This window comes from Metasolibacillus sp., assembly GCF_025291715.1.
GTDB classification, from domain to species: domain Bacteria; phylum Bacillota; class Bacilli; order Bacillales_A; family Planococcaceae; genus Metasolibacillus; species Metasolibacillus louembei.
The window spans coordinates 1-52,352 of record NZ_JAMBIZ010000027.1 but is presented as its reverse complement, the minus strand read 5'-3'; the positions used below and the strand labels follow the sequence as shown (position 1 = coordinate 52,352).

At 38.1% G+C, this 52,352-nt stretch carries 46 protein-coding genes, 1 pseudogene and 1 other annotated feature; of the genes and pseudogenes, 36 read left to right on the top strand and 11 right to left on the bottom strand.

All coding sequences use genetic code 11. The features are described 5' to 3' along the window. Window positions 1-76: 76 nt before the first annotated feature. Window positions 77-439, bottom strand: coding sequence for a CotD family spore coat protein (locus M3Z76_RS15065; RefSeq protein ID WP_293928624.1), 363 nt, complete (start codon window positions 437-439; stop codon window positions 77-79). A 630-nt stretch (window positions 440-1,069) separates the two neighbouring features. Between M3Z76_RS15065 and M3Z76_RS15060 the strand changes: the two genes are divergently transcribed. From M3Z76_RS15060 to M3Z76_RS14985, 16 genes are all read left to right on the top strand, one after another. Beyond that, entirely contained in the window at window positions 1,070-4,513 is a 3,444-nt protein-coding gene (locus M3Z76_RS15060; RefSeq protein WP_293928622.1) for an S-layer homology domain-containing protein, read from the top strand. 299 nt (window positions 4,514-4,812) lie between these two features. Next, window positions 4,813-5,361, top strand: a complete 549-nt coding sequence (locus M3Z76_RS15055) for a glycerol-3-phosphate acyltransferase (RefSeq protein ID WP_293928620.1) — start codon at window positions 4,813-4,815, stop codon at window positions 5,359-5,361. A 1-nt stretch (window position 5,362) separates the two neighbouring features. Further along, window positions 5,363-6,895: an aminotransferase class V-fold PLP-dependent enzyme gene (locus M3Z76_RS15050; protein ID WP_293928618.1), complete on the top strand. Its 1,533-nt coding sequence runs from the start codon at window positions 5,363-5,365 to the stop codon at window positions 6,893-6,895. Window positions 6,896-7,065: 170 nt separating this feature from the next. Continuing rightward, on the top strand, window positions 7,066-8,166 hold the full coding sequence (locus tag M3Z76_RS15045; protein WP_293928616.1) for an endospore germination permease: 1,101 nt from the start codon (window positions 7,066-7,068) through the stop codon (window positions 8,164-8,166). Between the two features lies 1 nt (window position 8,167). Next, window positions 8,168-9,592 carry a spore germination protein gene (locus tag M3Z76_RS15040; RefSeq protein ID WP_293928615.1) on the top strand — a complete coding sequence of 475 codons (1,425 nt, stop codon included), beginning with the start codon at window positions 8,168-8,170 and terminating at the stop codon, window positions 9,590-9,592. Further along, window positions 9,589-10,725: a Ger(x)C family spore germination protein gene (locus tag M3Z76_RS15035; RefSeq protein WP_293928613.1), complete on the top strand. Its 1,137-nt coding sequence runs from the start codon at window positions 9,589-9,591 to the stop codon at window positions 10,723-10,725. Before M3Z76_RS15040 ends, M3Z76_RS15035 begins: the two co-directional genes overlap by 4 nt. A 155-nt stretch (window positions 10,726-10,880) precedes the next feature. Continuing rightward, window positions 10,881-11,861 (top strand): tetratricopeptide repeat protein, encoded by a 981-nt coding sequence (locus M3Z76_RS15030; protein WP_293928611.1) that lies wholly within the window; start codon window positions 10,881-10,883, stop codon window positions 11,859-11,861. A 113-nt stretch (window positions 11,862-11,974) separates the two neighbouring features. Then, on the top strand, window positions 11,975-13,261 hold the full coding sequence (gene tig / locus M3Z76_RS15025; RefSeq protein WP_293928609.1) for a trigger factor: 1,287 nt from the start codon (window positions 11,975-11,977) through the stop codon (window positions 13,259-13,261). A gap of 206 nt (window positions 13,262-13,467) precedes the next feature. Next, entirely contained in the window at window positions 13,468-14,736 is a 1,269-nt protein-coding gene (gene clpX / locus M3Z76_RS15020) for an ATP-dependent protease ATP-binding subunit ClpX (RefSeq protein ID WP_293928607.1), read from the top strand. A gap of 221 nt (window positions 14,737-14,957) precedes the next feature. After that, a complete protein-coding gene (gene lon, locus M3Z76_RS15015; protein ID WP_293928606.1) occupies window positions 14,958-17,276 on the top strand; it encodes an endopeptidase La in 2,319 nt (772 codons plus the stop codon). Between the two features lie 3 nt (window positions 17,277-17,279). Then, window positions 17,280-17,861 (top strand): ribosome biogenesis GTP-binding protein YihA/YsxC, encoded by a 582-nt coding sequence (yihA, locus tag M3Z76_RS15010; protein WP_293928605.1) that lies wholly within the window; start codon window positions 17,280-17,282, stop codon window positions 17,859-17,861. A gap of 233 nt (window positions 17,862-18,094) precedes the next feature. Further along, entirely contained in the window at window positions 18,095-18,568 is a 474-nt protein-coding gene (locus tag M3Z76_RS15005; protein WP_293928603.1) for a GNAT family N-acetyltransferase, read from the top strand. Window positions 18,569-18,582: 14 nt separating this feature from the next. After that, window positions 18,583-18,756, top strand: a complete 174-nt coding sequence (locus M3Z76_RS15000) for a YjfB family protein (RefSeq protein ID WP_293928601.1) — start codon at window positions 18,583-18,585, stop codon at window positions 18,754-18,756. 65 nt (window positions 18,757-18,821) lie between these two features. After that, window positions 18,822-20,489 carry a hypothetical protein gene (locus tag M3Z76_RS14995; protein ID WP_293928599.1) on the top strand — a complete coding sequence of 556 codons (1,668 nt, stop codon included), beginning with the start codon at window positions 18,822-18,824 and terminating at the stop codon, window positions 20,487-20,489. A 77-nt stretch (window positions 20,490-20,566) separates the two neighbouring features. Beyond that, a complete protein-coding gene (locus M3Z76_RS14990; RefSeq protein ID WP_293928597.1) occupies window positions 20,567-22,003 on the top strand; it encodes an S-layer homology domain-containing protein in 1,437 nt (478 codons plus the stop codon). A gap of 12 nt (window positions 22,004-22,015) precedes the next feature. Beyond that, the gene (locus M3Z76_RS14985) at window positions 22,016-24,976 is read left to right on the top strand and encodes a vWA domain-containing protein (RefSeq protein WP_293928596.1); all 2,961 of its coding nucleotides are present in this window, start codon (window positions 22,016-22,018) and stop codon (window positions 24,974-24,976) included. A gap of 74 nt (window positions 24,977-25,050) precedes the next feature. Here M3Z76_RS14985 and M3Z76_RS14980 read toward each other — a convergent pair whose 3' ends face one another. From M3Z76_RS14980 to M3Z76_RS14960, 5 genes are all read right to left on the bottom strand, one after another. Further along, window positions 25,051-25,719 carry an ABC transporter ATP-binding protein gene (locus tag M3Z76_RS14980; RefSeq protein ID WP_293928595.1) on the bottom strand — a complete coding sequence of 223 codons (669 nt, stop codon included), beginning with the start codon at window positions 25,717-25,719 and terminating at the stop codon, window positions 25,051-25,053. Window positions 25,720-25,808: 89 nt separating this feature from the next. After that, entirely contained in the window at window positions 25,809-26,207 is a 399-nt protein-coding gene (locus M3Z76_RS14975; protein WP_293928593.1) for a hypothetical protein, read from the bottom strand. Between the two features lie 75 nt (window positions 26,208-26,282). Beyond that, window positions 26,283-26,609 carry a hypothetical protein gene (locus M3Z76_RS14970; RefSeq protein WP_293928591.1) on the bottom strand — a complete coding sequence of 109 codons (327 nt, stop codon included), beginning with the start codon at window positions 26,607-26,609 and terminating at the stop codon, window positions 26,283-26,285. A 3-nt stretch (window positions 26,610-26,612) separates the two neighbouring features. Next, on the bottom strand, window positions 26,613-27,020 hold the full coding sequence (locus M3Z76_RS14965) for a hypothetical protein (RefSeq protein ID WP_293928589.1): 408 nt from the start codon (window positions 27,018-27,020) through the stop codon (window positions 26,613-26,615). 291 nt (window positions 27,021-27,311) lie between these two features. Continuing rightward, the gene (locus tag M3Z76_RS14960; RefSeq protein WP_293928588.1) at window positions 27,312-27,473 is read right to left on the bottom strand and encodes a hypothetical protein; all 162 of its coding nucleotides are present in this window, start codon (window positions 27,471-27,473) and stop codon (window positions 27,312-27,314) included. 534 nt (window positions 27,474-28,007) lie between these two features. On the opposite strand from M3Z76_RS14960, the gene comX reads away from it, so the two are divergent. From comX to hemL, 9 genes are all read left to right on the top strand, one after another. Further along, window positions 28,008-28,166: a competence pheromone ComX gene (gene comX, locus M3Z76_RS14955; RefSeq protein WP_293928587.1), complete on the top strand. Its 159-nt coding sequence runs from the start codon at window positions 28,008-28,010 to the stop codon at window positions 28,164-28,166. A 3-nt stretch (window positions 28,167-28,169) separates the two neighbouring features. After that, the gene (locus tag M3Z76_RS14950; protein WP_293928585.1) at window positions 28,170-30,389 is read left to right on the top strand and encodes a sensor histidine kinase; all 2,220 of its coding nucleotides are present in this window, start codon (window positions 28,170-28,172) and stop codon (window positions 30,387-30,389) included. Next, window positions 30,382-30,987 (top strand): response regulator transcription factor, encoded by a 606-nt coding sequence (locus tag M3Z76_RS14945; RefSeq protein WP_293928584.1) that lies wholly within the window; start codon window positions 30,382-30,384, stop codon window positions 30,985-30,987. Before M3Z76_RS14950 ends, M3Z76_RS14945 begins: the two co-directional genes overlap by 8 nt. Window positions 30,988-31,305: 318 nt before the next feature. Further along, the gene (hemA, locus tag M3Z76_RS14940) at window positions 31,306-32,643 is read left to right on the top strand and encodes a glutamyl-tRNA reductase (RefSeq protein WP_293928583.1); all 1,338 of its coding nucleotides are present in this window, start codon (window positions 31,306-31,308) and stop codon (window positions 32,641-32,643) included. A gap of 215 nt (window positions 32,644-32,858) precedes the next feature. After that, complete coding sequence (gene ccsA / locus M3Z76_RS14935) at window positions 32,859-33,686, top strand: cytochrome c biogenesis protein CcsA (protein WP_293928582.1); 828 nt, start codon at window positions 32,859-32,861, stop codon at window positions 33,684-33,686. A gap of 20 nt (window positions 33,687-33,706) precedes the next feature. Then, window positions 33,707-34,636 carry a hydroxymethylbilane synthase gene (gene hemC / locus M3Z76_RS14930; RefSeq protein ID WP_293928581.1) on the top strand — a complete coding sequence of 310 codons (930 nt, stop codon included), beginning with the start codon at window positions 33,707-33,709 and terminating at the stop codon, window positions 34,634-34,636. Beyond that, window positions 34,629-35,357 carry a uroporphyrinogen-III synthase gene (locus M3Z76_RS14925; RefSeq protein ID WP_293928579.1) on the top strand — a complete coding sequence of 243 codons (729 nt, stop codon included), beginning with the start codon at window positions 34,629-34,631 and terminating at the stop codon, window positions 35,355-35,357. Before hemC ends, M3Z76_RS14925 begins: the two co-directional genes overlap by 8 nt. Beyond that, window positions 35,354-36,334 carry a porphobilinogen synthase gene (gene hemB / locus M3Z76_RS14920; protein WP_293928577.1) on the top strand — a complete coding sequence of 327 codons (981 nt, stop codon included), beginning with the start codon at window positions 35,354-35,356 and terminating at the stop codon, window positions 36,332-36,334. Before M3Z76_RS14925 ends, hemB begins: the two co-directional genes overlap by 4 nt. Before the next feature lies 1 nt (window position 36,335). After that, window positions 36,336-37,625, top strand: a complete 1,290-nt coding sequence (gene hemL / locus M3Z76_RS14915) for a glutamate-1-semialdehyde 2,1-aminomutase (protein WP_293928575.1) — start codon at window positions 36,336-36,338, stop codon at window positions 37,623-37,625. Window positions 37,626-37,921: 296 nt separating this feature from the next. Here hemL and M3Z76_RS14910 read toward each other — a convergent pair whose 3' ends face one another. Continuing rightward, entirely contained in the window at window positions 37,922-38,128 is a 207-nt protein-coding gene (locus M3Z76_RS14910; RefSeq protein ID WP_293928628.1) for a hypothetical protein, read from the bottom strand. Between M3Z76_RS14910 and M3Z76_RS14905 the strand changes: the two genes are divergently transcribed. Both M3Z76_RS14905 and M3Z76_RS14900 read left to right on the top strand, forming a co-directional pair. Then, the gene (locus M3Z76_RS14905; RefSeq protein WP_293928573.1) at window positions 38,103-38,426 is read left to right on the top strand and encodes a GNAT family N-acetyltransferase; all 324 of its coding nucleotides are present in this window, start codon (window positions 38,103-38,105) and stop codon (window positions 38,424-38,426) included. The two genes, M3Z76_RS14910 and M3Z76_RS14905, sit on opposite strands and share 26 nt — an antisense overlap. A gap of 53 nt (window positions 38,427-38,479) precedes the next feature. Further along, complete coding sequence (locus M3Z76_RS14900; RefSeq protein WP_293928572.1) at window positions 38,480-39,202, top strand: hypothetical protein; 723 nt, start codon at window positions 38,480-38,482, stop codon at window positions 39,200-39,202. A gap of 54 nt (window positions 39,203-39,256) precedes the next feature. Here the strand turns inward: M3Z76_RS14900 and M3Z76_RS14895 are convergent, their stop codons facing one another. Then, the gene (locus M3Z76_RS14895) at window positions 39,257-39,451 is read right to left on the bottom strand and encodes a hypothetical protein (protein WP_293928570.1); all 195 of its coding nucleotides are present in this window, start codon (window positions 39,449-39,451) and stop codon (window positions 39,257-39,259) included. A gap of 63 nt (window positions 39,452-39,514) precedes the next feature. Further along, window positions 39,515-39,746, top strand: a binding site (T-box leader). Window positions 39,747-39,795: 49 nt separating this feature from the next. Here M3Z76_RS14895 and M3Z76_RS14890 point away from each other — a divergent pair. The 9 genes and pseudogenes from M3Z76_RS14890 (at window position 39,796) to M3Z76_RS14850 (ending at window position 49,782) form a co-directional block, all read left to right on the top strand. Further along, window positions 39,796-42,441: a valine--tRNA ligase gene (locus tag M3Z76_RS14890; protein WP_293928568.1), complete on the top strand. Its 2,646-nt coding sequence runs from the start codon at window positions 39,796-39,798 to the stop codon at window positions 42,439-42,441. Window positions 42,442-42,542: 101 nt separating this feature from the next. After that, window positions 42,543-43,799, top strand: a complete 1,257-nt coding sequence (locus M3Z76_RS14885; protein ID WP_293928566.1) for a bifunctional folylpolyglutamate synthase/dihydrofolate synthase — start codon at window positions 42,543-42,545, stop codon at window positions 43,797-43,799. Next, window positions 43,796-45,013, top strand: a complete 1,218-nt coding sequence (locus M3Z76_RS14880) for a bifunctional folylpolyglutamate synthase/dihydrofolate synthase (protein WP_293928564.1) — start codon at window positions 43,796-43,798, stop codon at window positions 45,011-45,013. The genes M3Z76_RS14885 and M3Z76_RS14880 overlap by 4 nt, the downstream gene beginning before the upstream one ends. Before the next feature lie 92 nt (window positions 45,014-45,105). Then, window positions 45,106-45,684: a hypothetical protein gene (locus M3Z76_RS14875; RefSeq protein ID WP_293928562.1), complete on the top strand. Its 579-nt coding sequence runs from the start codon at window positions 45,106-45,108 to the stop codon at window positions 45,682-45,684. A 98-nt stretch (window positions 45,685-45,782) separates the two neighbouring features. Further along, on the top strand, window positions 45,783-46,370 hold the full coding sequence (locus tag M3Z76_RS14870) for a Maf family protein (protein ID WP_293928560.1): 588 nt from the start codon (window positions 45,783-45,785) through the stop codon (window positions 46,368-46,370). Window positions 46,371-46,393: 23 nt separating this feature from the next. Further along, window positions 46,394-46,936 (top strand): annotated as a pseudogene (gene radC, locus M3Z76_RS14865) (RadC family protein); the annotation flags it as partial. A gap of 93 nt (window positions 46,937-47,029) precedes the next feature. Beyond that, complete coding sequence (locus M3Z76_RS14860; protein ID WP_293928558.1) at window positions 47,030-48,106, top strand: tyrosine-type recombinase/integrase; 1,077 nt, start codon at window positions 47,030-47,032, stop codon at window positions 48,104-48,106. A 31-nt stretch (window positions 48,107-48,137) separates the two neighbouring features. Next, window positions 48,138-48,422 carry a helix-turn-helix domain-containing protein gene (locus M3Z76_RS14855; RefSeq protein ID WP_083600205.1) on the top strand — a complete coding sequence of 95 codons (285 nt, stop codon included), beginning with the start codon at window positions 48,138-48,140 and terminating at the stop codon, window positions 48,420-48,422. A 4-nt stretch (window positions 48,423-48,426) separates the two neighbouring features. After that, window positions 48,427-49,782: a site-specific integrase gene (locus M3Z76_RS14850; RefSeq protein WP_293928556.1), complete on the top strand. Its 1,356-nt coding sequence runs from the start codon at window positions 48,427-48,429 to the stop codon at window positions 49,780-49,782. A gap of 378 nt (window positions 49,783-50,160) precedes the next feature. Here the strand turns inward: M3Z76_RS14850 and tet(L) are convergent, their stop codons facing one another. The 3 genes from tet(L) to istB form a co-directional block, all read right to left on the bottom strand. After that, window positions 50,161-51,543 carry a tetracycline efflux MFS transporter Tet(L) gene (tet(L), locus tag M3Z76_RS14845; RefSeq protein WP_068450235.1) on the bottom strand — a complete coding sequence of 461 codons (1,383 nt, stop codon included), beginning with the start codon at window positions 51,541-51,543 and terminating at the stop codon, window positions 50,161-50,163. Window positions 51,544-51,576: 33 nt separating this feature from the next. Continuing rightward, complete coding sequence (locus M3Z76_RS19790; RefSeq protein WP_013762478.1) at window positions 51,577-51,639, bottom strand: tetracycline resistance efflux system leader peptide; 63 nt, start codon at window positions 51,637-51,639, stop codon at window positions 51,577-51,579. A gap of 99 nt (window positions 51,640-51,738) precedes the next feature. Then, window positions 51,739-52,352 (bottom strand): IS21-like element helper ATPase IstB (gene istB, locus M3Z76_RS14840; RefSeq protein WP_295656856.1); only part of this gene is annotated, 614 nt, incomplete at its 5' end.

Genomic DNA, 52,352 nt, shown 5'->3' with positions numbered 1-52,352 from the left:
TGAACCGCCGTATACGGATCCGTACGTACGGTGGTGTGAGAGGACGGGAGTTAATCGCTCCCTCCTACTCTATTTTTTAGCGTCTACCGCGTCTATTGTTGCATGGATTGAATGGCTGACCACACATTGTTGTTGTTTCACAGCATTCATTCATCACCGATTGCGTATGCGGGAAGTAATGTTGATTGTTAATCATTTGACGATTAACAACAGTTAAATGGGATGGATGAACGTGTGGTACGACCGTATTTGTCACATTTGTTTGCACGTACTGACGAGTTGGTGAAACAATTGGTTGAGTAAATTGCGTTGGTCCAACTTGTGTTGGTAGGTATTGCGCGTTTCCTCCAACCATTGGATTGTTACCCCATGCACCAAAGCCCATGTTGTTGCGATTGCCACCTCTATTAGGGAAATTGCCCCCAAATCTATTAACCATTTTGAGCCCCTCCTTTTCACTGAAATAGTAAGTCATATTTAACATATGAAAAAAGATGAGGTTGTTCTATAGTTATGCCTATTGTGAAGTAGAAAAAAGAGGAGGGTTACGGTAATCCTTTCCATCTAACGTTGAAATGGAGCAATTAAACAAGGCATATTTTAATCATTACCTCAAATTGAAATCAAAAATCCACTTTAAAAGTAAAATATAAACGATAATGTTGCTGCTTCGTTTTACAGTATATCTATGTTAAATAGACTACTTTCACATCCTCCGATTTTTTATGTTCACAAGTGAAAAAGAATTAACCATAAAAAGTACAGGTTTGTTGTACAAGTATATTGTTAAGAAAATTATCTGGAAGGCAAATATATAAAGTGCTGAATAAAAGGTATATAACAAAAATATGTATAAAAAGTTTAGAATGCGCATAAAAGCGTTGCTATTTCGATGTAATTTTTAGGGTATAACTACCATTTTTATGTGATAATCTCTTGTTTTATTTAATTATAATTGAAAAAAGATGGATAATTAATACGTTCGTTAATTTTTCTTAACATAAAAAATAAGAGGTATATGCTATGATTTTTGTAAGAATTTTAGAAAAATAAGAGAGGAGAAAGATAGATGATAGAAAAATTTAAACGCTTTTTTATACTTGTAGTAATTTTGATATTGGTGATGCCCTCATTTTCTAATGAAACGCTTGTCTTTGCTAATATGAATGATAATCGTCAGCTTTTATCATCCGCTCCATTAGATGAGAATAGAGTGATAATTATGGGTGGAAATAATGGTATTAATCATCTTACCTCATCTGCGATTTACAATTTAGCTACGGATAGCTGGACCATAGCAGCAAATATGAATACAGCTCGCTTTGCTCATGCAGCTGTAAAGCTTCAAAATGGAAAAATTTTAGCGATAGGGGGCAATAATTTCTCTGATGGAGTTTTGCAATCAACTGAAATATATGATCCGCTAAATGATACATGGACCACTGGTGCACCGATGTTGATGCAGCGTGCTAGCCATACAGCTGTTACTTTGCCAAACGGGAATGTATTAGTAATAGGTGGTGGAAATCATAATAATGGGGATTTGAAATCAACTGAGATTTATAATCCAACTACAAATACTTGGACAGTTGGACCAGATATGAAAGCAACAAGAAAGGAACATAGTGCGGTGCTACTGGATGACGGTAATGTCATGGTAATAGGGGGCACAATAAATGGCTCAATGTCAAATAGCGTTGAAATATATAATCCTACGCTTAATAGCTGGTCAGATGGAGTTAGTTTGCCACAGCCTAGATATATGACATCTGCGGCAACTATGGCGGATGGTAGGGTATATGTAATAGGAGGCTTTGATCTTAATTATACACCGCTACGTTCTGCGGCTGTGTATGACCCAGAAACAAATTCATGGATGACAAATCCTACATTTATGAATACAGGTCGTCTAGGTCATACTTCCTCTACATTAGCAAATGGAAAGGTCATTTTTGTTGCAGGTGGTGCAGGGAATTCAGGTCCTACAAATAGCACTGAGGAGGTTGAACCGAGCTTACGCACATATAAACCACAGGCTAGTGTAGCTGCTGGAAATGTGGCGTGGGGCACGGAAGTTACCTTAAACTCAAAATCGCAGGGAGCTACTATTTATTATACAACAGATGGAAATGAGCCAACGATTCATAGTGCTGTCTACAATGAACCAATTGAAATTGACCATGCAATGACGATTAAGGCACTTGCTATTAAGGATGACTGGCTAGCAAGTCAAGTAATGTCTGAAAGCTACAATGTTACAGCTGTTGATAGTACAATTAATCCTACTATAGCAAGCTTTGATAAAAATGCTGCTAATAGTGCAGATGTGATGACGACGATGGCTCTTAATGGCAACACATTGGCAAGCATTGCAAACGGCATTGATATACTAGTGGAAGGTACTGACTATTTTATTGATGCACAAAACAATGTCACAATTACAAAAAATTATTTATCTTCACAGCAAGTTGGGACAACCAATCTGACCTTTACATTTAGCTATGGCTTACCAATGAATCTAGCTATAACAGTTCAAGATACAACCGTAGTTAACACACCACCTACTATTGCGGATGAGACAAAGGTAACGCTTGCTAATACATCTGTTTCTGGTATAGCAAGTGGATACGATGCAGACAGTCATACATTAACATTTAGTAAAGTTAGCGAACCGACAAATGGAACAGCAACGGTGAGTGCTGATGGGGCGTGGATTTATATACCGAATAACGATTTTATAGGAGTTGATACTTTTACAATCCAAGTAGACGATGGTCATGGTGGAATTGATATAGGTACAGTGACGATTCATGTTATGCAGCAACCTGTCTCGACCTTTACAATGACATATGATGGGAATACAAGTACAGGTGGAAGTGTTCCGATTGATACGAATCAGTATGTACCAGGAGCGTTAGTGACAGTAGCTGGTAATGTTGGTGATTTAGAAAAAAAAGGTTACAAGTTTATTGGGTGGAATACAAAAGCTGATGGTACTGGTATAAGCTATGTAGCTAATAATACATTTGCAATTGGCAGTACAAATGTAATCTTATATGCGAAATGGGAAGCAATAACGCCTCCGTCTAATCCATATCCAAATGAGAATGGTGGCGCTACAAGCCCTGCTTTACCTACTTCGACAACAGAAATGATTGCGATAAATGTGGATGGGGAGAATGGCTTTAATTTAGCTAAAATGCTAATTACTCGAACAACAGAGCCAGATGGAACAATAGAAGATAAAATATCCATAACAGAGACAATCGCAAAAGAGATAGTACAAAAGGCAAGTGAGCTAGGTATTGATACAGTGCACATTGTTATTCCAGATAATGAGGATAAAGTGCAGGAAGTGTTGATTGAGATATCTAAGCTAGCATTAGAAGAATTAAACAAAGGTAATTTAAAGCTTGAAATTGTCACAGCGAATGCGGTAATGTCAATTCCAACAACATCTCTGGCAAATTTCAATGATGATTTATATTTTAGAATAATTCCAATGAAATCAGCAGAGGAAAAGAAAAATCTTGAAAATCGGGCGAAGTTAGAAGAAATTGTACGAAGTGTGGCTCAAGACAAATCTGTACAGCTAGTAGGACGACCAATGGAAATTTCAACAAATATGCAAAATAGAGAGGTATCCATCGTTCTTCCATTAAAGGAAAACCTATCATCAAATGTAGAAGAACGTGCAAAGGTGCTCGCTAATTTAGGGATTTACATTGAGCACAGTGACAGTACAAAGGAATTAATTCAGGGCACAGCTGTGAAAATGAATGATGGTGCTGAGGGGGTACAATTTACAATTAATAAATTCAGTACGTTTGCCGTCATTTATTTAGGAGAAAAGCAGCAAAATCATACACCAACTATACGACATGAAGCGTATATTAAAGGCTATGGTACAACATTCCGACCAAATGAGTATATTACAAGGGCTCAAATGGCTACAATGCTTGGCCGTAATTTGAACATTGTATCCACAATCGTTTCCGATTATTTGGATGTTCCTTCAACACATAATGCCTATCAAGAGATTATAAAAGTGAAGCAAGCAGGTATTATGACGGGGATAAATAGCAATGAATTTAATCCGAGTGGCTCAATCACACGTGCACAAATGGCGGGAATAGCATATCGTTGGATAAAAAATGAATGTCAACGTGATGACAATGCATTTGATAGTTGTGGCAAGTTCACATCCACCTACAAAGGAAGCTATAAGGATGTTCCAACAACACATTGGGCATTTGAGTCCATTCAATTTATGAAGGAAGTTAACTTTATGATTGGCTATGAAGATCAGACATTCCAACCAAATGAAAAACTAACAAGAGCGCAGGCAGTGAAAGTATTAAATCGCTTATTCAAACGTGGGTCATTAACAGGTATAACGACACCGACATTTCTTGATGTTCCAATGACACATTGGGCATTTGGGGAAATTGAAGAAGCGGTAAGCAGCCATGAAGTAAAGTTCGATGAGCGCAATCATGAAGTTTTAAAATAAGAAAAATAAAAGGATTGACTTGAAATGTATGTTCAAGCAATCCTTTTTGCAGTTTCTAACAGATTATAGTGATGGTATAGTTTTATTTAGAGAAATAGTAAAGAAAGGCTATTTCACTTGAGTAAAAAAATCTCACAGGCATGTGGAAATGCTAACAAAAAATATACTATGGGTGTAAAGGAATTTGTTCTGAATCCTTCATCAACATAAAATTGTTTTTCATTTTGGTATTTAAAATATAGGAGGTAAATTTTTTATATGACACAACCAACAAAATTAAACAAAGTAGTGCTGAGCAAATGATGATTGCTTATTATTTATTTAGCAGTTATTTGCTAGGAACAATCATGACAGCATGGCTTGTAGGGAAGTACTATGGTCTTTCGCTACAGCAACAGCATAGCGGTAACCTTGGAGCACGCAATGCAGGACGTGCGCTTGGCAAAAAAGGATTTATTTTGACGGCAATTGGAGATGGCTTAAAAGGTGTAATTGTTGTGTTGATCGGGCGTTATGCAGGGTATGAGGCTAACATTATTACATGGGCAGTATTTTTTGTTTTGCTTGGGCATCTGTATCCTTTTTGGTTGCGCTTTAAAGGGGGGAAAGGGGTTGCAACGATAGTCGGAGCGCTTGTTGCATTAAATTTTCTCTACTTTAGTATATTTGTTATTAGTTTTATAGCTGGGTCCTATTTGCTAAAAAGTGCAACATTTGGGTTGTGTATTGCGTTGGTTATATATAGTAGTATTGTTATTTTCGCTGATGTGTTACCAGCAACACTTCTTTGTAGCGTTGCACTTGTTTTATGGAAGCATCGGAAAAATATAAAAGAAAGGCTGGTATAATATGTATTGGTGTAAAATAGCGACATCTGAAAAAGAATTTGAAGAAATCGCTGCATTAAATTACGCAACATTTGTAGAGGAGATTCCCCAGCATCCAACAAATGCAGCACGTCATCTAGTAGATAAATTTCATACAGAGAATACATATCTTGTTGTTTATAAGGAACAACAATTGATTGGTATGTTAGCTTTGCGTGATAAACGTCCATTTTCAATAGATGAAAAAATCGGTATTGTTGAAAACTATTTAACAGCTGAAGATTGCGAGAAGCTTTGTGAAGTGCGACTCTTGGCGATTAAAAGGCAATATCGCAATGGGCGTGTGTTTTTTCGTCTTGCACAGGCATTAGTAAATTATTTATTTGAACGGCGTTACACAGCCTGCGTGATTTCAGGGACAACGAGAGAACAAAAGCTATATAAGCAAATGGGCTTTCAGCAGTTTGCAGAGGCTGTTGGAACAAGCGAGGCATTATTTTTACCAATGGTATTAACGAGGGAAGGGAGTGCACCATTACGACAGCGATTAAGGCGTGATGCATGCACCTTTTACCCAGGGCCAGTATTACAGCAGGAGCCAATTGTGCATACAGATTTATCACATCGTTCCTACGCCTTTCAACTATTATTTGAAGAGTTACAGCAACGTTTATTAGCATTGGCACATGCAAAATATGTAACGACACTTGTTGGAACGGGGACATTAGCGAATGAGGCAATGCTAGCACAATTAAAATCTGATTTTTCAGGGAGCAAAGGGTTAATTATAACAAATGGTGAGTTTGGTGAACGCTTAGCACGGCAAGCAAAGCAGCAGCAAATGACATTTGATGTACTAGCTTTTGACTGGCAGGAGTCATTTGATTTAGCACATATTGAAGAGCTGCTTGAACGAGGGGAGTATAAATGGCTACTCTATACACATGGCGAAACATCAACAGGAATGTGTAATGGTGAAGAGCTAACGCTGCTTGCTGAACGTTATAATGTGGCGCTATGTGCAGATTGTATTAGCTCATTTGGGGCATTGCCATTTTCGTTAGCAGCATTTTATTTGGCAACAGCTGTTAGCGGTAAAGCAATTGGGGCACTAAGTGGACTGTCTTTTGTGTTCTCGAATCATCAGCCACAGCCTAGCGATGCACCGCTCTATATTAATTTGGCACATTATGGTCAATTGCACATTCCATTTACCTTGCCAGCAGCTCTTATAGCTAGCACATTAGCTTCTTTGCGCAACTACCCTGTGCGATTTGAGCTGCTAGCAGAGCGCATGAAAAGGCTAGAAGCATGGTCATGCTACCAGCAATATGCATCAAAAATAAACCCTTACCCAATGATTGCAACATTTAAGCTGCCGCATGAGCTATGCCATTTAGCTGACGATTTAAAGCTGAATGGCATTCATTTGCATGATGAAAGTGGTTATTTGCAAAGTAGAGGTTTCGTGCAAATAAGTGTCGTTCAACCTTATTTTGAAGAAGCATTTACGAAGCTAACAACGATATATAAATATTATCAATTGCTCGATTAAATGTAGAAAAGCTGTAAGAAAGTAGCTGTTAAGCTGCTTCCTTACAGCTTTTTGCAATTTTAGCTTATGAAACATGAAAACAATGGAGAAGCTATAACTAGCAATAAAGTGGTATGAGGAAAAACAGACTCACTTTTTGTGAATTTTGAACAAGATGAGTGAGGTAATACATGAATCAAAATAAAATGATTAGTATATTGCATGTCATACTTTTAATGATGACAGTTATTGGGTTGAAAAATCATGTAACGATTCTTCCACCTTTAATAAACAAAGCAGGACGAGATGCATGGATGTCCGTGTTTTTATCAGTTATTGCTTTATTACCGTGGTTATTACTGCTTATTTACTTGCACAAGCAAATCGGTAAGACGCCTTTTCGAGATTGGCTATCAGAAAAAGTAGGAAAAGCATGGGAGAAAATAATTGTCTATATATTTGTAGTCTATTTAATGTTGATAGCAGCTTTCACATTACGGGAAACAATGCAGTGGGTGAAAGTAACCTTTCTACCTGAGACGCCTGAGCTGCTGCTACTTTTAGTTTATATTGCTCTATGTATTTTTTTAGCGGCGGCAGGTGTTCAGGGCATTGTGATTGTCAATGTGATTGTGCTAGCAGGCGTCGTATTTTTAGGTTTTTTTGTAGCATTTGTCAATATTAAGGTAAAAGAATATGAGCTATTAATGCCTTTTTTAGAGCATGGTATTTCCCCTATTTTATATGCTGCAGTTTATCCGGCATCTGGCTTTGTTGAGCTGTTTTTTATATTGCTCATTCAAAGTCAAATAAAAGAGCGTATAAAATGGCCCTATTTTGGTGTGATTGTGTTCATTTTACTAGGATTGACACTTGGTCCCCTAGTTGGTGCTATCGCAGAATTTGGACCTGCTGAAGCTAAAAATCAATACTATCCAGCATATGAGGAATGGCGGCTTGCCTCCATTGGACGCTTTGTTGAGCATGTGGACTTTTTCTCTATTTATCAATGGCTTACAGGTGCTTTTATGCGCATTGGTTTTATTTTATTTATAATTATTCATTTACTACGTTTAGATGGTCAAAGAAAGCGTATATTAAAAATTATATTACCAGCGTTTCTTGCGATTAGCTTGCCATTATTTTTGTTCAATGATCGCACATTTCTTCAAATAAAAAGTGAGTATTTTTTAGTTAGTACCTTTGTTTTCTTCTTTATATGGGGAATTATACTGACGCTTATTTCATTGAAAAAAACGAAAAAAATGCCAAAAAAGAAGGTGGAGCAATGATATGCAACAAAAAATAACGGAGATGGAGCTGCGCCAATTATTTAATCAAACAGCCGATGTGCAGTTTCAAACATACCAGTTCCAATCATCGACAGTGAGTCTCATTACATGCGAGGCTATGATTGATACGCATTTATTAAATGAGGTTGTTGTCCCACGTGTGAAAGCAGTTGGTCAGCAGCAAGATGAATCAATCGAAGCGCAGTTATATGTACCTGGCTTACAGCGGGTAGAGTCTTTGTCAGAGGTCGTAACACTTGTTTTCACAGGCTTTGTTGTTATTTATTTTGAGCAGCAGCAACTGCTTTTTTCAAGCAATATTGCTAAAAAACCGAACCGAAATCCCGAGGAAACCAATTTAGAAGTGCTTGTTAAAGGTCCACGTGATAATTTTATTGAGGACATTGGGGTTAATATCGCCATTATTCGTAAGCGTTTGCCAACAAATTCGCTTTCAGTTGAGAAATATACGGTAGGAAGACGTTCGAAAACAACAGTCGCACTTTTATATATGAACGATATTGCGAATGATAAAATATTGCAGGGGATACGTAAGCAAATTAAGGAAATTGATACAGATGTCATGATAAGTGCGGATTTATTAATGGAGCGCATTACTGGAAAGGGAAAATTAATACCTCGCACCACGAATACAGCAAGGGGGGATTTTGCTGTTCAGTCATTAGTGAGTGGGCGCTTTTTAATATTAGTCGATGGTGTTTCTTATTCGGTCATTTTTCCAATTAATTTGTTTATGCTATTGAAAACAAGTGAAGATAATGAATATCCAGTAATATTTAGCTCATTCGAGCGGCTATTGCGCTTAGTAGGTATTTTATTCGGGTTGCTGCTCCCAGCCTTTTGGTTAGCGCTGACAACCTTTCACCAAGAGCAGCTCCCTTTTCAGTTGCTAGCAACAATCGTGCAATCGAATCGTGGCTTACCATTGCCATCAGCGCTGGAAATGCTATTAATGCTATTAATGTTTGAGCTTTTTCGTGAGGCGGGTTTGCGCTTGCCTAGCATTATTGGCGGAACAATAAGCGTTGTAGGTGGTCTGATTATTGGCGATGCAGCGATACGAGCAGGTGTGACAAGCCCTGCCATGATTGTCGTTATTGCGATTTCTACCATTGCGACCTTTACACTCGTCAATCAAGCGCTTGTAACAGCGGTCAATTTGTTGCGCGTTTGCTTTATTTTAGTTACAGCAGTATGTGGCTTGTTTGGTTTTTTTGTCTGTTTATATATGCTGCTTACTTATTTAGCGGGTATACGACTCTTTGGTATTCCTTATTTAAATATCGCTACAGATTTAAAATGGGAAACGGTAAAGAAAACTTTAATACGTGAGGTTCCTCAGCAGAAGGCAATGCGTCCAAATGCTTTACATTTAAAGGATAAAACAAAGGGAGGCAAAAAATGAAAAAGAGTTTATGTTTTTTCGTTTTATGTAGTCTTTTGTTAGCCTCATGCTGGGACAATAACGAGCCAGAGCGAATGCTGTATATTCACGGAGTAGGTGTTGATTACAAAGATGGTCAATTTGAAATTTATGCGCAATTATTAGATTTCTCAAATATTGCACGCTCAGACCAACCAAGCACTGATGCTATTCAAATAGAGGTCGGTCATGCGACAGGTAAAACAATTGATGAGGCGGCAGTCAATTTATATCGAGCTGTTGACCAGCGAATTTTGTGGGGACATTTATCCTACGTAGTATTTTCAAATCAGTTGTTGAAAAGCTCTCACTTAGAGCAGGCAATTGATTCATTTGTACGCTATCGAGAAACGCGCTATACGATGTGGGTTTACACGACTGATGAGCCGTTGGACGAGCTGTTGCTCGTTACACCTATTTTAAATAAAGGGATGACTTATTCAAGGCTTGCAGATCCTTTAAATTCTTATTATCAAGAGTCTTTTATTGAACCGATTAGTTTACGTACAATGCTTATCCATTTAGACGAGCCAGGTCATGAGGTAAATATACCATTTGTTGTTTCAGGAGATAGATGGGAGACGCCAAAAGGTGTTGATCCTGTATATGAAATGCAAGGTATTAGTGTTATCACGAAATCGCAATTGAAGGGCTCCTTGTTTGATGCTGATGCAGAGGGGCTACGTTGGATGACCAATGAGACAGCACGGGCGCAAATTACGCTGGAAAATGATGATGATCAAAAGTCGTATACGACAATTATTGTAGATAAAGTAAAGCGTAAAATTACCCCTGTTGAAGAAGGTGGACAACTACGCTTTGATATCTCAATCGAAGTAGATGTAACGACAAGTGGAAAAGACGGACGAAAAGGTGAGGAAAAACTAAAGAAGGAAATAACAGGGCAAATAAAAAAAGAGGTCGAACGCACTTATACAAAAGGTTTAGAGCAAAACATGGATGTTTATAGATTATCTGAGCAAGCATACCGAAAAAAGTTGAAGGCATGGAAAAGGCTGAATGACAATGGGCGAATTCAGTTAACAGAGCAATCTATCCGAAAGCTAGATGTGAGCATCAAAAACATTAGAACAGAGCGTACAACGAGACATTAGAGTTAAAATGAATAGGCTGCTTGGAAAGGATATTAGATTTTTTCGACAGCCTATATACATATTGAAAGGCGAGGCTTCCTGTTGTCCAATAAGCTGCTGACATGTAAAATGATGATGAGGATAATCCAGATGTTACCGTAACGGGAGTGAATAGTTTGAAAAAAAAGAAGCAACAAATACGACGACAGGATAATGTAATACTGTTTCCCGGTGTAGGTGAACGATTATTGGAACAGGCGCATGCTTATGCAGAAAGCTACCAATACGATTTGGCCTGTGAAGCATTTGCGGAGGCTTTACGTTATATAGAGGGCGATGAAATTTCCTTAAGTGTCTACGCTTATTCGCTCTATGAAATACGCGCATTTAAGCAGGCTAAAGAAGTTTGTGAGGAGCTTTTAGCAATTGGTCCAACGATGTATTTTGAAGCAATGGAGCTATACTTAACGATTTCTATGCAATTGAGAGAATTTAAGCAAGTCGAAAAATTAATTGAAACATTGCTTGATGAAGATGCCATCCCAGAAAATCAATTAGAAAAATTCCAGCGACTAAAAAATTTGAATGCAGAAATCGCAAATAATCAACTGCTTCAGCAGGAAGCTCAACAGCAAAATAATGCAGAATTTTCAATTGCCCATTTCTTGCAGCTCTCTCAATATGAGCAGCTACAAGTGATTTATCAATTAACAGATACAAACATTCGTCCAATTGTACAGCCGCTTATACAGGTCATAGAAAATGAAGCGATACATCCATTCATTCGAAGCTTGACATTAATTTTGCTTGTTGAACAGCAAGTTAATACAGAAGTTTTTATTGAAAAATTTCAGCAGCAGCGCACAGTTAATCCAGCTGATCTAGCAGTGCCAACAGAATTGCCGCAATATAAAGCGATTGAAGCAAATATCAAGGCGCGCTTAGAGAAAGACCCAACAACGCTAGAGATGGTGCAGCAATTGCTTGCAAAGCATGCGATTGTGACATATCCTTTTGAATGGTTAGCGTATGATGCTGAGGATGTGGCACAGAGCTATATTGATTATGTGCATATGCTTTTTGGTCAAGTGCAAGAAATGGATTACGAAATTATTGAATTTTTGCAACAACTCGAAACATTTTCAGAATTACATTAAACATGTGAAAAAAGTTGAAACATTATACATCTATGATATACTTAAATGGTTGTAGAAACTGTATAAAACAATATGTTTGTAAACAGAGCAATTTTATTTTGGAGGTTATATACATGTCAGTTAAATGGGAAAAACAAGAAGGTAACCAAGGTTTATTAACAATCGAGGTGCCAGCTACAGAAGTAAACAAAGCTTTAGATAAAGCATTTGCAAAAGTTGTAAAGCAAATTAACGTACCAGGTTTCCGTAAAGGGAAAATGCCTCGCCCGATGTTTGAAAAGCGCTTTGGTGCTGAAGCACTTTACCAAGATGCTTTAGAAATCATCATTCCAGAAGCATACTCAAATGCCATCGACGAAGCTGGTATTGAGCCAGTGGATTTCCCAGAAATCGCTGGAACTGAAAACTTTGAAAAGGGCGCAGACTTTACATTTACTGCAACAGTAACAGTAAAGCCAGAGCCAAAATTAGGAGACTACAAAGGTCTTGAAGTAACAAAGCTTCCAACAGAAGTAACAGACGAAGAAGTAGACGCACAAATCGAAGAGCAATTAGCGAAAAAAGCAGAGCTTGAAATTAAAGAAGATGAAGCAATCGTTGAAGGCGATACAGCTGTAATCGACTTTGAAGGCTTTGTAGGTGATGAAGCTTTCGAAGGTGGTAAAGGTGCTGACTACCCATTAGAAATCGGTTCAGGCTCATTCATCCCAGGCTTTGAAGAGCAATTAGTAGGCGTAAAAGCTGGTGAAGTGAAGGATGTTGTTGTAACATTCCCAGAAGAATACCACGCTGCTGAATTAGCGGGTAAAGAAGCGACATTCAAAGTAACTGTAAAAGAAGTAAAAACAAAAGTATTACCAGAATTAAACGATGAGTTCGCAAAAGAATTAGACTCAGAAGTTGATAGTGTAGAAGCTTTACGCGCAAAAATTAAAGAAACAACTGCAGCACAAAAAGAAACGGATTCTGAAGCAGCATTGCGCGATGAATTAGTTGAAAAAGCAGCTGAAAATGCTGAAATCGACATTCCACAAGCAATGATTAACACAGAAGTAGACCGTATGGTACAAGAGTTTGGCCAACGTTTACAAATGCAAGGTATGAACCTTGATCTTTACTACCAATTCTCAGGTCAAAGCGAAGAAGCTTTACGTGAGCAAATGGCTGCTGACGCTGCAAACCGTGTACGCGTATCATTAACGTTAGAAGCAATCGCTGCAGCTGAAGGTATCGAAGTATCAGAAGAAGATATTAAAGCAGAATTAGAAAAAATGGCTGCTCAATTCGGTATGACAACAGAGCAAATTACATCTGCATTAGGTGGTACATCTGTTTTAGAGAACGATATTCGCACACAAAAAACAGTTGAGTTACTAGTTGAAAACGCAAAAATTTCTTAATCGACTTATTTGCTAAATATAGATAAAACAAGGTGCACAATTTTGCACCTTGTTTTATCACATATACATATAAAAACGTGATAACTGCTCATATATTTTTTAGGTATAACTTATAATATACATAAAGCAAGCATAAAGGCAGTCAATATATTTGATAAAGAACAAATAATCTTGTAAGATTGAAGCTTGAATAGGGGTGAAACAAATTGTTCAAATTTAATGATGAAAATGGCAATTTAAAATGCTCTTTCTGTGGGAAAACACAAGAACAAGTTCGCAGACTGGTAGCAGGACCAGGTGTATACATTTGTGATGAATGTATCGAACTTTGCTCTGAAATTGTTGTAGAAGAGCTTGGAGTAGAAGAGGAAATCGACTTCAAAGATATTCCGAAGCCTAAAGAAATTTTAGGTATTTTGGATGAATATGTGATTGGGCAAGAACGCGCGAAAAAAGCTTTAGCTGTAGCGGTTTACAATCACTATAAACGCATTAACTCAAATGCTAAAATTGACGATGTAGAGTTGTCAAAATCAAATATTGTATTAATCGGACCAACTGGTAGCGGTAAAACTTTATTAGCACAAACGTTAGCACGTATTTTAAACGTACCGTTTGCGATTGCGGATGCGACTTCTTTAACGGAAGCTGGCTATGTTGGGGAAGACGTAGAAAATATACTATTAAAGCTGATTCAAGCAGCGGATTACGATATCGAGCGCGCTGAAAAAGGCATTATTTATATTGACGAAATCGACAAAGTGGCACGTAAATCAGAAAACCCATCGATTACACGTGATGTATCTGGTGAAGGTGTACAACAAGCCTTACTGAAAATTTTAGAGGGTACAGTAGCAAGCGTACCACCACAAGGCGGACGTAAACACCCACACCAAGAGTTTTTACAAATTGATACATCCAACATCCTATTTATCGTAGGTGGTGCATTTGATGGCATCGAACAAATTATTAAACGTCGCCAAGGCGAAAAAGTAATTGGTTTCGGTTCAAATCCGAATAAAGTGGAAGAAGCGGAAGGCTCATTGCTTTCACAATTGATTCCAGAGGACTTATTGAAATTTGGATTAATCCCAGAGTTTATCGGACGTTTACCAGTATTAGCAAGCTTAGAGCAGCTAAACGTAGATGCGCTTGTACAAATTTTAACGGAGCCAAAAAATGCATTGGCAAAGCAATATCAAAAAATGCTTGAACTTGATAATGTAGAGCTAGAATTTGAAGAGAAGGCATTAGAGGAAATTGCGAAGCTAGCGATTGAGCGTAAAACAGGTGCGCGTGGCTTACGTTCTATTATCGAAGCAACAATGCTTGATGTCATGTTTGAATTACCATCGCGTGACGATATTGTCAAATGTATCATTACGGCTGAAACAATCGTTGATAAAGCAGAGCCGAAATTGCTGTTAGCAGATGGCACTGAATTAAAAAAAAATAACGAAAAAACATCTGCTTAAACTATTAAAGTAACAACAGAAGCTGACATCAAACGTGCATCAGCACAAGTAGATGATCAGCTTTTCATTTACGTGAAATTTTTGTACATAAAAATGATTCGTGTCCGATAACAAATAAAGATGTTAAATTAAACACATACTATCAAAAGCGGGTTGTTACGGATTACTCCTGCGGTTACTCGTCGCAGAAAATATTGATTATTAATGGAGGTGAATCCCGCATGAGTGAAATGAAAGAAAATATACCATTGTTACCTTTAAGAGGCTTACTTGTTTACCCTTCGATGGTGCTACATATTGATGTAGGGCGGGATCGTTCAGTGGCAGCATTAGAGCATGCAATGATGAATGAAAGCTATATTTTTTTAATAGTGCAAAAGGATATGCGTGTTGAAGCACCAGAAAAAGCAGATTTATTTAAAATCGGAACACTAGCGACTGTAAAGCAAATGCTAAAATTGCCAAATGGAACGCTACGCATTTTAGTAGAAGGCATTAGCCGAGGCGCGATTAAAAAATATAAAGACGATGTTGATTTTACCAAAGTAGATGTCGAATTATCGGAAGATCCAACATTCAAAGACGCTGAAACAGAAGCTCTAATGCGTACTTTATTGATGTATTTTGAAAAATATGCAAAAATGTCAAAGAAAATTACAGAGGAAACGATTGAATCTGTACTTGATATTACAGAGCCTGGCAGATTAGCGGATGTTATCGCATCACATTTGCCATTAAAGGTACAAGAAAAACAGGAAGTTTTAGCGATTTTTAATGTCAAAAAGCGTTTAGATAACTTAATTATTCGCTTACATGATGAACAGGAAATTTTAGATTTAGAAAAGAAAATTAATAACAAAGTAAAGCAAGCGATGGAGCGCACGCAAAAAGAATACTACTTGCGTGAGCAAATGAAGGCGATTCAAACAGAGCTTGGTGACCGCGATGGCAAAATGGGTGAAATTACAGAATTGCGTAAGCGCATTGATGCAGCAGGGATGCCTGAATCGACAAGAAAAGTCGCTCTAAAAGAACTTGATCGTTATGAAAAGCTGCCAGCAGCAAGTGCTGAAAGCGGTGTGATTCGCAATTATGTAGAATGGCTTGTGTCCATCCCTTGGAGTGAAAAAACGACAGATCGTTTAGATATTGCACATGCAGAGGAAATTTTAAATCGCGATCATGATGGGCTTGAAAAAGTGAAGGAACGCATTTTAGAATATTTATCTGTACGTCAGCTGACAAATACATTACGTGGTCCGATTTTATGTTTAGCTGGACCACCGGGTGTAGGGAAGACGAGTTTAGCACGTTCTATTGCTGAAAGCTTAGACCGTAAATTCGTCCGTGTTTCACTTGGCGGTGTGCGTGATGAATCTGAAATTCGTGGACATCGTCGCACATATGTCGGGGCAATGCCAGGACGTATTATTCAAGGAATGAAAAAAGCAGGAACAATTAATCCGGTCTTTTTATTAGATGAAATTGATAAAATGTCCAACGATTTCCGAGGTGACCCTTCAGCCGCTATGCTTGAAGTGTTAGACCCAGAGCAAAATAACACATTCAGCGATCACTATATTGAGGAAACATACGATTTATCCAATGTCTTATTTGTCGCAACAGCCAATGATTTGAGCACGATTCCTGCGCCATTGCTTGACCGTATGGAAATCATTACAATTGCAGGCTATACAGAGCTTGAAAAAACGATGATTGCAACGAATCACTTAGCACCAAAGCAAATGCAGGAACATGGCTTGAAAAAAGCACAGCTTGTGTTGAAGGAAGAAGCGATTATCGATTTAATTCGTTACTATACACGTGAAGCAGGTGTACGTAGCTTAGAGCGTCAAATTGCAACAATTTGCCGTAAAGTAGCAAAAATTATCGTGTCAGGTGAGAAAAAGCGTGTAACAGTCAATTCCAAAACATTGGTTGAGCTGCTTGGTAAACACCGTTATCGTTACGGTCAAGCAGAGCAGGAAAATCAAATTGGTGTTGCAACAGGCTTGGCTTATACAACGGTTGGTGGCGACACGCTGCAAATCGAGGTTTCATTAACACCTGGAAAGGGTAAAATCCAATTGACAGGTAAGCTTGGCGATGTGATGAAAGAGTCGGCACAAACAGCTTTAACTTTTGTGCGCTCTTTAACGAAGCAACTTGGCGTAGATGCTGACTTTTTTGAGCAGCACGATTTACACATCCATGTACCTGAAGGCGCTGTGCCAAAGGATGGACCGTCAGCAGGCATTACAATGGCAACTGCAATTGTGTCAGCTATTACCAATAAGCCAATTAAACGTGAAATCGGTATGACAGGTGAAATTACGCTACGTGGTCGCGTATTGCCGATTGGTGGCTTAAAGGAAAAATCATTAAGCGCACATCGAGCAGGTTTGACAACGGTCATTTTACCGAAAGACAATGAGCGCGATATTGACGATATTCCAGAGGTAATTCGTGAACAGCTCACATTTAAACTTGTGTCACAAGCAGAGGAAGTACTTGCATTGGCACTTGACGGAGGTTTTTAATTAATGAAAGTCCATAATGTCGAAATGGTCATTAGTGCCGTTAGACCAGAGCAATACCCAGAAGATGGACTGCCAGAATTTGCATTAGCAGGTCGCTCCAACGTCGGAAAATCATCGTTTATTAACCGAATGATTGGACGTAAAGCGATGGCGCGTATTTCCTCAAAGCCGGGGAAAACGCAAACATTGAACTTTTATAAAATCGAAGAGCAACTATTTTTTGTCGATGTACCAGGCTATGGCTACGCAAAGGTATCAAAATCAGAGCGAGCAGCTTGGGGCAAAATGATTGAAAAATATTTTACTGGTCGAGAAATCTTAAAAGCGGTTATGCTAATCGTCGATTTGCGTCATCCACCAACAGGGGATGATTGCATGATGTATGATTTTTTAAAGCATTACAATATTCCATGTATCGTCGTTGCAACGAAGGCAGACAAAATCCCAAAAGGCAAGTGGGATAAACATAAAAAAATCGTAAAAGAAACACTTGATATGGACCCAGCAGACAAACTCATCGTCTTTTCCTCGGAAACAGGCTTAGGCTTTGAGCAAGCATGGGAAGAAATCGAGAGCTATATGTAATAAAATTCAATGGGGCTTGTCCGAACTTCGGATAAGTCCCTTATTTTAGTTTTGATGGGCGAATCACTACTTTGAGACTAAAAAAATAGCGTTGCACGCTGTCTCTTTTTTTAAAGTTTTTATAAGATAGCAACAAAATGCCCACTGATTGCCATATCACTTTATGTTAAAATGAAAAGAAAATACTAGAAAATCCATGTTTTTAGCCGATGAAAAAGAGTAGGGGGATAACTATGTCTACGGTGAAAATAACAGCAGAGAATAGGTCACGCGTCATTGACTTTTTTCAAAAGCATTGGGGTAGCCCAGAAATGGTTATCTCTTCAGGTGTCTATGATTGTAGTAATCTTGACGGTTTTATCTTTGAAGAAAACAATCGAATTTTAGGATTAGTGACATATGTTTTTCATGAAAAGGAAGTCGAAGTTATTTCGTTAGACAGCATTGTAGAGGGGAAAGGAATTGGCTCTTGTTTAATGAAAGAGGTAGAACATTTCGTCCAGCAACAGGGTATAGCAACGATTTCGTTAGTTACAACGAATGATAATTTAAATGCACTGAAGTTTTATCAAAAGCGAGGCTACAAACTCGATGCAATATTTCCAAATGCTGTTAAACAAGCAAGGAAAATAAAACCAAGCATTCCGTTAGTGGGCTATAATGGAATACCAATTACCGATGAAATTCGCCTAGTGAAAAAGCTATAAGGGAGGTCAACATAATGGATATCGCAGCATTAGCAATGAATATGAAGCAGGCACAATTGATGCAGCAAGTATCAATCGCTGTGACAAAACAAGCAATGGAGTTTCAAGAGCAAAGCACAGAGCAGCTATTAGAAGTAATGGATGCACCACATCCAAGCTTAGGTCACGCCATTGATGTTTCTGTATAATAATGACGTCCATTGTGTGCAATGGACATTACATAGGGAATTTGCAACAAAGAGGAGGAAATACATTGTTAAAAAAAGTAGCAACAATATTCATTACGCTTGCTGTTTTAATGAGTCTACTATTACCTAATCAGCAAGCTCAGGCAGCCACAACATATACATTTGTTTCAGCAACGTATAACGAAACAGTTGCCAAGGATGGTACAGTCACAAAAACGTTAAGCGGTGTTACATTGGAAAATAGCAGAGGCAGTCGTAGCACCTTTAATATGGACCGCAGCGCTAAGCTTTTCATTAATAATACGATGACGACAATCGAAGGCTTTAAGCCTGGCATGGAAGTAACCGTAAAAGTAAACTTGCGCCGTGTAACAGAAATGCGTGGTGTTTCAGCAATTGAAGAAGGAACAATTGCACCAAGCAGCAAGCAAAAATATGGTACAGTCACAAAAATTGATCCAAATGGCTTGTTCGTCACAATTAAAATGGATGGTGCAAAAGAGCAAGATTATTATGTCAATAAAAATACGAAATTTATTAAAGGCTCATCTACACATGATTTAAGTGCATTATATGAGGGAGACCGTGTAAAAGTAAAATTTTCAAGCCCTTCCACTTCCATTATTTCTGAAATGGAAATTATCGTAACAGGTGTTCAAGTAGCCAATGTGTATAAAGCAAAGCTACAAACAGTCAATACATCAGCGAATACCTTTGTTGTGCAAAATGCACATGCATTCACAAACTGGCTATTCGGCACTTCTGAAAAAACAGCGATGAATAAATTTACATTTGATAATAATACATCTATTTATGTTGGCAATGAAAAAATTACGAAAAATCAATTAAGAAACTATCAAAACAGTGAGCTTTATTATGTAACAACGAAGCAATTTGGCAAAGAAGTTGTCAAAAAGGTTGTTGTTTTACAAAATAATGAACGCACATACTATGAGCCATTAACAGCTGTCAATACGTCTCTGAACTTCCTACAGCTAGGCTATGCAGGTCAATTATACTTCCATGAAGGCTCGATTTTAATTCGCAATGGTCGTTTAGTAGAGCCATCTACATTAGCTGCATACGGCTCTGCATACGTGGTAACAGATGGCGCGACAGCTAGTCGCTTTGCTCATGTTGTCAATATTACAAATGATAGCTTTACATCGCCAAACTTAAAGCAACAAGGTCTATATTTTGGTCAGCTAGAATTTGTTGATATGGACAATTACTTAGTAGAGCTTGATGAGCTAGAAAAAATCGAAAATAATTATTGGGTGACACAGGAAGATACAATATTTGCTTACAGCAATAGCTCAAACATGGTATCAAATGTTCGCAATGGCGTGATTTCAATTGTGCCAAATATGGATTTAATTGAACATGAAGGCTCATATGGATACTTCTATGTGAAGGATGGCCATATTCAAGCATTACATGTGCTGACTTCATCACAGAAAAAATCACAGCTAGTCTTAACAGGTCGCATTCAAGACTTCCGTACATTGACAAGCAATGGCAAGGAAACACGCTTAATGAATGTTAAAGATGTAAGTCAATGGATAAATAGTGAATGGATCGATAGTGGCTCATTGACGAATGTGATGCTTGATCAAGCGATGATTATTAAAAACGGTAAGGTTATTAAAGCATCAGAGTTAAAAGAATCAGATCGTGTCGTGTTATTCACAAATGCTCAATTTGATGCACATGTAATATTAGTAAATGAATAGTAGTGAGAAATAAAAATAGTGAAGGCTGTTCAAGTGCTGGACAGCCTCCTCGCTATTTGAATAAAGGAGTGTAAAGCATGAAGCAACGTCAATGGTTAATCACAATCGTCTCCTTATTGCTATTTACAATTGTTTTTTATTCAGGAAAAGTTGAGGCAAACACAATTGATTTAAATGGTGGAGTTAAAAATGAGAATACATATGAAGAGTATGTATTTTTGACAGGTGTACCAATTAAATTTACTGGTACAAATAAAAATGTTTCTGTATCCGTATCGGAGAAAAAAGGACAATTGACAGAAACGTATAAGCTGACATTAACAGGAGCGAACGGCGAAAAATTAGCGCGCCAATTTACATATGCATACGATGTAACAAACTATGATCAAATTGGACAAAGCACAGCAACAGGGGAAGTTACAAAGTATACAGAGAAAGTGACGATTGGCAATAAAACGTATACATTGACGGATTATCAGTTTTCTAAAAGTGCTGTTACTGATAAACGACCAGCATCCGATTATTTTTCAGGTAATGCACTTGCACGTAAAACATACTCAGTGAAAAACGGAAAAAATACGGACGAAATTACGATTCATGTGGATAGCCGCAATGAAGGCTACGAAAACTTCTGGGGTGCTACGGAAACACAAATTACAGAGTATGAAATGATATTTGAGGATGGCTCCATTGGTACAGTAAAAAATCGTGTATCTTCATCAAAGTCTCGTACATTAAACTATGAAGAAAATGCCTCGTCCTTATCAAGCTTTTATGGTGGCTATGTTGTAAATAGCGCAGCTGATATTATTTCTGAGTATGACTATAAATTGCCGAAAAAATCGGGCACGGTATCATTAAATTTAAAAATGATGCCTCGTATAGAGCGATTAATTGTTCCGAAATTTAGAGATTTATCGAGCCATCAAGCGAAAGATGCGATTGAAAAACTATATTCTTTAGGTATTTTAGAGGATCAATCGAATTTCTTTTCACCAAATACACCAATGCAACGCTATGACTTTACGATTGCCATTGGAAAAGCAATCGATTTACGTGTGTTGGAAGACACTGAAAAAAGAGGGAAAAAAGCACCTGCAAGCATTTTTAATGATGTGAAACGTACAACAAAGGACTATAACTATTTAGAATCCGCTGTCAAAAAAGGAGTTATTACAGGTATAACACCTACGAAGTTCGATCCTGATGGCTTTTTAACACGTCAGCAGGCAGCTGCCATTTTAGTGCGTGCATTAGGTTTAGAAGGGAAAGCTCCAGACCCAGGCTATCAAACAAACTATCGTGATGATGCGAAAATTACAGACTATGCACGTGATGCAGTTTATGTTGTATCAGAGCTAGGCTTAATGACAGGCGATTCTGTCACAGGAAATTTCAATCCAAAAGGAAAGCTAACACGAGCGCAAGCATCATTAATTATGATGCGTTTCCTTGAATATTTAGAAAATGATTTAAAACAAAACTACCGTGATGATATTTTATTCTTTGATTAAGGAGGGGGCTACATGGCTAACATGAAAAAAACATGGATTATCATCTTATGCTCAGCGTTACTTTTAGCAGGGTGGCTTCCATTAGCAGCTCCAGCGAATGCAGCGCCATCCATTTCGGATGTTGATAAAAATAGTGAAAAATATACAGCAGCGCAATGGGCCATTGACCAAAAATTAGTTCAGCTTTCGGGAAGTAAGTTCCAGCCTAACGTTCTTGTAACAGAGCAGCAAATGCTACAAATGATTGCACAGCTTGATAAAAATTATCATTTCAGTTATGCACATGATATGGTGTACACATATTATGCCGATTTAAACATGCCGATTTATGGGGCAAATAATATGGGACGCCGCACTGCTAATGCAACGAGAGGGCAATTTGCTCGTCTATATGCGGCAATGAATAGCCTTGATTTATCAGAAGTGCAGGCAGTTCAATATTTATATACACATGAAATTACAAAAGGTTTAACAGGTAAGAAAACGTTTGATGATTATGCAGCAACAAAGGCGATTACACGTGGTGACCTTGTGACATTTTTATATCGTGCAGCAAAAAGTGGTGGCATTGCAATTGAAGGCTTAAGCGCAGCGCCATCTGGTAAGGACGATAGCAAAGTAACATTGCCATTAAATTTTGTTAGCTCAAACGGTACAGTAGAATTAAAGCCACCTTCAGATAAGAAGGAAAATGATAAATCTAATAATCCGAGCGCTTTTAAAGCCGTACAAAGCATTAATGTGGAAAAAGAGGAATTAGCAGCAAATGGCTTGGATGCAACAGCTATTCAAATACTATTAAAAGATAGCTATGGCAATGACATTCCATATGATACGACATTGCAATTTAAAGTAACATCAAAGGTTGGAGCTCGCATCGTCGAATCACCACCGACATCAGGCTCAAAGCCAGAGAAAAATGCAGGCAGTAGCACAACAACGATTTTCACTGATGGTGGTGAATTAAATGCATACATTATTGCACCAACATTAACAAAATCAGAAAAAGATTTAATTACATTTGAGCTTGTTAATAATAATGAAACAAAATTTGCCAGCTATCGCAATCAGCGCATCGAAGTGGAATTGCGCTATGTACCAAAAGCGGAAGTGCGCATTTCCTACGAAGTATATGATCCAGACCAGCCAAATGGTGGTGGCAGTGTCACACCAGGTCCAAAGCCATTACCAGCATTACCGGTAGGGAAAGTGGATGGCAGTACAGTACAAACAGTGCCATTTACACCGAATGGTATTATTGAAATCCGTGACTATGATACAGATGAATTAACATTTGATGGATTTAAATGGGAAAACTATACGAATTCATCAGGTCAAATTGTTAATGGTCGTGTTCGAGACGATGCAATCCAATATGGAAATGCAGAGCTACGCATGGATAATCAGCTTATTTCTGTATGGTTATTTGAACAAATTATAGAGCGTATGATTGATGAGTATGGAAGAGTAAATGCCTACTATACCATTAATAGCGAAGGTCGCGCGGTTTATAATTTACAAGATGTAATGGATGAGAGTTTTACAAGTCAATTCGAATCAAAAATCCATGCATTAATTGTTCATTTACTAACGTATTTCCCTAGAAACACAAATGATTTAACGATGGTTCACTATGACAGTGTAAAAGCAGTTAAGGCAATCTTTGATTCTTTAAGCAAGGCAGATCAAGATTATTTAGCGAAAAACTATAAAGATACAGTCGGGAATTTAAGTGGCTATAATGCAAAGGTAGACAGCTTAAAGGAAAGCCAAGAAATTGTGGAGCGTCCTGAAGGAATGGAGCGCTACACGAAAGTGATTGTTAATTTAGTAGCACCGGGTGGACGTGTCATTACAGACTATAAAGGAACAGCGGAAATTGAATTTAATGGACAACGTAAAGTTGTGTCATTCAATACAAATACGACAGATTATAATAAAGGAACAGGCTATGCTGGCTCAGCTGTTGGTTATTTTGATTCCATTGTCTATGGCTCATCAACAGCGACAGCAACATTGGTTTCATCTAATATTGATCCACGTTATCGCGAGATGTTTAGAGAGATCATTGGCGTACCAACAAAGCAAAAAATCTTTACAAACTTTAAATTTACAAAAAACAAATGTACGCTTGCAACGGAAATAGCCTTTATTGTTGACCAATCGAGCTCGATGCGTAAACAAGATCCAAATAATTTTACAGCGGACAAAACAAAGCAGTTGATTCGTCAGATTGGCTCGAATAACAATATCGTTGTTCCGTTTGCTGCAAATCCAGGCTCAGTTGTAAAAGGTACAGCAACAAATATTGCCAATATGGAAGGCTTTATCTCCTATGATAAGCTGTCATCACGCAATACCAACATGGCACAAGCAGTACAGGCAGCACTTAACAACTATACAACAGACGATAAAGTTGCCAAGTCGATGGTATTGATTACAGATGGTAAAACATCGAATGCGCAGGTAGAGCGCATTATTGATAGTGCGAAAAAAGCAAAAATACAAATTCATACGATTGCTGTTGGACCAGCGAAAGATGTTAACACAGCAATCTTGAAAAAAATTGCTTCTGAAACAGGTGGTCAAAGCTATCATGCGACAGATGTAGAACGTTTGCACAGTGCATATCAAGCAGTAATTGATGCGATTTTATGTCAAACATTCGTATCAGATGCAAGCTGTGATACGAGCACAGGTTTATTCAACGCTGCAACAGTCGATGTCACACGTTCAACAGTCATTATGACAGCTGAATTAAATGAAAACTGTACAAATGTAGCATCTGTACAAGTACGTTTTACCTCTGTTAACGGTGATGTCAACTACGACTTAATTGATCGTGGGCAAAATGTTTTCAAAGTAAGCCAATCAATTCGCAAATTTAATCGTTTTGATTTGTATAATGAAGTCATCTTCCGTGCATTTGACCAAAATGGTCATTTAATCGCAGATAAAGAAGTGAAGCTATAAAAATATGGCTATCAGAAAAGAAGGCAAGTGCGCCACTTTTCTGATAGCCATTTGTTTTTATAGTTAATGCTTATTTAATCTATTTGCACTAATTGTTTGTCAATTAGCTTGTATGTATAATCGCTAAGCTGCGCTGCTTCTTTATCACGTGTGGCCATAATAATCGTTTGTCCCTGATTGCGATAAAATGATAATAAATTTAATACTTCATAACATGCCTGTGCATCTAAATAAGCTGTTGGCTCATCAATAATAAGGACACTCGGATTACCAAGGAGCGCACGAGCAATTGCTACGCGATATTTTTCTTCTGACGATAAATCTTCAGGAAAGCATTCAAATAATTCAGCATGAATGCCAACTTGCTGTAATAAGGTTAACGCTTTCGGATATAATGTTTTTCTCGGCTCATCATGAATAAACGGTAAAATCACATTATCCACTATGGAATAATGCGGTAGGAATTTAAAGTTTTGATAGACAAAACCAATATGTTTTCGGCGATAATTACTTCGAGCTTTATCGCTTAATTGATAAAGTGCAATATTATCATACAATACATCTCCCTTAGTTGGCGTCAGTAATCCTGCGATACAGCCTAGAAATATTGTTTTTCCTGTGCCCGCATCACCAATAATTGTATACCATTTTCCTTTTTCAATCGTTAAAGAAATATTATGTAAAATGTTAATGTGTCCTGATGAATATGCGAAAGATTTGCTAAGCTTGTGGATTTCGATCATAATGCTTACCTCGTTTGTATTGATACATTAGTTTCAGCAAAAAATAATCCAGAGTGGATATGTTAATCTCCCCTGGATTATTAGTATCTTTATTTTGCACTGTATTCTTGTGTAAAATATTCTATACCTTGAGCGTCCTTTATCATTCTTTCTCCAATTTTCTCGAATTCAAATTGTCCTGTATTAGGAATTGATATGATATACTTTGAGCCATCAGTTGTAATTTCAGCATTTTCATAAATCTGTCGGAAATTTTCCCCTACCTGTATATCGAGACTTTCTAAAAATAAATCAATATCACTTACTTTCTTATTGTCACTGCGTTCTCCGCTGACTAGTAAACCATCCTCAGTTAGAGCAATTAATTGTCCAGCGTTATTCTGAAAGCCAGAATCTTTAAAATCATCTATCTGTGCTACCCATTCATCATTCGATGTACAAGCAGATAATAGTAAAGTAGCGAATAGCAAGACAAGTAATTTCTTCATCCAATATACACCTCCATTTTGGCATTATAAAAAACTTTTGGACAAACGATTATCTAAGTGGCTAAGAAATGTACGTTAATTTTGTTCATATGCTTTTGTTGGTGTAGGATAATTGCCCATAGAAACATAACCTACATAAAACCCATGATATAAATAGTCTTTATCACGATAGTAAGTATCTAAAGTCAAATGACCAGCGTATGTTCCATCATTATATAAATATGTAAGCGGAGGTGGAGTATTCTTTTTGGGTATTATAACTTCTATTGTGACGAATTTCCTATTTGTTGATGCAGGTTCAACAGTATCAGCATTGGCTACAGTGCTATGATAAGGTAAAAACAAACCTGTGAAAGATACAGTTAAAGAAAATAATAAATATATTGGAAGATATTTTTTCATTGTTTATTGCTCCTTGTAGTAATCTTGTAGGTCTTGTTGGATTTTTGTAGGATGTGGTATAGGGCCATTAGTATTATACACATATCCAGAGTATAAAGCGTAGGAACCATTTAAAGTACGTTCAAAAAATAAATATCCCTCTAAGTATGTTCCATGCATATAACGTTTTGCAAAAATCCATGTAGGAGGTCCAGCTGGGTGAATAAGTGGATTAACAAAATATTCTTGTTCTATCCATACTTTTGTTAAAGTAGGGCTTGCTGTAATAACATTTCCATTCTCATCTTGTGTCTGATGAAGAATATCATTTTCTTCTATCTGATTTGCGGAGGCAGATAAAGAGTTTGTTAGAAAAAAGAGTATAGCTATTGTGAAACATGTAACTAAAATTTGTTTAATTGATGTATTCATGATTTACAGAAAATGCCTTTCTCGTTGATTTATACCTAGGTTGCATTTAGCTTAACATAAATATTTTAACTAGGCACCGCCATTATTCCGCCAACATACCGCCACTTTTTTTGTCGGTAACTGACAATTATCCACCAAATCACTGAAAGTTAAAAATATATCTACACTTTCTGGTTCATTTCGTAATTGTTTGTGTGGTAACTAACAACTGTACATGAGAATCTCTCTTTTACTTAATTTTATTGGATGTAATTGGATAATAAATGCATGTGACTTGTTGATTTAGCCCTTTTATTCCATAAAATACGTTCTTACTTCATCAGGCATTTCTTGCATATTAATAATTTTTATTTTTGTTTTACCTGGAGTCGTTTCAATCAAATAAGAATTCGTAGCTCCTTGAATAACAGTAAACTGCTGAATTTTGTCAGGCGGTAAAGGATCATTCATCATTTGAAGATAAACATTTTTATCAATAATGATATTTTCTTCTGTCAGCGTTAAGTTGAGAAAATCATCTTAATAAATTTGTTTTTAGCTATAGCAAATGTTTTACCCCTAGAGTGCTTTTAGCATATCATAAATAATATTATCCGTGCACCGCCATTATTCCGCCAACATCCCGTCAATTTTTTGTCGGTAACCGACAATATCCCGCCAAATTGCCAAAAAATAAAAAATATCTATATACATTGTCATAAAATTCGCTAAAATAATAAATGAGAAGAGGTTAACACAATGCAAGAGAATATCAAGCTAGCATAGCCCTATAAAAGCAACGTAGGAAAAAATAGTCGCTTTAGAAAATAGTTTTAATGAGTAATTAGTAGCATTAATGCATAAGTTTATGATATGGCAGCAACGATAAAGCTTCTTAATTTTAGCTTTTGATATTGTTGATGTTTTATTGCAATCTATCGAAAGCATATAACAGCTTCTCATATAAAAACATACTTACTAAAAATGATGAAATGAGGCGGATTAATTATGATGAAAATGATTCAATTTTTACGCGACAACATGGATATTGCAAAATTATTACATGAAGGAAAAGTATCATTAGTAGGTGTTACAGCACAGGAGCAAGCAGCAATTATAGAGGCTTTTGAGAAGGAGATACATTCTGATACGATGTATTGGAAATAAAAAATGAAAAAGCGCTATTTCATTTTTATACTTTATGTAGGGATTGCTATTTATTTATCTATTGTCGCTTATCATAAACCTTTAATTAAAATAGAGCTTCAGCAGCAACATGAGCAATGGGCTGTTGAAGCTCCATATTATAAAAAATGGGCAGCAGAGCAAGGCATTGAAGTAGGAGATGTTATTTTAAATGTTGATAGTGTGCCCATTAACGAAATATCCACAATTATATATGTTCATTCTATAAGAGCTGCTAATGAGCTGACGATTCAAAAACAGGACGGTACAATAAAGAAAATTGAAATATTACATAAAGATTTGCCTGCGCAATTTTATTTACATGTTATCTTACCAATTATTTATTTTGTGTTATCTTTAGGAGCGGGCTTCTATCTATATAAAAGACAAAAAGATATTGCAAGCATGAAATGGCTGATTCTCTTTATATTAACAATTGCATTAGCTTATTTAAGTAGCACAGCTTCTAGTAAACTTAATCTTCTAGGTGGTATCGTAACAAATGGAGGAATTCTTCTTGCTCCATTAGTATTATTGCAATTTTTGCAAAACTATTATCGTTATTTACATATTAAGTGGACATTTATACAGCGCATTGAAATGTTATACATATTACCAGTAATAGGTGCTGTACTAGGTGGTGTTGAAATAGTCTATCCATTTTTAAGAAATACTACTTCTTTAATTATATTAACAACATCATTCTTACTCTTCGCTTGTTCATTATGGATATTACTACACGGCTATTATAAAACACGCCTGATACAATTACGCTTATTAATTTTAAGCGTAATTTTGCCGTTTTTACCATTCTTATTGTTATTTGTCGTGCCTGAAGTAATTAGACAACGCCCGATCCTAGAGGCAGAGTACAGTATATTATTTGTTCTTTTAATTCCATTTTGTTTTATGTTTTTACGTGTGTCAGAGCGCTTATTTGATATTCATTACTATATTACACGAACAAGCTATTATTTAGTCGTGACATCTGCTTTAACGATATGGCTGTGGCTAGGGCTATATTTCTTAATGGACAATGTGCCAAATGGAATACTTGTTGTTTTTTTATTTATTTCCATTTTGCTATTTTTCTATATAAAAGAAAAAGTAGATGCGAAATATCGAGATATATTATTTACGCCAAAGGGGAATACGATACGGCAGCTATCCAAAGTAATTGATCAAATGAGCATTGCTTATCGCGTAGAGGTGTTGCTTTCCATTTTAAAGGAGGAGGCAGCTAAGCATTTAGAAATTCAAAATATCAAGATTGTGAATAATGATGGAAGTAGCAGACCTGCTGAATGTATTATGACAGATGAACAAATGCAGCAGTTGCATGCTGGAGAAATTATCAAGCTATCTAATGTATATGTAGCGCTTATTCATCAAGAGGCGCATATGCAAAGGCTATTACTTATTGAACATCAAGGAACAATCCGCTTAAAGGATGAGGAGCTTCTATGGCTAAAGCTTTTGTTGAAATATGCAGGAAGTGCTATTGAAAGCTTGAAAAAAATTGAAGAGCTATTAAGAGAGCTGCAAAGCTTACAGCAAACAGCGGAGCAGGAGCCTATATGGTTAAAGAAGCTCGTATGGCTAAAAGTAGAGCAAGAAAAGTATTATGTAGCACAAGAGCTGCATGATACAGTATTACAAAATTTAACACACCTCACACGTGAAATAGGCTTGTTAGTAGAAGATGAAACAGCCGTTTCAGCACAAGAGTTGTATGAGCAAATGCATAATAATGTGCAGGATTTACGAGCCTATTGTGAGACATTGAAACCACCTGTATTAGACAAATTTGGTTTAACAGCAGCATTAAGCCAATTAGCCCAACAAGTAAGTAACAAAGCAAAATTCAAATTATGTACAACCTTTGAGCGTGTTTATTTACAGCATGAACAGCTACCTTTAGTCATTTATCGCATTGTACAGGAGCTGCTGAATAATGCCTTAAAGCATTCTGACGCAACAAAGGTAACACTTTCTTTACAGGAATTAGATGAAGGCTTTGAATTAATCTATGAGGATGATGGAATGGGCTGTGAGCTGGAACAAATGCTACAAACGGACTCTCTAGGTATAAGAGGGATTAAAGAACGAGTAGAGGCATTTAATGGCTATTGTCGTATCGAGGCAAATGTAAATGAAGGTGTATTTATTCATATTATCATAGAAGGGTCTGTGGAAGATGATTAAGGTGCTTATTGTAGATGACCATCCAATCGTGCTGGAAGGGTCAAAGCGATTAATGGAATCAGCTGACGATATTCATATCGATACAGAATTACAGGCGACAAACGTCGTGCATCAATTAGCTGAAAATGACTATGATGTTTATTTACTTGATGTGAATTTAGGGGAATCTGATGGTATTACTTTAGCGCAGCAAATTAAAGAGCACACAAAGGCACGTGTCATTTTATATACGGGGGATGACCCGACAAATTATTATTCACTTATTGTTGAAAAGAGGGTGGATGGGGTCGTGTCAAAAATGGCAACGCGCTTTCAAGTAATTCAAACAATTCGCGCGGCAATGCAAGGACTTATGTTAATACCAACAGATTTCCTCGATTACATTCATTTTAGTCGAGACGATATTGAATTGACAGCTAAGGAGAAAATGCTTCTTTCTTGGCTGCAAGAAGGGTTAACAAATAAAGAAATGGCAGTAAAGCTGCATACATCTGTTCGTACAATTGAGCGTTATTGGTCACAGCTGTTTCAAGTGTTAGGTGCGACATCGCGCGAAGCGGTGCTTGACATTATTAAGGAGCAACGACTTTTAGAGTGAGAAGAGATTCAAAAATTTTATCATGTACCGGGGCATAACGATAGTATAATAGAAGTAGTCACTATCAAGTGACGTGCTATGCATTTACTCGCACATTAAAGCGAAAAATTAGCTGTTAAAGAAGGGGGAACAACTGCTTCTTTAGCAGCTTTTTATGTTAAGAGCATTGAAAAAGCGTAAAAAATTTGTTAAGCTTACATTAGAATGATTCTAAAATAGTAATTGTGTTCATAGCATGTTCACAAACAAGTAATGAAATTGCGTATATTTATGGTACAATTAAAAATATGAATTAGAACGTGTGAGGTGTGGGGGTTCATGCATACATTGGTCGTAGGCTTGAATTATAAAACAGCGCCAGTAGAAATTCGCGAAAAGCTATCGTTTATTGAGAGCGAAATACCGAATGCCATGGAGGCGCTACAACAACAAAAGAGCATTTTAGAAAATGTAATTGTATCAACATGTAATCGTACAGAAATTTACGCGGTTGTTGATCAATTGCATACAGGACGTTATTATATTAAACGTTTTTTAGCAGAATGGTTTCATCTTTCAACTGAACAATTTGAAGCACATTTATTTATTCATGAAGAGCAAGAGGCAATTCAGCACTTATTTAAAGTAACAGCTGGGATTGATTCGATGATTCTTGGTGAAACGCAAATTTTAGGGCAAGTGAGAAAAAGCTTTTTACAAGGGCAAGAGCTTGCGACAACGGGTACGATATTTAACCAATTGTTCAAGCAAGCCGTAACGTTTGCAAAGCGTGCACATAATGAAACAGCTATTGGAGAAAACGCTGTTTCTGTATCGTATGCGGCTGTGGAGCTTGCAAAGAAAATCTTTGGTTCATTAAAGAAAACCCATGTGGCGATTTTAGGCGCAGGGAAAATGGGCGAGTTAGCGATTCAAAATTTATATGGCAATGGTGTAGGAAAAGTAACGGTTATTAACCGTACATTTGAAAAAGCACAAGATTTAGCAGTGAAGTTTGAAGGTCAGGCTAAATCGATGCAAGAATTGCAATGCATGTTGTTGGAAGCAGATATTTTAATTAGCTCGACAGGCTCAACAAATTATGTTATTGATTATGAGCTAATGCAATATGTGGCACGTATGCGCAAAGGGCAGCCATTATTTATGGTTGATATTGCTGTGCCGCGTGATTTAGATCCTCGCATTGCGGATTTACCAAATGTCTTCTTATATGATATCGATGATTTGCAAGGCATTGTGGAAGCGAATTTGGCAGAGCGTGAGAAGGCGGCTGCTGAAATTACGCATATGATTGGTTATGAAGTCACAGAGTTTAAAGCATGGTTAGCGACATTAGGTGTAGTACCTGTCATTTCGGCATTGCGTAAAAAAGCGAGTCGCATTCAAGAGGAAACGATGCTAAGCATTGAGAATAAAATGCCTGATTTAACAGAGCGTGAGCGCAAAATTTTAAGCAAGCATACAAAATCAATTATTAACCAGCTATTGAAAGAGCCAATTTTGCAAGCAAAGGAAATGGCGAATTCTTCAAAAGCGAATGAGCAATTGCAATTATTCCAAGCAATCTTTGGTATTGAAGATGATGTGCAGCATGAAATGGTAACACCATATGAAAGCAAAGCACAGGTTCAGCCAAAGCTGGCATTCGAATCTTAACATCACCATTAGCGTGATGGAAAATGACAAAAATTTCGTATCTGTATGCTAAAATAAAAGATAGGGAGGCTGTCGTGAAAGCAGGTTGACACTTGCCTTTTGCGACAGCCTTTCGTCTATTTTCGAAACATGTTATGATGCTATTAAATGCTGACTAAAAGGGCGCTTTTCAATACGAGCCCCTTGAAACTTTGATGATAAAAGAAGGGATACGCATGTCTGAAATGATAATGACGAGGATTTATGAATCAATTGTGATACTTTATGCAATTGGACTCGTCTTCTACTTTATTGATTATTTTTATCGGCGTATTCAAGCACGACGTATCGCATTTTGGTTCGTGTCGATTGTCTGGATACTGCAAACAATTTACTTTATCTGGTTTATTTTAGAGATGAAACGATTCCCTGTATTGTCTTTATTTGAAGGCGTTTATTTTTATGCGTGGTTGCTCACATCGTTGTCTATTATTTTGCATTGTGTTGTGCGCGTAGATATGCCTGTATTTTTTATGAATATGCTAGGTTTTGTCTTCGTTACCATTCATTTATTAGCACCAAACGATGTGGTTGAGCCTGTACGAACTTCGCTCATTTCAGAGGTATTAATTATTCATATTAGCTTTGCAATTGCCTCGTATGCAGCGTTTACGTTATCGTTCGTTTTTTCGGTGCTCTATTTAGTGCTGTATCGCATTTTAAAGCAAAAAAAATTCAACCCGTTATGGTCACGCTTGCCGAATTTACAGCAAACGACGAGCTGGATGAGCTATTCGATGCTTGTAGGTATCCCTTTGCTATTCGTTAGCTTAGTGTTAGGATTAGAATGGGCGTTTTTATCAATTGACAAGTTTTCCATTATTGATGCGAAAATTTTAGGGTCATTTTGTATTGCCATTATTTATTTGGTTATTTTATTATTACACCGCAGCAAGAAAATGGTTAGTACAACATATGCATGGGCACAAATCTTTGTCTTTTTGCTCATTGTTATTAACTTCTTCTTAGGCAGTAAACTATCAACATTCCATTTATGGTATTAAGTGAAAGAGGTAGATTTTTAGTGAGAAAAATTATTGTTGGTTCACGTAAAAGTAAGCTTGCTTTAACACAAACAAATTGGTTTATTAATGAATTGCGTGCTTCAGGTGCACCTTTCGAATTTGAAGTAAAGGAAATCGTAACAAAAGGTGACCGTATTTTAGATGTACAGCTGTCTAAAGTGGGCGGTAAAGGCTTATTCGTTAAGGAAATCGAGCAAGCATTGTACGACAAAGAAATTGACTTTGCAGTGCATTCGATGAAGGATATGCCTGCTGTGTTGCCAGAAGGCTTAGTGATTGGTTGTATTCCGCCACGTGAAGATGCACGTGATGCATTCATTTCAAAAGGGCATGTGAAATTTGCCGATTTACCAAAGGGTGCTGTTGTTGGCACAAGCTCATTGCGCCGCAGTGCACAGCTTTTACAAGTGCGACCAGATCTTGAAATTAAATGGATTCGTGGCAATGTTGATACGCGTTTAGCGAAGCTTGAAACAGAGGAATATGATGCGATTATTTTAGCAGCAGCGGGCTTAAAGCGCCTTGGCTGGAGCGATGATGTAGTGACAGAGTATTTAGATCTTGATATTTGTTTACCAGCAGTTGCGCAAGGTTCATTAGGGATTGAATGTCGTGCAGACGATGTGGAGCTACTGGAGGCTCTTTCAAAGTTAACAGACGAGGCAACTTGGCAAGCAGCACATGCTGAGCGTACATTCCTTGCTGAAATGGACGGAGGCTGTCAAGTACCGATTGCAGGCTATGCCACGGTTGATGGTGACAATATTACATTGACGGGCTTAGTCGCTGCACCTGATGCTTCTGTTACATACAAGGAAACGATAACAGGAACAGATGCGGCAGAAATCGGCAAAGAAGTAGCGGCGTTACTAACGAAGCAAGGAGCATTTGAGCTGATTCAACGTGTGAAGGCTGAGCAAGATGCATAGTAATGTCCTACTTACAGGGAAAACGATTTATGTAACAGGCACACAGAAGGTACAGACGATTGCGCAGCTTGTTGCACAGTATGGAGGAGAGGTGCAAGCCTTTCCTCTCATTGCAGTACAAACGTGTGAAAGTGAAGAAGATGCTGAATGGCTACAGCGTCTACCCGCGTATGACTGGCTGATTTTCACAAGCCAAAATGCGGTAACAAGCTTTATGCAAAAGGTCAAGCATGTATCAAATCGCATTGCAGCTGTAGGGGCAAAAACAAAGGAAGCGCTAGAGCAGTATGGCTACACTGTGGATTTTGTCCCAAGCGTTTATAGTGCAGATGTGTTTGTGAAGGAGTTCCCACAAGTAATGGGAGAGGCGACTTGCCTTTTTTTACGAGGCAGCTTAGCAAAAACTACGATAAAAGATGCTTTATGCTGTGATGAATGGACGATTTATGAAACAGTGCCTACGACAGCGCATGTACAAGCAATGAAGGAAAGCTTATTACAAGCAGCAGAGCCGATTGTCGTTTTTGCGAGTCCTTCAGCGGTGCAAGTATATGCTGAACATATTGTCCCAACAATTGGCTGGCAGGACATAACCGTTGCTTCCATCGGCCATATTACAACAGCCGCTTTACAAAAGTACGGTGCAACTGTTACTGTACAGCCACAAACATACACAATGCAAGCAGTGATAGAGCAATTAATAGGAGGAATTACAAAGTGACACAATTACATTTCCAAAGACACCGCCGTTTACGCCAAAGCGCAGGGATGCGTGCAATGGTAAAAGAAACGTATTTGCATAAGGAAGATTTCATTTATCCGATTTTTGTTGCGGAAGGGGAAAATATTAAAAATGAAGTGGCATCAATGCCAGGTGTTTTCCAGCTTTCTTTAGACAATTTAGGTGCTGAGCTAGATGAAATCGTAGCGCTAGGTATTCCAGCCGTTATTTTATTCGGCTTACCTGCTGAAAAGGATGCTATCGGCTCTGGTGCATATCACGATCATGGTATTATTCAAAAGGCAACACGTTATGCAAAGGAGCGTCATCCAGAGCTTCTTGTTGTGGCAGATACGTGCCTTTGTGAATATACAGACCATGGACACTGTGGCGTTGTAGAAGGCGAGCAAATTTTAAATGACCCATCATTAAATTTACTAGCACAAACAGCGATTTCACAGGCGAAGGCTGGGGCTGATATTATTGCGCCATCGAATATGATGGATGGCTTCGTAGCGGCGATTCGCGCAGGATTAGATGAAGCAGGCTTTGCTCATATTCCGATTATGTCATATGCGGTGAAATATGCTTCTGGCTATTATGGCCCGTTCCGCGAGGCAGCAGACGGTGCGCCAAAGTTCGGCGATCGTAAAACCTATCAAATGGACCCATCTAATCGTCTAGAGGCGATGCGTGAAGCAGCATCTGACGTGGAGGAAGGGGCAGATTTCTTAATCGTCAAGCCAGCTCTTGCATACATGGATATTATTCGTGATGTGAAAAATAACTTTGCTTTACCTGTTGTTGCTTACAATGTGTCAGGTGAATATGCGATGGTGAAAGCAGCTGCTATCAATGGCTGGATTGATGAAAAAGCAGTTGTAATGGAAACACTTCTTGGTATGAAGCGCGCGGGTGCAGATTTAATTATTACATACCATGCAAAAGATGCCGCACGTTGGTTGGAGGAGAAATAATATGCGTTCATATGAAAAGTCAAAGCAAGCATTTAGCGAAGCCATTGATTTAATGCCAGGTGGCGTCAACAGCCCTGTTCGCGCATTTAAATCAGTCAATATGAGTTCGATTTTTATGGAATCTGGTCAAGGTGCAATCATCCGTGACATTGATGGTAACGAATATATCGACTATGTATTATCATGGGGACCATTAATTTTAGGCCATACGCATCCTGAAGTTGTCGCGGCGATTAGTGAGCAGGCAGCAAAAGGGGCTTCATTTGGTGCGCCAACTTTATCTGAAAATAAATTGGCAAAGCTAGTGATGGAGCGTTTACCATCGATTGAAATGATTCGTTTCGTGTCATCAGGTACGGAAGCAACGATGTCAGCACTACGCTTAGCACGTGGCTATACAGGACGTGATAAAATTTTAAAATTCGAAGGCTCTTATCATGGGCATGGTGATTCATTATTAATTAAGGCAGGCTCTGGTGTCGCAACACTTGGTTTACCAGATAGCCCAGGCGTACCAGCAGATGTTGCCAAAAATACATTAACAGTGGCATACAATGATTTAGAATCAGCGAAATTAGTATTCGAAAAGTTTGGCAACGAGTTAGCGGCTGTTATTTTAGAGCCTGTTGCAGGCAATATGGGCGTTGTACCTCCACAACCAGGCTTCTTAGAAGGCTTGCGCGAGCTAACAACAGCACATGGCACATTATTAATTTTTGATGAAGTCATGACAGGCTTCCGCGTAGATTATGGCTGTGCGCAAAGCTACTATGGTATCACACCTGATTTAACTTGCTTAGGTAAAGTAATCGGTGGTGGTTTACCAGTAGGTGCTTTCGGTGGGAAGCGTGAAATTATGGAACAAATCGCTCCAGCAGGCCCGATTTACCAAGCGGGTACATTATCAGGAAATCCACTTGCGATGACAGCAGGCTATGAAACATTAGTGCGCTTAAATAAAGAGTCATACGACTATTTCCGTAAGCTAGGTGATCAGTTAGAGGAAGGCTTCCGCGCAGCAGCAACGAAGTATAATATTCCACATACAGTAAATCGTGCAGGCTCCATGATTGGCTTCTTCTTTACAAACGAGGAAGTGATCAATTTCGAAACAGCGAAAACATCTGATTTACAGTTATTTGCAGAATACTTCAAACTGATGGCAGAGGAAGGCATTTTCCTACCACCATCACAATTTGAAGGCATGTTTATTTCAACAGCACATACAGAGGAGCATATTGCTAAAACGGTGGATGCTTTCCATAAGGTATTTGCGAGATTAGCAAGATAATCTAAAGCGAAAATATGCTTTTGTTGTGAAGTAGTAAATTTTTAAATGCCAAACCACTTCTTATGAGCTTACATAGGAAGTGGTTTTTAACTTGATACAGCCAATTTTTATAAATTGGGAAATAAATATAGGAAAAGTTATTTCAATCAAAGGGAGTGACCAACCTCTCCAACAGGTGTTATAGATTTTGAAGAGGTTTCCTATGTAAACTTAAAAAATCTTGCTGTAATTATGCTAATGCGTAATTGATTTATGCTGTTAAAATGGATCATCCATGTATTATGCTTCTTCCTTTGCTAAAAAACCCAAGCCTTCTTCAAGCGCAATATTACTTGTTCAATTTGTTGAAAGGTTAGGTTGGCAAAGCCTATTAATATTTTCGGATCAGTAGGCATCGTGCCGATATATAAGTGGCTACAAGGATAAACTTTGACGTGTTCTTCAAGTGCAAGTGCGATTAATTCCTCCTCACTATAAGTGCATTCAAGAAATAACGAATCCATTATTTTAGCAGCAAAAATACAAAATGATTATGCGGGATTTGTCCAATTATTTCCGGTATTTTCATCTGTTGCGATGAAGCGAGCATATATTTTGAATGATTTATTTGTTGTGGAAAAGTATCGCAGAAAGGGGGTTGCGGAACAATTAATGCAAGCGTCTTTCCGATTTGCCGAGGAACAGAATGCTCGCTATGTAACACTAGAAACAGCTATCACAAATGTTACAGCACAAGCGTTATATGAGAAAGTGGGTATGAAGGTGGAGGAGACAGTAAAACATTATATACGTTATTGGTAAAGGGAATTTTTCTCTCCTGCAAAACATATAGTAGTCGATAGGGAGGGAGAGCGATGAAAACAATTACTTGGGATATGGCAGAGCAATTTACATTTCCAGTTGGGCTTGGGGCATTAGAGGATGTTGTGATGGCACGTGTAACACCGCAATGGGAACAAAGCGAGGATGGGCAATCAATTCGGCTGACAGGCATTTATCATGTGGCAGCTTCTGTTGCCTTTAATCCTGCTGAGTCCATCCAGCAAGTACATGGCACATATATTGAACATATTGATATTGAGCAATCGACGGGTTATTTTGAGTATGCGTTGCCATTAGAAGTGGATTTGCCCGCACATAAAGTTACAGGGCCAATCGATTTAAAGGTGCAAAATCTAAAAGCGGTTCATGATGGGGCGAGCTGTCAGCTTGTTTGGCAAGTGACATGTGATTTTGCGGAAGATAAGGCAACGGTAGCTGTTGCTGAGTCAATTGCAGAGGTTGTGCAGCAAATCGAGGAGCCTCCTGTCGCAATAGTTCAAGAAGAAGTGATATTACAAGTTGAAGAGCCGCTCACAGCAAAGATTCAGGAAGAGGTTGCTGTACAACAAGAGGAAGTAGCAATCCCTGTCTCTCATGAAGCAGCAGAGGTAGTCCACCATAAAGAATCTACTAGCCATCTTGTATCGGTACATCAGGAGCAAGTTGTAGCTGAAACGTCATTACAGGATGATTTTTTAGCTGATTTAACAGAAACATACAGTGTGTTAAATGTTCGCTCAACTAGAATAGAGTAAAATACTTATAAAGTTGCTAGGAAAATGGGGTGATTATTTTCCTAGCAACTTTTCTTAAATCCAATCAGTTAATAATAAATAAGCAAGTAATCCTAAAATTGCTAACAAAATTAAATCGCCCGTTGTGGGGACAATAAACACACGCACGCCTTGAAAGATGACAATAGGCAAAATAATCGTGCGACAATAAAAGCGTGTTTTGCGTAGCCATGGTGGTAGCAAATAAGGATTATAATTTTTTCGACGCATAAAAAACCATCCTTCCACTTGAAATTCAACGTTAAATTATATACAATATGTTCAAGTTAAATAGTTGATGCAATGAGTAGGAAGAGTAAAATGTCCTCGTTTGGTTAGAGAGGGAGCGGTAGCTGAAAAGCTCCTACAATACGAACATTTGAATGTAGCCTAGGAGCAGTTTTTGTGAACGATAAGTAGCAAAAGCCGGTTAAACACCGTTATCTGAATTGAGAGCCAATCCTTTTTGAGGATTGGAATAAAGGTGGTACCGCGAACAAATTATATGCACTCCTTCGTCCTTTTTATAGGCGAGAGGAGTGTTTTTTTATTTTTAATCTTAGGAGGAAGACAACATGACAGAACAGCTAACGATGTCAACAAAGTATGAGCCAAATGCCATTGAAGCAGGGCGCTATGAGTGGTGGCTTAAAGGGAAATTTTTTGAAGCACAGACAGCTAGCGATAAAGAGCCTTATTCAATTGTAATTCCACCACCAAACGTAACAGGTAAATTGCATTTAGGGCACGCATGGGATACGACGTTGCAAGATATTTTGATTCGCATGAAGCGCATGCAAGGCTATGATGCTCTTTGGCTACCAGGAATGGATCATGCAGGAATTGCGACACAAGCAAAGGTAGAGCAAAAGCTACGCGAACAAGGCGTAACACGCTATGACCTAGGACGCGAAAAATTCCTCGAAAAAACATGGGAATGGAAAGAGGAATATGCAGGTCATATTCGCGATCAATGGGCGAAGCTAGGCTTAGCATTAGACTATTCACGTGAGCGCTTCACATTAGATGAAGGTCTATCTGATGCTGTAAAGGAAGTATTCGTTCAGTTATATGAAAAAGGCTTAATTTATCGCGGTGAGCGCATTATTAACTGGGACCCAGCGGCGAAAACAGCGTTATCAGATATTGAAGTAATTTATCAAGATGTACAAGGTGCATTTTATCATATGAAATACCCGTTAGCAGATGGCTCAGGATATGTGGAAGTTGCAACAACGCGCCCTGAAACGATGCTAGGAGACTCAGGTGTAGCGGTGCATCCAGATGATGAACGCTATCAGCATTTAATCGGTAAAACGGTTATTTTACCAATCGTAGGACGTGAAATTCCAATCGTAGCAGATGACTACGTAGATAAAGATTTTGGAACAGGTGTTGTAAAAATGACACCAGCGCATGACCCAAATGATTTTGAAGTAGGTAATCGCCATAATTTAGAGCGCATTTTAGTAATGAATGAAGACGGCACAATGAATGAGCTAGCTGGCAAGTATAAAGACATGGATCGTTTCGAATGTCGCAAGCAAATCGTAGCGGATTTACAGGAAGCAGGCGTGCTATTCAAAATTGAAGAGCATATGCATTCTGTGGGTCACTCTGAGCGTTCAGGCGCTGTTGTCGAGCCATATTTATCAGCACAATGGTTTGTAAAAATGCAGCCGCTTGCCGATGCATCGCTTGAATTGCAAAAGGATGAAGCAGGCAAAGTCAACTTCGTACCAGCACGCTTTGAAAATACGTACGCACGCTGGATGGAAAATATTCGTGACTGGTGTATTTCTCGTCAATTATGGTGGGGTCACCAAATTCCAGCATGGTACCATAATGAGACAGGCGAAATTTACGTTGGCAAAGAAGCGCCAGCAGATAGCGAAAATTGGACACAGGATGAAGACGTTTTAGACACTTGGTTCTCATCTGCTTTATGGCCATTTTCAACAATGGGCTGGCCAGACGCTGAAAATGAAGAATTTAAACGCTATTACCCAACAAGCACATTAGTAACTGGCTATGATATCATTTTCTTCTGGGTTTCTCGCATGATTTTCCAAGGACTTGAATTTACAGGTGAACGCCCATTTAAAGATGTATTAATTCATGGTTTAGTGCGCGATGCAGAAGGACGCAAAATGTCCAAATCGCTCGGCAACGGTGTTGATCCAATGGATGTTATCGATCAATACGGTGCTGATTCATTGCGTTATTTCTTAGCGACAGGCTCATCGCCAGGGCAAGATTTACGTTATTCAACAGAAAAAGTAGAGGCAACTTGGAATTTTGCCAATAAAATTTGGAACGCCTCTCGCTTTGCCTTGATGAATATGGACGGCTTAACATATGATGAAATCGATTTAACAGGCAATTTATCAGTTGCAGATAAATGGATTTTATCTCGCTTAAACAATACGATCGAACGTGTAACAGCATTATCAGATAAATATGAGTTCGGCGAAGTTGGACGCGAATTGTATAACTTCATTTGGGACGATTTCTGTTCTTGGTATATCGAAATGGCGAAGCTGCCACTATATGGTGAAGATGAAGCAGCGAAAAAGACAACTCGTTCGGTGCTAGCGCATGTATTAGATCAAACGATGCGTTTATTGCACCCATTCATGCCGTTTATTACAGAAGAAATTTGGCAGCACCTACCACATGAAGGTGAATCCATTACAGTAGCAGCATGGCCAACTGTCAACCCTGCTTTCAACTTCGAGCAAGATGAGCAAAGCATGAAGCTGCTTATGGATATTATACGTTCAGTGCGTAACATCCGTGCTGAGGTAAATACACCGATGAGCAAAAAAGTAGGGCTTTACGTATCGGCAAAAGATGCAGCGACAGCAACAGTGCTTGAAACGAATAAAGCATACATCGAAAAATTCTGTAACCCAGAGCCTTTAATCATTGGCGAAAATGTGGAAGTACCAGGACAAACGATGTCAGCAGTTGTAACAGGTGCGGAAGTATTTTTACCGTTAGCTGGTTTAATCAACGTAGAGGAAGAAATCGTACGCTTAGAGAAAGAGCTGGAAAAATGGGCAAAAGAAGTGAAGCTCGTAACTGGCAAGCTATCAAACGAAAAATTCGTGTCGAAAGCACCAGAAGCATTAGTACAGGCAGAGCGTGAAAAATTAGCAGATTACGAAGAAAAACACGCAACGGTTGAAAAGCGTTTAGCAGAACTAAAAAATATGTAAAAAAGAAGGGCGACTGATAAGCATTAGTCGCCCTTTTTCTGGAAACGTGGAATAAATCTCGAAAAACATGGAATAAATCCAAAACAAATGGAGTGTAGGCAATGTTTCAAACGATGCAGCAATGTACAGATTTTATTTTTCAATTAAAGGCAAGCAGCTATAAAGGCGAGCCGTTGGAGGCAATGAACAAAATATTGGCAGCGCTTGGACATCCAGAGCGTAAAACGAAATTTATTCATTTTGCAGGCTCTAATGGCAAAGGCTCAACATTAAATGCGACGAGAGAAATTTTAATGGCGCATGACTGGACTGTAGGCGCTTTTACTTCACCACACTTAGAGCGAGCAAATGAGCGCATTACGATTAATCAGCAAGAAATTTCAGACGAGCAGTTTTTACGCTATGCCAATGCGGTAGCACAGGCTGTCGAGGAGCAGTTAAATGGGCAATTTCCAAGCTTTTTTGAAGTCGTGACATGTATTGCACTTCAGCATTTTGCAGAGGAAGAGGTCGATATTGCATTGCTTGAGACAGGTATTGGTGGAAGGCTTGATGCGACAAATGTTGTGATACCTGAAGTGAGTGTCATTACAACAATTTCGTTGGAGCATACGGATTTATTAGGTGATACACATGCACTAATTGCGGCTGAAAAGGCAGGCATTATTAAAAAAGGTAAGCCTGTCGTTGTTGGTGTGGAGCATCCAGAGGCGAGAGAGACTATTCGCCAAATCGCACAGCAGCAGGAGGCACCAAGCTATTTATTGCATGAATCGTTTCAGGTTGAGCGCTTGGCAAATGGGGCATTTCATTATAAAGGGGATTGTAGCATTTCTAATATTCAACCAGCGATGGAAGGGATACATCAGCAAAATAACGCAGCCTTAGCGATTACAGCGAGCAAGCTAGTGTTAAGGGAGCTTAGAGAGGAAGCAGTGCGTGTGGCGTTACATCGTGCCAAGTGGCAAGGTCGCTTTGAGCGCTTTGGCACAAATCTTATTTTAGATGGTGCACATAATTCGGAAGGAACAGCTGCCTTAATTCAAACATTGCAGCAAGTAGAGCCAAATAAAAAATACCATTTTCTCTATGCGGCATTGCAGGATAAAGATCATGCTGTGAGCATTCAAATGATGGAGCAAGTCGCGACTGCACTGTATTTCACAACAATTCAGATGCCGCGTGCGATGTCAGCCCAAGCTTTGGCAGCACAAAGTCCCCATTCACATATTGTAGAGGATTGGGCAAAATTTTTAGCGGAGCAACAATTGGCAGAGGACGAGTTGCTCATTATCACGGGCTCCCTCTACTTTATTGGTGAGGTACGTACATTTTTAACACAGCGAGGTGTGCAATGATACCGAAATTAGATGAATATAAAAAACGTTGGCAATTGCCAAGTGACGATGTGATTAAGCCAGGCTTGCAACGCATGTTACAGGCATTGCAACAGCTTGGGCAGCCACAGCAATCATTGCAGGTCATTCATTTCGCAGGCACGAACGGCAAGGGCTCGACATTGACATTCGTTGAGCAAATGGCTAGAGAGCATGGCTTAACGGTGGGTAAATTTATGTCACCGTGTATTGTCGATGTACATGACCAAATTCAAATGAATGGACAACCTATTACGCAAGTACAAATGGATACAGTTTTCAAACAGATGGTGACAGCAGGGCTACAAAATTTATTAACAGATTTTGAGCTACTAACATGTGCAGCATTGCAGCATTTTCACAATGAGCAGGTGGACTTAGTATTGCTGGAGGCAGGTATGGGAGGGCGTGAGGATAGTACAAATATCGTGATGCCTATTGTTTCTGTTATTCCAAGCATTGCACTAGAACATACCAATTTTTTAGGCACAACATTAGCACAGATTGCGGCACATAAGGCAGGCATTATTAAACAGGAAAGACCTGTTGTGATTGGGCGTTTGCCTAAAGAGGCATATGAAGTTGTCAAAGCTGAGGCTCAACATCAAAATGCGCCATTTTTTGCGCTTGGTGAAGTATTTGAAATTGATGGGACAACATATCATCATAAAGCACGTCAGCTTGAAATTCGCAACTTGCAAAGAAGGCTTTTGGGCACGCATCAAGGGGAGAATATGGCAGTTGCGATTACCTCCTTTTTAGAGGCTGCCGCTACCCTTTCCATAGCAGTTGATATAGCTGCCATTGAACGTGCTGTCTATGCAGCACAAGTAGCTGGGCGCTTTGAGCAAGTATTGCCACATGTTTATTTCGACGGTGCACATAACCCAGCGAGCATTGCGGCACTTGTCCAAACAATTCAGCAGCAATTTCCGAATGAGCAAGTGGAAATTGTGCTAGGAATGCTAGCAGATAAAGATGTCGCACAGGCGATACAGCTACTAGCACCTGTCGCTAGCAAATTTATTTTTGTCGATTTTGACAATCCACGTGCAATGAAGGCAACGCAAATGCTTGAAATGCAGGCTGGTACAATTATGACATTGCCACAAGCTGCAAATTATTTAAAGCATGATTGCCAGACGAAAATTGTCACAGGCTCCTTATATTTATTAAGCGAGCTACGAGCTTTGTAGAAAAATAGCGAAAACTTTTTTGGCGAGACTGACATAAGTCTTGCCTTTTTTCATAGCAAATTTGCTACGGTACTTATAAGGTGGTGAAAAGCATGCGAAAAAATGAATGGATTCGAGCCGCGTTACTAGGAGTTGCCTCAGGATTAGTTGGTGTTGCGCTATTTGTCGTCGTGTTAAATTTTGTAGGTAAGGAGGAAGTGAAGGAGGAAGTTCTACCAGTCCAACAAGAGGTCATTGAAGAAGAAAATGCTTCTTTTTATGCGAGTCAGCATGGGCTTTTTTCAAGTAAGGAAGGGGCACAGCAATTTATTGCAGAAAATCCCCTTTTGAATAAAGCAGCGATTATTGAAGTAAATCAACAATTTTTCGTTTGGTCAGCACTTGCGACAAATAAACAGCCAGAATCATTAACGCCATCTGCTTTTTTTAAGCAATTGTCGGTTGTTGCTGGATGTACAGAGCCAACGCTACAAAAATTACCTGAAATTTTAATGGATGAAAAGTATCTAAAAAATTATTTTGAACAAACGCCAAAAGAAGGGGAAGTGCCCGCTGATTGGGGAAAGATACTCACAGCTGTATCAAGCCTTTCCAATGATATCAACGTCATGCGCTTACATCTTTTAGTCCATTATTATGGGGAAAATGATTGTTTGAAAATTGAGTTTTGAGTAGCTGTTTTTCGGGCAAAATTTAAATTTGGACATTTGATAAAATTGTTCAAAAATGACTTTCTCCGCTATGATAGAGCTAGTAGGAGGAGATTTGAATGAATATTATTGCACAAACAGAATTTGTACTGGCGTCAGCATCACCAAGACGCAAGGAGCTATTAGCGCAGCTAGGTATAGCGTTTGAGGTCATAACAAGTAACGTAGAAGAAACAAGTGTACAAGCGCAATCTGTCGAACAGTATGTGCAGGAGGTTGCCCGTTTGAAAACACGAGATGTCGCTGCACAATGTGGGAAGAAAACGGTAATTGGGGCTGATACAATTGTTGTCTTTCAAGACCGTTTACTACATAAGCCTAAAAATCGTGCAGAAGCGATTGCCCATTTACAGGCGTTATCTGGCAATGCCCATCGCGTATTGACGGCAGTTGTCATTATTCAACCAGATGGTGAGGAAACGGTTTTTGTAGAAGAAACAGTTGTGAAATTTAAGCAGCTATCCTTTGAGCTAATTGAAGCGTATGTTGATTCTGGTGATCCATTTGATAAAGCAGGAGGCTACGGTATCCAAACACATGGTGCTCTTTTTGTTGAGCGAATCGAAGGTGACTATAACAATGTCGTAGGGTTTCCGTTAGCCTCGTTATTTGAACAGCTCATTCATCTGCGCCTCCTAACATTTTAACGGAAAGGTTGTGAAGCCATCGTATGTCAATGCTCCCAGAATTGAAAATTCGCGATGTCCATGAAGCAGATCGCCCTAGAGAACGCCTCATACGTCAAGGGGCAGAAAGCTTATCGAATCAAGAATTACTGGCCATTCTATTACGGACAGGCACAAAAGAATCCTCAGTGCTCGCACTCGCCAACCGAGTACTGGTGGATTTTGAAAAACTCCACGCATTAAAGCATGCCACATTTGAAGAAATAACATCCATTAAAGGTATCGGCGAAGCGAAGGCTGTACAATTATTAGCTGCCATTGAGCTAGGAAGGCGTCTCGCACAAAAGGAAATAGATTCCCGCTACACCATCCGCTCACCCGAAGATGCCGCTACTTTTTTAATGCCTGAAATGGAGCCTTTAACACAGGAACATTTCGTGGCACTTTTCCTCAATACGAAAAATCAAATTATCCACAAGCAAACCATTTTTATCGGCTCGCTTAATGCCTCCATTGTGCATCCTAGAGAGCTTTATCGTGAAGCAATTAAGCGTTCTGCTGCTTCTATTATTTGCGCACACAATCACCGGAGAATGGATATGTTTCTTTTTTATTAATCACCTGTTATATTAGGTATTAACTAAAAATATTAGTTAATACCTAAAATGCGAGGTTATTAAATGGGGAAGCAACCTTTTCTATCTGTTATCAGTAATAAACAAGAATTAATTTTTTCAACATATGAAGAATCGAGAGAATACCAAGCAAAGTTAATAGGATTGTGGGAACAGCAACAGCGTGTTCTAGGATATACAGAGCACACTATAGCACTAGGAACAAAATGCTTGAATGAGTTCTTAGATGTGTCAAATAAGTTCATATGGGAAGTTACAATGTCTGATGCAGATAAATTTTATTTGGGCTTGGTTGGAAGAGGATTAGCCTATTCAACTAGGAGGAAATATCAATCCACTATTTCTACATTTTTAGAATATCTAAAGACAAGGCATGGTCATGAAATATGGGAGAGGTATAAAGTACAAGTACCTAACTTATTAGATAAATTTAACCGTTACTACCATAGAAAAGATGATCATAATGGTCAAGTAATACCTCCAAAACCTGAATTACTTGATAGGTTTTGGAATGGTATGAAAGAAGAAATGAAAACAGCAAGAAAATACTCTACTGTAGCGAGGGACTATACTCTTTTTAGGATGTTAGAATTAACAGGGTTAAGAACTCATGAAATAATCATGATGGATGTAAAAGACTGTAGGTTTGACTTGGGGGAAAAAGGTAAACTCCATGTTCGCTTTGGAAAAGGGTCTAAAGGGTCAGGATTTAAGCGAAGGTGGGTACCAATGTTGGATGATGTAGAAATACTCCTAAAATGGTACTTAGAAAGGATCAGACCTCTTTTCACTAACGAAACTGAAGGGCCTTTATTCTTATCTGAAGGTGGAGTAAGGCTGAATAAACATACAGCTAGAAAGAGTTTAGCGAGAAGGCAAGAAAAGATGGGTTTTACTAAAGAGGAGATTTTCAGTCCTCATCAATTACGTCATTCATTCGCTACTCGTCAGACAGAACTAGGCGTTGACTTATTAACGCTAAAGGAACTATTAGGTCACGCAGATGTCGCAACTACATTTAATTACTCTAATCCTGGTTCAGATCATTTGGAGAAAAGAGTGAGGATGGCTCAAGAAAAATGGCGAAATCAATTATTAAACTTTAATAAAAAGGGTGAATGAATTGGCGATTGAATGGAGATTAAGAAAAGTCATGGCTGATATTGGAATATGGTCTGGAGCTGAATTAGGTAGGCTTTTGGAGGATAAGGCAGGCTATAAACTATCTCCTCCCTCAATAAGCGCTTTATTAACTAATGAACCTAAGCAAGTAAAGACTCAAACAATGGATGCGCTTTGTACCGCATTAGAATGTACTCCAAATGATTTATGGAAACACACTCCTACACCAGTGAAAAAACTTGAAAAACCAACGAATAACAAGTTGGCGAAGGCGGTTAATGAATCTATTTCTGAAGATAAGCTTCCACCAATATAGGAGAATGATGAACATTATTACATGTGTATCTTGTGAAAGAAAACTAAATACATCAGAAATTAATAAGAAAGCAACCGTCTGTCATAATTGTTTGAGTAAAGCTCGTGTAGAGAGAATCCAAACCGAAGATTTTCTTAAAGAAAATTTCACAAAAACATGGAGTGCAACACTATTTAAAAAATATATTATGTATTTAAAAGAACTAGGTATTGGTGTAGAAACAATTCGTAAGAATAGTAGTAAGGTGTTACGGTTTTTACAAGCAGCTGAAAAAGAGCTTTTAAGCCCTTCTGATATTAATGAAGGATGGCTGATATCTACATTAGAAAAGACCCCTAATTCCAAGAGAATAAAATTAAGTCTATTTAATTTTTTTATTAAAATAGGTTATTTAAGTGTTAACGCAGATGAGGGTATTCTCACTAGTATTAGAGAGGTTTTAAAGCAAGTTCCTAAAGGATTTATTCGTCTCTTGGAGATATATTTCAACGAAAAAATGGAACTTAGGAATAGACAAGTAAAATTTAACGCGAGAAACCCATTATCCCTATTAACAGTAAAGGCGGACATAGTAGTCTTTGTTAGATTAGTCCGATGGCTTCAAATTAACTGTAAGCATATAGAATCCTGGGATACTGTTCAACAAGAAGATGTTCATGAATTTCTTTTAACTTTAACTCCTAAGAATCGTGAGATTGTGAGAAAAGATTTATTAGTTCTGTTTAAGTTAGCCAAAAGAAAAAGGCTAATAACTCATATACCAATCTTGGATATAAAATCTAGAGAGCTTCCTCCAACTATCGAGCCATTAACCTTTTTTGAGCAAGTAAATGTGGCTAAATTAGTTAAAAGTAGACTTTACGAACAACCCTTAGAGTGTTTATTGACTGTGCTATCTTTTTATCATGGGCTATCTTCATCACATATTAGTAATATAAAAATAAGTGATGTAAAGGTTGAAATGAAGGCGATTTTCCTCAACGATAGACCACCAGTTTATCTATCTGATGATGAACTGGTATTAATAAATGAATATGTTAAACAGAGATCGAATAATAGAAACGCAAAGAATAAGATTTATTTAATTCTAAGTTCAAGTTCATCAGGGGTATATCAGGATCGTCCAATCAATAATCAATTCATAGCAAGAAAAGTAAAGGCCTTTTGTGGTTTTACACCTAAATCTCTTAGAATTACTTGTTTTAATATGATAGCAAGTAACTTTGGACCACAAATACTTGTAGAAGGGTTTGGTCTATCACTTACACAGGCTTCAAGATATGGGAAGTTAGAGGATTATCTTATAGAGGAAAGTATAAGTCATCAAAGAGCACTTCTTCATAACGAACAAAAGAATTAAGAGTAGAGTGTGTGTAAATAATAACTAATACTCGTATTAATATTAATGAATTAATATAAAAAATGTTCTCTCAAATGCTTAAGGATAAAATACTGGGCAACTAGGGTGATTATAATGAAAAATATAGACACCAAAAGGAAAATTAATTTTATTAAATGTTAAGTGACAATAAAGTTGTTTAATTTTGAAGCTGAAAGAATGAATTACACCGTCCGCATATGCGGACGGTGTAAAAATAAAGTTGTTTAATTCCTTTTATAATTACTGAATAGGAACTTAAGGAAGCTACAATAAAGTCGTTTGAAAATCATAATCTTATGCAACAATCGCGCCCGATTGCTTAAGAAAGCTAGAAGTCATTTAATTTATCTCTGGTATTCAACTTTTAAATTGAATTTGTCTTCGTTTATATACATTCAAGGTGATCAGCCAACTAGTGACAACGACTCCTGTAAAAAGGAATAGCATATTACTATACAAATAAGTGGATTGATCAAGGTCCATAGGTAGCAACTTCTGATTCAGTAAGCGTACAGATAATAAACCACCAACAATTGCAATACCTATTCCCTCTGATAAAAAACTGGTAAAATTAAGCAAACTCATTCCGGCACCAGCTTCCTTTTGTTTCAAACTACTTGAAACAATTGTAGATATAACTGTTTTGGTGAATGACAGCCCACCAAAAACAAAAACTAATATAATTGTCAGTAACCATGGTGTTACTTCTAAAAAAAAGGCAGCAATTAAAAAGCTAACGGAAAGAAATGTAACTCCAATGGTTAACACGTACAATGGACCTTTTCTATCAACAAGTAATCCACCAATGTAACCGAAGATAATAACGCTCATTGTTCCAGGGAAAATAATCACACTGCCAATTGCAGCAGTACTTAGTTGATGTACATCTTTCATCATGTAAGGAACCATAGAGATAAACCCTGCTACTGTACCAAATATAAGTCCTCCACAAAGGACACCAATTATAAAAGAAATATTTTTCCCCAGTGCAGGTTCAACAAAAGGTTCTGTTACTTTCCTAATATGTTTTACAAATATCAGGAATGACAGAATACTGATGATCAGAAAAGAAATGTTATAAGATGTTGTAAACAGCATAAAAAATACAATGCCCACTGACATTAGTATAATTCCTACAATATCAAAATGACCTTTTATCCTTACTTCTTTTTTCAACAATTTAATAAGGAACGGAACAGTGATAATTGTCATCATTGGAATGAGCAGAAGATAAGACCAATGGATAAAATGAGCTATCATTCCACCAATAGCTGGACCGATACCTTCTCCCATAGCTACTATGGAGCCAATAAGACCAAACGCTTTACCCCTATTTTCCTTTGGAATATAGCGCGCAACTACAACCATCACGAGTGCTGGAAATGCAGCTGCACCAGCTCCTTGAATAAATCGAGCCAGAATAAGTATGGGAAAAAAAGAATGTCCAACAAACCCAATTACCGATCCGAAGCAATTTATTATAATCCCAAATAGGAGTAACCTTTTAATGCCTAGCTGATCAGATAGCTTTCCATATAGAGCTGTTCCAATAGAAAAGGTTAACATAAAGGCTGTGTTCACCCAGTTTGTACTCGCCGGTGATTTATTAAAATCATTTGCAATATCAGGTAATGAGACGTTCAAAACCATTTCATTTAATACGCTAAAAAAAGATAGAACGCAAAGCCAAATTAAAATTTGGTTGTGTCGTAAATTTGATTGTGAATAAGACGTATTCACATTTCGCCCTCCAATAATGAGGGTAGACGCAGTTTATAGGGCTAATGATACGTTTCCCTCTTTTAATTGAACCCTGTTACATTCATTGCACTTCATAATTAATGCCTCCTAATCTTGATTGAAACATTTTACCACATACAGATGTCACCGTCAACCCAAATTGAACATTTTTTGCTCATTAAGGATGAACACTTTTTATTCGGTAAAGATTCTTTGTTGATGTTTTAAACGATGACTTTCATTGTTCATATGAATGACCTCGACTCTGTGTAACAGGCGGTCTAAAATAGCAGTCATCATCCCTTGGTTATCCACTAACTCTGTCCATTCTTCTGGACTTCGATTTGATGTCAATATTAGCGAACTTTGTTCGTATAGCTGATGTACGAGTTGAAAGAATAAAGTGGCTTCCCGTTGATCTAAAGCCATATACATCACATCATCAATAATAATTAAATCTGATGCTCTCAAACGTTTTAATTGGATTTGTGAGCGATGTGTAAATTCTTCTGTTTTCAATAACTGAATTAATTCTCCCATTGTTATGAAATAGACTTGAAAGCCTTTTTGAATGGCTTCAATGCCTAAGCCTACGGCCAATAATGTTTTCCCTGCACCAGGTGGTCCCAAAAGAATTAAATTGTAACTTTGCTCTAACCATTGGAACTCCTGCAGCTGTTTCATTTGGCGCTCTGTAATCGCTGTTTGCTCCTCTAACTGAAACATATGCAACGGCTTATGGTATGGGAAACGTGCCCACGATAAACGCTTTTCGATACTCTTTTCTTCTCGTCTTCTAAGCTCTAATG

Excerpts from the sequence above, each read along its gene's own strand:
- M3Z76_RS14860 (WP_293928558.1), top strand. The coding sequence starts at position 47,030 with ATGGGGAAGCAACCTTTTCTATCTGTTATCAGTAATAAACAAGAATTA.
- M3Z76_RS14925 (WP_293928579.1), top strand. The coding sequence starts at position 34,629 with ATGCATAGTAATGTCCTACTTACAGGGAAAACGATTTATGTAACAGGC.
- M3Z76_RS14895 (WP_293928570.1), bottom strand. The coding sequence starts at position 39,451 with ATGCGTCGAAAAAATTATAATCCTTATTTGCTACCACCATGGCTACGC.
- M3Z76_RS15040 (WP_293928615.1), top strand. The coding sequence starts at position 8,168 with ATGCAACAAAAAATAACGGAGATGGAGCTGCGCCAATTATTTAATCAA.
- M3Z76_RS14875 (WP_293928562.1), top strand. The coding sequence starts at position 45,106 with ATGCGAAAAAATGAATGGATTCGAGCCGCGTTACTAGGAGTTGCCTCA.
- M3Z76_RS15055 (WP_293928620.1), top strand. The coding sequence starts at position 4,813 with ATGATGATTGCTTATTATTTATTTAGCAGTTATTTGCTAGGAACAATC.
- M3Z76_RS14900 (WP_293928572.1), top strand. The coding sequence starts at position 38,480 with ATGAAAACAATTACTTGGGATATGGCAGAGCAATTTACATTTCCAGTT.
- M3Z76_RS14965 (WP_293928589.1), bottom strand. The coding sequence starts at position 27,020 with ATGAATACATCAATTAAACAAATTTTAGTTACATGTTTCACAATAGCT.
- M3Z76_RS14950 (WP_293928585.1), top strand. The coding sequence starts at position 28,170 with ATGAAAAAGCGCTATTTCATTTTTATACTTTATGTAGGGATTGCTATT.
- M3Z76_RS15050 (WP_293928618.1), top strand. The coding sequence starts at position 5,363 with ATGTATTGGTGTAAAATAGCGACATCTGAAAAAGAATTTGAAGAAATC.
- comX (WP_293928587.1), top strand. The coding sequence starts at position 28,008 with ATGATGAAAATGATTCAATTTTTACGCGACAACATGGATATTGCAAAA.
- yihA (WP_293928605.1), top strand. The coding sequence starts at position 17,280 with ATGAAAGTCCATAATGTCGAAATGGTCATTAGTGCCGTTAGACCAGAG.
- M3Z76_RS14970 (WP_293928591.1), bottom strand. The coding sequence starts at position 26,609 with ATGAAAAAATATCTTCCAATATATTTATTATTTTCTTTAACTGTATCT.
- tig (WP_293928609.1), top strand. The coding sequence starts at position 11,975 with ATGTCAGTTAAATGGGAAAAACAAGAAGGTAACCAAGGTTTATTAACA.
- M3Z76_RS15045 (WP_293928616.1), top strand. The coding sequence starts at position 7,066 with ATGAATCAAAATAAAATGATTAGTATATTGCATGTCATACTTTTAATG.
- M3Z76_RS14945 (WP_293928584.1), top strand. The coding sequence starts at position 30,382 with ATGATTAAGGTGCTTATTGTAGATGACCATCCAATCGTGCTGGAAGGG.
- ccsA (WP_293928582.1), top strand. The coding sequence starts at position 32,859 with ATGTCTGAAATGATAATGACGAGGATTTATGAATCAATTGTGATACTT.
- M3Z76_RS15035 (WP_293928613.1), top strand. The coding sequence starts at position 9,589 with ATGAAAAAGAGTTTATGTTTTTTCGTTTTATGTAGTCTTTTGTTAGCC.
- M3Z76_RS14890 (WP_293928568.1), top strand. The coding sequence starts at position 39,796 with ATGACAGAACAGCTAACGATGTCAACAAAGTATGAGCCAAATGCCATT.
- M3Z76_RS15000 (WP_293928601.1), top strand. The coding sequence starts at position 18,583 with ATGGATATCGCAGCATTAGCAATGAATATGAAGCAGGCACAATTGATG.
- M3Z76_RS14985 (WP_293928596.1), top strand. The coding sequence starts at position 22,016 with ATGGCTAACATGAAAAAAACATGGATTATCATCTTATGCTCAGCGTTA.
- M3Z76_RS14850 (WP_293928556.1), top strand. The coding sequence starts at position 48,427 with ATGATGAACATTATTACATGTGTATCTTGTGAAAGAAAACTAAATACA.
- hemL (WP_293928575.1), top strand. The coding sequence starts at position 36,336 with ATGCGTTCATATGAAAAGTCAAAGCAAGCATTTAGCGAAGCCATTGAT.
- M3Z76_RS14870 (WP_293928560.1), top strand. The coding sequence starts at position 45,783 with ATGAATATTATTGCACAAACAGAATTTGTACTGGCGTCAGCATCACCA.
- lon (WP_293928606.1), top strand. The coding sequence starts at position 14,958 with ATGAGTGAAATGAAAGAAAATATACCATTGTTACCTTTAAGAGGCTTA.
- M3Z76_RS15065 (WP_293928624.1), bottom strand. The coding sequence starts at position 439 with ATGGTTAATAGATTTGGGGGCAATTTCCCTAATAGAGGTGGCAATCGC.
- M3Z76_RS14990 (WP_293928597.1), top strand. The coding sequence starts at position 20,567 with ATGAAGCAACGTCAATGGTTAATCACAATCGTCTCCTTATTGCTATTT.
- M3Z76_RS14880 (WP_293928564.1), top strand. The coding sequence starts at position 43,796 with ATGATACCGAAATTAGATGAATATAAAAAACGTTGGCAATTGCCAAGT.
- M3Z76_RS14910 (WP_293928628.1), bottom strand. The coding sequence starts at position 38,128 with ATGGATTCGTTATTTCTTGAATGCACTTATAGTGAGGAGGAATTAATC.
- M3Z76_RS14975 (WP_293928593.1), bottom strand. The coding sequence starts at position 26,207 with ATGAAGAAATTACTTGTCTTGCTATTCGCTACTTTACTATTATCTGCT.
- M3Z76_RS14960 (WP_293928588.1), bottom strand. The coding sequence starts at position 27,473 with ATGATGAATGATCCTTTACCGCCTGACAAAATTCAGCAGTTTACTGTT.
- hemA (WP_293928583.1), top strand. The coding sequence starts at position 31,306 with ATGCATACATTGGTCGTAGGCTTGAATTATAAAACAGCGCCAGTAGAA.
- M3Z76_RS14885 (WP_293928566.1), top strand. The coding sequence starts at position 42,543 with ATGTTTCAAACGATGCAGCAATGTACAGATTTTATTTTTCAATTAAAG.
- M3Z76_RS15060 (WP_293928622.1), top strand. The coding sequence starts at position 1,070 with ATGATAGAAAAATTTAAACGCTTTTTTATACTTGTAGTAATTTTGATA.
- M3Z76_RS14855 (WP_083600205.1), top strand. The coding sequence starts at position 48,138 with ATGGCTGATATTGGAATATGGTCTGGAGCTGAATTAGGTAGGCTTTTG.
- M3Z76_RS15005 (WP_293928603.1), top strand. The coding sequence starts at position 18,095 with ATGTCTACGGTGAAAATAACAGCAGAGAATAGGTCACGCGTCATTGAC.
- M3Z76_RS14980 (WP_293928595.1), bottom strand. The coding sequence starts at position 25,719 with ATGATCGAAATCCACAAGCTTAGCAAATCTTTCGCATATTCATCAGGA.